Source organism: Mycobacterium sp. NGS19 (assembly GCF_059813155.1).
This window is the reverse complement of record NZ_JCALEB010000003.1, coordinates 613,508-668,870: the sequence shown is the minus strand read 5'-3', so window position 1 is coordinate 668,870 and position 55,363 is coordinate 613,508. Positions and strand designations below refer to the sequence as shown.

The following is a 55,363-nucleotide window of genomic DNA, read 5'->3' as shown; positions in this document are numbered from 1 at the left end:
CATCATCACCGGCTGCACCATCGCGGCCTGATCACCATCAGCGGGCCCGCCGACGCGCTCGTCGTCACCGACAACGCTGGGCGAGTACTGAGCGCCGGCTCGCTGGCCCGCCCACCCAAACGGCCCCCGCCCGCGGTGCCACCGTGCCCTGGACCTACCGGTGAGCGCGCCCAGTGGTGGTGGTACCAACCCTTCCAACCCCAATCACCACCGACCAACAACTAGGCCTCCTCACCCCGGACCGCTCACAGCCGGCAAGGCAGTGAAGCGCAAATGCTTGCCGCATCAAGCCCTTAGGTCAGGGACCTTGCCACTCGTCATTACCATGCGCGCCGATGGTGCTCACCAATGTGAGCTGAGCCGAACGCCTTCGAGCCTGCGGTGCGGGTCGAAGTAGGTGTTGCCACAACGCGAAATCATCGACTGGTGCCCACGAATGCGGAAAGATGGCTTGACATCGCTTCGATGCGGTGGTCGCGCATCATGCCGACGATGAACCCGAAGCCATTGCAACGCAAGGAGATACGATGTCAGAGCTCGAACCGACGGCCGAGCAGATCGCCGCGCTTGCGGCGCGGCCCCCGGATGCTCCCGTGGTGATGGTCAATCTGCTGAAGTTCAAAGAGCCCGGCGGAGCAGAGCGCTATCGACAGTACGCACGAGAAGTGACCCCACACCTTCAGCGGGTCGGCGGCATCGTCCGCTACAGCGGAACGGCGCCGACGGTGGTGATCGGCGACGGTGAACGGCCGTGGTGGGACGCGATCCTGATCGTCGAATATCCGACGCCCGGCGCGTTCATCGGCATGGTCACCGACGAGGCATATCTGCACGTGCATGAACACCGCGCCGCTGCACTGGACCGCGGACACCTCATCGCCACATCCAAGTGGTCGATCGGTGATTGACGGCCACCCGCGGCGACTAACTTAAGGGCATGTATCTGATCACGGGGGCGGCCGGAAGGCTCGGCGGAGTCAGTCGTTGGGTCGTCGAGATGTTGATCGAGAGGGGCGAACCGGTGCGGGCCATGGTGCACCGCGAGGACGCCCGGGCACAGCGGCTGCGCGAAATCGGCGCAGAGGTGGTCATCGGGGATCTGACCAATCCGCGCAACGTCGTCGACGCAATGACCGGTGTCGACCGGATGTTCTTCAACATGAGCGTGTCGCTGGACTATCTCGAGGCGACGGCGATCGTCTGCGCGGCCGCGCGGGATGTCGGCGGCTACCAGGTAATTGTCAACATGTCGCAGATGACGGTCTCGGAAATGGGGTTGACCAGCACCGGCGAATCATTCCAGCAGTGGTTGCACTGGCTTTCCGAACAGGTCATGAACTGGTCCGGCGTGCCCGTGGTACATATCCGGCCGACCGTGTTCCTGGACAACCCGTTGTTTGCGATGTTGGTCCGCCGGTCTGTGCGGGAGCGCGGCGTGCTGCCGCTGCCGATCGGAACCGGGCGTACCTCACCTATCGCTGCCGTCGATATCGCGCGCGTGGTCGTCGAGGTGCTGCTCGATCCGGCGGATCGCATCGGCGACGTCTATGAACTGACCGGCGCAGAAGTCCTCGACATCCACGGATTGGCCGAGCGTTACGCCCGCGGTCTCAACCGGCCGGTCACCGCCGAAGACACCCCCTACGACGACTGGGTTCGGCAGTACTTGCGCGTATCCGGCCTGCCCGAACATGTCCAACAGCACATCGCGACCATCGCGCGGCTACACCGCGACGGCCGCTACGACCGAATGAGCGAAGACTTCGAGAAGATCACCGGACAGCCGCCGCAGACAGTCGACCAGTACATCGCGGCCCATCCGCAGCTGTTCGGGGGATAGCGGCCGCTGCTAACTCTGGCAGTGCGGGCACCAATACGTGACCCGCTCGCCGCGGCGATCAGTCTGAATAGGTGTGCCGCAGCGGCGGCAGGGTTCTCCGGCGCGGCCGTATACCCATAATTCGCTGCCACGTCGGCGATCTCCGGTGGTGGTGCGGTTCCAGCGAGTGCGGTTCGCCACGAGCATGTCGTGCGCACGGGAGACCACGCGCAGCGGATCGGCAAGTCGCGACACCGGAGCAGTGGGCAAAATGCCGAACACAAAACACAATTCGTTGCAGTAAACGTTGCCGACGCCGGCCATGACGCGCTGGTCCAGCAGTGCCGCCCCGACCGGGCGGTCAGGGTCGGCGGTCAGGTTGGCGGCCGCTCGCGCGGGGTCCCAGTCGATGCCCAACAGATCCGGTCCTAGGTGGGCCACCACCGACATGTCCTGGTTGCGCGGCAGGATCTCGAGTTGGCCCAAGTCGATGCCGGCGGCCTGAATGTCGTGTGTTTCCAGAATAATTCGTACCCTGTGATCGTTCGGCCGCACGCCGCGGTTCCTGGCCGTCACCCGCCAGCTGCCGTCCATCTTCAGATGCGAATGAATGCTGGCCGGGCCGACGCGGATGAACAAGTGCTTGCCGCGGCTGAGCACTTCGTCGACTGTGTGGCCGGTCAGATCCGCGGTCGCAAACCGTGGTACCCGGACATCACAGCGTGTGAGCGTCTTGCCCACCAAGCCGTCTCGCAGCTTGGCGGCGGTCAGCCAGACGGTGTCACCCTCGGGCATCGAGCCCTACTATCCCGCGCAAGCGCTCATCGCGCCCTCAGCCGCAGACCTCTCGGCGTCCTCGCGAATCCCGAATCGGCCAGCGCCACCGCCACATCCGTGCAATGACCGGGATCCAGCACCGGCACGCCGTCCACCCGCTCGACCACGATGCCCCCCATCCGCCCGTCGGCAACCAGGTCGGCGAGCGCGCCCGCGGCCGCTCGCTGTGCCTCGGGGTCCGACGAGAAAGTCAACAGCGAGCGCCCGCCGCGCTCGAGGAACCACACCAGTTTTCCGTCGACGAGCACGACGAGCGCGCCGGCTTTGCGGCCCGGGCGGCCTTCGCCGACGGGCCACGGCAACGCCGAGCCGTACGGGTTCGCCGGGTCGGCTGCGGCCAGCGCGACCGCGTGATAGGCGGGGCGGTCGGGGTCGACGCTGTCCTGATGCGACCGCAACCGGTCGACGGTCGAGGCGACCGCGAACTGCGCGCCGCCCAGTGACTCGACGAAGTAGCCACGCTGGCAGCGGCCCGCGTCCTCGAGCGCGGTCAGCACCTTGTAGAGCGTGGCGAATCCGCCCGGCACTCCCTCTGCGGCCACGCTGCCCTTCGTCAGCACGCCGTAGCGGCCCAACAACAGTTCAGCCGCAAAGTGCGCGCGCACAGTCGAATCCGGCTCAGGAAGCGGCAACGCCGACCATCTGCCGGCCACGGTGGGGTCCGATGCGCGGTTCTGGGCGTGCGCGACGCTGTAGTGGCTCAGCCGCGGTGCCCGCCGCCGTTGTCTGTGCGCAGGCGCCGACCGCCCACGACCCGACCCGGCGAGCAAGCCCCGCACCGGCGCAAAAGTGTCACCGGTCACCCAGCCGGCCCAAACCAGCTCCCATAGTGCTTCTTTCAGCTCACGCTCGTCGCGTCCGTCGGTCAGCTGCCGAAAGAAGAAGCCACCGCCGGGCGCCAGCGTGTCGAGGATCATCCGGTGCCGGTCGGTGAAATCGATCTCGACCGGCGCGGCGAGCGACAACGGCGCGGTGTCGGCCATGTGCAGCGTGACCCAGCCGTCGCTACCCGAGATCGCGCCGGCCCCCGACCAGACCACTTCGCCAGAGGCCAGCAGTTCGTCAAGCATCGCCGGCTGGTAATCGCGTACCCGCTGCCCAAGCACCAACGGCTCCAGGGCGGACGCCGGGACGGCGACCCCGGCGAGCTGTTCCACGACGGCCGCCACGCCATCTACGCCCGACGTGTTTCCGCCCACCTGTTGCCAGCCCGGCAGGAACCTGCCGTAGGCGGCGGTGCTGACTGGCTCGACCTGCGCGCGCAGCGCCGCCAGCGACCGTCGCCGCAGCATGCGCAACACCTCGGTGTCACACCACTGCCCGGAATCGCTTGAAGCAGAGATGAATTCGCCACCAACGAGCTTGCCGTCGACAGCCAGCCTTCTCAACACGTCCTCGGCAACCCGTACACCGAGCCCGAACCGCGCTGCCGCGTCGGAGGTCGTGAACGGGCCCCGGGTGCGGGCATACCTCCCGAGCAGCTCGCCCAGCGGGTCGGCGACCGGCTCGGTGAAGCTCACCGGGACGCCGGGCGGCACCGCGATGCCGACGCCGTCCCGCAGCCGGCCGATGTCCTCGACCGCGGTCCACCACGTCGCACCCGCATACGACACCGTCACCGCCCGGCGCGACGCCCGCAGCCCCTCCAGCCAGCCGCCCGGATCCGCCGTGGTGCTGCGCTGAGCGACCTCCTCCTCGGTGAGGGGACCGAGAAGGCGCAGCAGGTCCGCGACCGCCTCGGCGTCGCGCGCGAGTCGGTCGGGACTGAGGTGTTGCAGTTGGCGATGGGTGACGTCGACGACGTCCGGGTCGAGCAGTTCCCGCAACTCGACGCGGCCCAGCAGTTCGGCCAGCAGCGTGGTGTCCAGCGACAGTGCCGCCGCACGCCGCTCGGCCAGCGGTGCGTCGCCTTCGTACATGAACGCGCCGACGTAGCCGAACAGCAGCGACGCCGCGAACGGCGACGGGGTGGCGGTCTCGACCTCCATCACTCGCACGCGGCGCTGGTGAATTCCGGTCATCAGGGCGGTCAGCGCCGGCACGTCGTACACGTCCTGCAGACACTCGCGCACAGCCTCCAGCACGATCGGGAAGTCGGGGTACTTGCGCGCCACATCGAGCAACTGCGCCGCTCGCTGCCTCTGGTGCCACAACGGTGAGCGCTTGCCAGGGTGGCGCCGTGGCAGCAGCAGCGCCCGGGCAGCGCACTCCCGGAAGCGCGACGCGAACAGCGCTGAACCGCCGACCTCCGTGGTGACGGTGGGCTCGATTTCGTCGGGGTCGAACACGAACAGGTCGGCGCCGGGCGGCACGTCCTCGGTGTCGGGCAAGCGAACGACGATTCCGTCGTCGGAGGCGGTGGGTTTCTCGTCGATGCCGTAGCGTTCGAGCAGTCGCCGACTGACCGCGAGCGCCAGCGGTCCGTGCACCCGCAGTCCGTACGGTGAGTGCAAGATCACCCGCCAGTCGCCGAGCTCGTCGCGGAACCGTTCGACCAGCAGTGTGGAATCCGTGGGCACCGCGCCGGTGGCCTCACGTTGGTCGTCGAGCAGCCGGCGCAGGTTCTCGGTGGCGTACGAATCCAAACCCATTGCCGCGCAACGCTGTCCGAACGCTTCCGGCGGAAGGCCGGCCAGCTCGCCGGTGAACGCGCCCAGCGCCGCCCCGAGCTCGGCGGGCCGACCGACGCCGTCGCCGCGCCAGAACGGCAGGCGGGCGGGCTCCCCGAATGCGGGCACTACCAGCACGCGGTCATGAGTGATCTCGGTGATCCGCCAGCTGGTCGCACCCAGCGAGATGACGTCGCCCGGCCGCGACTCGTACACCATCTCCTCGTCGAGTTCGCCTACCCGCGAGGACTTTTCAGAATCAGCGCCGGCGGCAAGATAGACGGTGAACAGACCGCGGTCGGGGATGGCGCCGCCCGACGTGACGGCCAGCCGCTGCGCCCCGGGCCGGGCCGTCAGGGTGCCGGTGTCGCGGTCGTACACCAGCCGGGGCCGCAACTCGGCGAACTCGGTCGACGGATACTTGCCCGACAGCAGATCCAGTGTCGCCTCGAATGCACTGCGCGGCAACGTCGAAAACGAGGCGCTGCGGCGCACGGTGTCGAACCATACGTCGGCGCTCAGTGGCTCGAGCGCGCATGCGGCGATGGTGTGCTGCGCCAGCACGTCGAGCGGATTGGCCGGCACCGCAAGGTTCTCGATCTGGCCGGCCCGCATCCGCTGCACCGTCACCGCGCAACTGATCAAGTCGGTGCGGTGCTTGGGAAACACGACGCCGCGGGAGATCTCGCCGACTTGATGTCCGGCGCGGCCGATGCGCTGCAGACCGCTGGCCACCGACGGCGGCGCCTCTACCTGGATCACGAGATCGACTGCGCCCATGTCGATTCCGAGTTCCAGGCTCGACGTGGCAACGACGGCTTTGAGCCGCCCACTCTTCAGGTCGTCCTCGACCGCGGCCCGCTGTTCCTTGCTCACCGAACCGTGATGCGCACGGGCCAAGAGCGGCTCGGCGCCGAACGTCTGACCACTGCCCATGATGTACGCCGGTGGCCCGCCGGGCACTTCGGGATTCGGCGGCCGCTCGAGGGCAATCCCGACGCGTTCGGCGTGAATCTCGTTGAGCCGCGCAGTCAGCCGCTCGGCCAGGCGCCGCGAGTTGGCGAACACGATCGTCGAGTTGTGTGCTTCGATCAGATCCGCGATGCGCTGCTCGACGTCCGGCCAGATCGTGTTGTTCTCGAGGTTCGCCATGTCAGGCACCGGCACCACCACGGACAGGTCGAACGTCTTGGCCGCCGGCGGCGCCACGATGGTGACCGGCCGCGCTGCGCCGACCAGGAACCGCGCGACCACCTCCGGCGGACGCACGGTGGCCGACAAGCCGATGCGTTGCGCCGGTTGGGGCAGCAGCGCGTCGAGACGTTCCAGGGAAAGCGCCAGATGCGAGCCGCGTTTGGTGCCGGCCACCGCGTGCACCTCGTCGACGACCACCGTCTCGACGCTCGCCAGCGTGTCGCGGGCGGCCGACGTGAGCATCAGGAACAGCGACTCGGGCGTGGTGATCAGGATGTCCGGCGGCCGGCTGACCAGCTCGCGTCGCCGCGCGGGTGGGGTGTCGCCGGAGCGCAGGCCGACGGTGATCTGCGGGTCCGGCAGGCCCAGCCGCTGCGCGGTACGGGTGATGCCGGTCAGCGGGGTTCGCAGGTTGCGTTCGACGTCGACGGCCAGAGCTTTGAGCGGCGAGATGTAGAGCACCCTTGTGCCGTCGCCGGGTTGATGCGCCAGCCGGTCGATGGCCCACAGGAACGCCGCGAGCGTCTTGCCTGACCCGGTAGGTGCAATGACCAGGGTGTTGTCGCCGTCGGCGATCGCCGACCAGGCCTGTGCCTGCGCGGGAGTGGGCGCCTCGAACGTGCCGCTGAACCACTCGCGGGTGGCGGGGCTGAAGCGGCCCAGCGGATCGGCAGAAGCGCTCACCTCACCATCGTGCCAACCCGGTACGACAAGCCGGTGCGGCGACGGGCTCTACGTGGTGGCCCGCTGTCCCACGCCGGTCGCGAACTCCTTGCCGCGCAGTCGGCCGCCCGCCGCCGGATCCAGCGGGGGAGTGGACATGCCGCTGCTGTCCCTGAGCCCGTCGAGAAAGTCGCGGATCGCGTCCAGTGCGCTGCGCGAGGGATGCCAGCCCAGTTCCGTCTGGGCGCGCGTGGTGTCCATGATCGGCAGGCTCAGGGCCAGGTCGACGAGCGCCGGGCTGGCGGGCAGCAGATGCAGGTTCCAGGCGGCGCTGACGACCGCGCGGATGGGGGCCAGCGGAAGCTTGACCGGCCGCGCGCCGAGCAAGCCGCCGAGGCTCACCGGATCGAGCACCGGGTCGGCCGCGACATTGAACGCCCCCCGGACGGGCTGCACAACCGCCAGCCGAAACGCCTCTCCGGCGTCCACGCTGTGCAGCGCCTGCAGCCGCAGGCCCGGCAGATCGGGAACGATCGGCAGCAACGACGGCCGCACCAGCGCGCCGGGCAGCAGCGGACCGGCGAACAGCCGGCGTTGCGCCGAGGCGGCTTCGCGCTTGAAGATGAAACCCGGACGCAGCCGCACCACGCGCACGTCGGGATGGTCGCGCTCGAAGGTGTCGAGCACGCGCTCCAGATACGACTTCTCCCGCCCGTACGCTGCGGTGGGCAGCGCATGAGTGGGCCATGACTCGTCGACGCCGTGGTCCTTGGGACCGGGCGCATATGCACCGACCGACGACGAGTACACCAGCGCGCCGACACCCGCGCGGGCGACCGCGTCGAACACGCGGATCGCCCCCAATACGTTGTTGCGCCAGGTGGCCAGCTCGTCATGCGTCGGCTGGAAGAGCCACGCCAGGTGCACCACCGCGTCGGCGCCCCGGAAGTGCCGGTCGAGATCGTCGCAGGACACGTCAGCTTGCACCCATGTCGTCTTCGGTGGCTGCCACTGCGGCCGGCGGCGCGCGACGCCGACGATCCGGTCCACCCGCTCGTCGGAGGCGAGAGCTTCGACGACGCTTGTCCCGACGTTGCCTGTTGCGCCGGTGACCACCACATGCATGCCGACGGGTACCCGCGACAGGGCGTTCGAACCGCGGCGCGGTCAGCGCCGGTTGGGCACGGCGACGCGCATCAGATCCTCGGCGACCACGAGATCGCCGGAATACACCTGGGCCGCCTCGTCATGGAACCGCCGATTGCCGGGTACCGCTGGGAGAAGTGGGTCAGCACCAACCGCCGCACTCCGCATTGCTGCGCCACCATCCCCGCTTGCCGGGCGGTCAGGTGCCTTTACTGCGCGGCAAGGTTTGCGTCCTCGTCCAACAACGTCGCCTCGATCACCAGCAGGTCCACCCCGTCGGCCAGAGAGCCGGATGGTCCGTCCGTTCGCCACGATGACGCCGTATCGCTGCAATTCGCCCACGCAAGGGCCGTCGATCCCGAAGTGGCGCAACGATTCTGGAAGCATGCGTCGGCCGTCGGGTTCGACTAGTCGGTAGCCGATCGCGTCGGCGGAATGGTCAGCCCCTCGCCGTCCCAGCGCAACAGGTAGCCGTTGTGGTTGCGATGCCGGGTCGGCACCTGGCTTGACGTGCCGAGGACGACCAGCTCACGGACCGACACGAGCCCGGCTCAGCGCGGCGGCTTGAGCGGATCGTGACCGATCGACATCAGCCGATGGCGCCAATTCTCTTGTCCTGCAGTCGGTTCGAGATCGTCGCGGCGTTCGGCGTGGACACGGTCGACGACTCGGCGCATGACGTGCTCGTCGTCGTCGGTGAGATCGACCCGGCGTTTCTGCAAGATCTGCAGCACCCGTCGGCCGGTCGGCGTCCCGGACTGGTCGGGCAACTCCTCGGCGTCCTCGTGTGCCGAGCGGGTGCGCAGCCATTCGGACAACTCCCGCGATGTCATGTTCACGACGCGGTGAAACTCGTCCCACAGTTCGGGGTCGACCTCGACGTGCCGAGCCACGTGTGACCTCCCATCGTTGTCGCGTTTTCAACCCTGGTCGTACCCTGCGCCGCGCCCGTCGAATCGAGGCTCGAGTTTCTGCGTCGCAGCCGACGGGAACTCTGTGGCGATCTGTAGAGAAAGGGATATGGACGTGGCTATCTGCGACACCTGCGGCAACGAGTACGACAAGGCGTTCACGGTGAGCTGGGGGGAGCGCACCGCGACGTTCGACAGCATCGAGTGCGCCGCCGCGCAGCTGGCACCGGAATGCGCGCACTGCGGCTGCCGAATCCTGGGGCATGGCGTGGAAACCGAAGACGCAATCTTCTGTTGCGCCCACTGCGCGCGCAAGTCCAGCAACGCCGACATCAACGACCGGTATCCGACTCCCGCGGGAGGCTAGCGCCCGATGAAGATGGCGCCGGACACCGGCAACCCGCGGCGCGACCGCGCGACGCTGGCCGCGGCGGTGAAAGCGGCGGCCGTGTTCGTAGCGATCGCCGTGGTGGTGCTGCTGGCGTCGCTGGCATGGCTGAACGGGTGCAAGACAGGCACCGGGGCGGGTGCGCTCGACCATTGCACCGCGTTGCAGCGCAACACCTTGGCGATCGGTCCGGCCGTCGTGCTCTTCGCCGGCGGCGTCTGGGCGTTCGTCCGCACGTATCAAACCTGGCGCGCCCGAGGCGGCTGGTGGATCTGGCAAGGCGCGGGCTGGTTCCTGCTGGTGCTCATGCTCGTGGTGTTGACGATGACGGCGCCGGTCGCGCTGCTGTAGCTGTTTTCGCCGAACCCGCCCGGGGTATTCGCGGTGCCATGTCGTCCCACCCGCAGGCAGACGCTTTGCGAGCGCTCGCGTTGGTCTGCACCCTCAAAGCCAGTCCGTCGGCCTCCAGCAGCGACCTGATGGCCCGACAGGTGCTCGAGCAATTGCGGCAATCCGGCGTCGAATGCGAGTCGGTGCGCGTGGTCGACCTGACCGTGCTGCCGGGTGTGGAGGCCGACATGGGGCCTGGCGACGAATGGCCGCGATTGCGGGAAAAGATCCTCGCCGCAGACATCTTGGTGGTGTCGACGCCGACATGGGTGGGCCACATGTCGAGCGTGGCGCAGCGCGTGCTGGAGCGACTCGACGCGGAGATCTCGAACACCGATGACGACGGCAGGCCGTCCATGGTCGGCAAGGTGGCGCTCGCAGCGGTGGTGGGCAACGAGGACGGCGCGCACAAGATCGTCGCGGACCTTTTCCAGGCACTCAACGACATCGGGTTCACGATCCCGGCGCAGGGCTGCACGTACTGGAACGGTGAAGCCATGCAGGGCGGCGATTTCAAGGACCTCGACCAAGTGCCCGAGGCGATCCACACAACCACCGCGGCCGCGGCGCGCAACGCCGTGCACCTGGCAGATGTGCTTCGCCGCCAGCCGTACCCGCCGTACAAGTAACACCAGGCCACCGCAAGTTTTCGGTCTCTTCTCGCCCTCTTCAAGTCGACGGATGCCGAGTATCGTCGAGGGCATCTCGATGAAGGAGACGGTGATGGGAGACACACATCACGATCCGACGGATCACTCCCGCACATATCAACCACACGCCGGCGAGTCGATGATCGACGTCTACTTCTGGCCGGGCTTTTTCCTGATCGCCGTCGGTGTCGTCGCGCTGGTCGCGTTCGTGGCGGCACTTGCCTACAAACACCAGGAACTGCTCGTCTGGGCCGCGATCACCGCGGCACTGACCGTCGGCGGGGGTGCGTCGTGGCTCAGCGTCGAGCGGCGCCGCGTGCGCCGTATCGAAGCGCGCTGGCTCGCGCAACATCCCGCCACCTCGCCGCACCGGCACGCCGCGTAACGCGCGGTGTCAGGCAGCGCGGGCAGTTTCGCATGCGCGGCGGCAGGGTAGGCCTTCTGACGAAAGCACGCCTGACACAGGGAGATTGCGCATGCCGGAACGGCAGAACGACCCCAGCGACGACGCCCGTACCGCGCGGCCGCGCGTCGGCGAAGCGATGAAAGACAATCGCAGCCTCGGCGGCTACGCGCTGCTCGGGTTGGCGGTGCTGGCGTTGGTGATCGGCATCGGCGCGGCCGCCCGGGGCGTGATGGACTGGACGATCGGTGCGGGCGCGGTCGCGCTCGTCACCGCGGCCGTCGGTGCGGTGTGGGTGTACGGCGAACGCAGGCGAGTGGCTCGGGTCGCCGCTGAAAACGCCGATCACGCAGCCACGCGCCGGCCTTAGCGGGTACCGCAACAATCGTCGAAACAGCAATGGGCCCAGTCCATTTCGGACTGGGCCCACCGCGCGTCATGAAGTTACTGGTTTGCCTCTTGGCGCTTCTCGGCCGCCTTCGCACTGCTGCGCGCCGCATCCGCTTCGGCTTCCTTCTTCGCGGCATCGCGCTCTGCCTCGGCCTTGTCCTGCTGGGCCTTACCCTCACGAACCAGGTCATCGCGGCCGGTCACCGTCCCGACAGCTTCCTTGGCCTTGCCCTTGACATCTTCGACGACGCCCCGGATGGCTTCTTCGGGCCCGCTGTTCTCCGCCATTGACTTCCTCCTTGTTGGATACCTTCATGCGAGCGCGACCGCTCGGCGCTGCGGACGATGGCCTCCCATCCCGCGACGACAGACGTCCTTGCCCGTCGCTGCCTGGCTATTTCCCGCGACCCTTCGGGACTAAACCTGACGCCCGAGCGCAGCCGGCAGCCGCGCCGAGTACCTGCGGAAATTTGGGCGCAGAGTGATCGAATTCATCTCCACTCGCGCCACGTCCTCCCACGCCGCCAGGAACGTGCCGCGGTGACGCCACCGCAGAATTCGTGCGAGCAACGCCGGTCCGTTCACAGTGGTGCGTTCGTAGCCGAGATAGGCCGATCGGCTGTGCGGGCTGACGACGAAGCCGAGAAGGTGCGTGGGTACCTGCTGGTGGTCGTCGGGCGGTGCGGCCAAGCGCACGTCGACGACCGTGCCCAGCCGATGTGACTGCTCGTCGTATACGTCGCAGCCCAAGAGATCACTCAGGAGCATGGCCGCCTCCCGGAATCCGACCGATCACGTTGTCTCGCAGCCAGCGCTCCACCCACGTGGAGTCGAAGTCTTCCAGCGTGACCTTCAATGTGATCACCGTGGTGAGCTTTTCGACGAGCCCCCAGTCGATGTAGGTCAGTCGAGACTTCGACGGCCGGCCACCGAAGATCCGTGTCGCCAGCACCGGCCCGGTGACCAGGTGAGTCACCGCGGGCGGTGGTGTGCCGCGTGGGATGTCCTGGCCCACAGGCAGATTAGCCAACACGATGTCGTCGACGGTGCCGGACGGCACCTCGTGGATGTCGTGAATCTGGCGGTCCAGAAGCTGAAGTCGCGCGTCGATGACGCGTCCGGGCCAGTGTTTGGCGGGCAATTCCCCCACAGTTCTCGTCATTCCCCGGCTCCCGTCACGATCATCAGCGGTATCGCCGCCACCGACGCGGCGATGATCACCACCAGATACACCATTGCCAACGCGTTGGTGAGCTTGCCGTTGACCCGGTCACCCATGTACTCAGGGTCGTTGGCCACCAACAGAATCGGCAGATACGTCAGCGGCAGCGCGATCGCGGAGAACACCACCGAGTACTCGGTCACCATCACCGGATCCACACCCGTGGCCAGCACCGCGGAGCCGATGACCAGTGCCACGATCATCACGACGTGAAATCGCGACGCCTGCGAAGGCCTGCGGAACTTTCCCCACGGCCAGCCGAAGAACTGGGCGAGGGTGTAGCCGGCCGACAGCGTGGTCTCCAGCGCCGCCCCGAACGTGGCGGCGACGACGCCGACGATCACGAATGCCAGCGCCACCTTTCCGCCGGCCAGCACCGCCGGCGTCACCATCTGCGAAAGGGACGTCACCTCAACGGCTTTCGGGGCGAAGACCAGGGCCGCGCACGCCGCGATGGACAACGACAGCACACCTCCCAGGGGAAAGCCCACAAGCACGTTGAGCCGAGACTTACCCAGATCGTCTTCGGACCAGCCTTCCTCGACGGCGCCGGAGGAGAAGAAGAAGACCTCGTACGGCGTCATCGCCGCCCCGAACAGAGCGATTGCGAAATACCAGTACGTGGCCGCCGACTCCGACTGCGGGATCACCGGCGCCAACGCCTGGTTGCCGAGATCGACCCAATTGGGGTGTAGCAGAAACATACTCACGGCGAACACGATCAGGGAAAGCCCGGCCAGGCCGGTGACGTTCTCCATGGTCTCGAATTTCACCCGCCAGATCACCAGCCATACCGCGAAGGCGGCGACGGGTATCCACAGCATCGGGCCGACGTCGGTGGCTAGCTGCAAAGCCAGTGCGACACCACCGATTTCGGCGGTGATCGTCATCAAGTTCACGAAAAACGACGCGCCGAGATTGGCCAGCGCCGCCCGGGCTCCGAGTCGGTCGCGGATGATCTCGAAAGTTGCCCGGCCGCTGACCGCGGCGACCCGGCCGGCCATCTGGGCGTACAGACAGATGCCGAGTACGCCGACGGGAATCACCCACGCCAGCGCAAGACCGAATCGCGATCCGACGACGGAGTTGGTGACGAGGTCGCCGATGTCGAGGAAGCCGCCGATCGCCGTCAGGATGCCCAACGCAACGGCGAAGATCTTCTTCATCCGCTCACCGCCGACAATCGGTCCGTTGCGTCGGCGAGACGTTGACGTGCAACGTCGAGGGGCGTCGGGTCGACGCCGAGGACCACAGCACCGGCGGAGGTGAGCGCCGTGACCGCGCCGGTGATCGCGTCGAGCAGCGCGTGCTGACGGCGCAGGTCGTCCTCGCGGGTGGCCGTGAGTCCGGCAATTCCCTTGTAGCTCTTGGTCGCTTCGTCACGCGCGTCGGTCAGCTGCACGCTGGCCAGCTGGCGTGTCGACTTGCCGGCCTGCCACAAGTCCAGCGCCAGAATGCCGGTGCGGGCGGCTGACTCGCATTGCGCTTGGGCGCGGGCGAGTTGTCCGGCCATCCCGTCGCGAATCGACGGGCAGCCGCGCACCAGTACACCGAGCGCTACGAGAACGACGAGCAGCAGTGCGGCTTTTCGGATTCGCCGCCACCGGTGCGCCATCGCAAACTAACGGTCGACGTCCCAGTCGTCGGCATCAGGCGCGGTGGTGCGCTGGTCCTGCCAGTCGGCCGGGTTCGCGTCCTCAGGCGGTGCCTCGGAAGCGATTTCGCTGACCTCGGTGGGTTCGAAGTCTTCCGAAAGGTTCGGTGTGCGGCCCACCTCGAGGCGCTGCTCGACAGCGTCGGCGACCGGGGTTTCTTCGTCGATCGGATCGTCAGGTGGCAGTGCAGAGGTCACCCGTCGAACCTACCCCGCCGCGCACAGTGGCCAAAACGCCAGTTGTGACGAACATCTTCCCGGCGTTTTCGTGGGGCGGACGAAGGGTACGCGCCCCACCATGACTTCACTGTGGTTGGCCAACCGTGCGCAGGCGCCGTGGGTGGCAAGCACCCTCGACGGCAACCGATCCGCCGACGTCGTCGTGGTAGGGGCCGGCATCACCGGACTGATGACCGCCGTGCTGCTGGCCCGCGCGGGCAAGGACGTGCTGGTGCTCGAGGCGCGCACCGTCGGATCGTGCGCGACTGGCAACACCACCGCGAAAATCAGCCTGCTGCAGGGCACTCACCTCTCCAAGATCATCCAGCGTCACGGTGTCGAGACGGCCAAGGCATACGTCGACGGCAACCGCGAGGGGCAAGAGTGGGTGGTGCACCACTGCGAGACCCACGGGGTCGCAGTACAGCGGGAAGATGCCTACACCTACGCCCAGTCCGGCAAGGGCGTGCCGTCGGCGCGCGCGGAATTGAAGGCGTGCGAAGCCGTGGGCTTGGGCGCGAAATGGGATGACGACGCCGACGTGCCGTTCCCCTACCACGGCGGTGTGCGGCTGGCCGACCAGGCGCAGTTCGATCCGATGCCATTCTTGGATTCGCTGGTGGCCGAACTGCAGGATCGCGGCGGTCGGCTGGTCGAGGGGGCTCGCGTGCGCAGCGTGTCCAGCCGCCGCGGGCTCACGCTGCGGGTCAACGGCCCCGACGAAGACGAAACCGAGGTACGGGCCGGGCAGCTGGTGCTGGCCACCGGTATTCCGGTCCTGGACCGCGGCGGGTACTTCGCCAGGCTGAAGCCCAGCCGGAGCTACTGCCTGGCGTTCAAGGTGCCCGGCACCATCACCCGACCGATGATGATCTCCACCGACTCGCCCACCCGCTCGGTGCGGTACGCGCCCACGCCCGACGGGGAGCGGCTGATCGTGGGAGGCGCGGGCCACCCGGTCGGGCGCAAGAAGAGCCCGTCGAAGGCGCTGGAGGAGCTTTCGTCGTGGGCGCGGCTGCACTATCCCGGCGCGGTGCAGACTCACTTCTGGTCGGCGCAGGACTACACGCCCGTCGATCAGCTGCCGTACGTGGGGCCGATCTTGCCGGGCAACGAAAGCATCTTCGTCGCAACAGGATTCAACAAGTGGGGGATGACCAACGGAGCGGCCGCGGCGCTAGCGCTGTCCAGCCGCATTCTGGGCGGCCGCATGGACTGGGCCAAGGCGTTCGCCAGCTGGAGCCCGCACGAGCTGTCCGGAATCACCACCGCGCTGCAAGCCAACCTCGAGGTCGGTTTCAACCTCGCGAAGGGCTGGATCACGCCGCTCACCCGGGCGGTGCATCGGCAGCCCGGCGACGACGAGGGCGGGGTGGTCAGCGGTCCACCCTGGCACCTGGAGGCGCGGTGTGTGGTCGACGGGGTCGAGCATCGCGTCTCGCCGGTATGCCCGCACCTCGGCGGGATCGTGAACTGGAACGACGCCGACAAGGCGTGGGAGTGCCCGCTGCATGGGTCCCGGTTCGCGCCGGACGGCACGCTGCTTGAAGGTCCCGCGACCCGCGACTTGACCCGCTCGAGCTGACACGGCTTTTGTTTACCTACAAGTGACTCCGGGAACCACTTGTGGCGTGGCGACAACTGCACAGGCTCGCAGCATCCTGCTGTGGCATGTGCACGGTTCGTGGACCGAGTCGTTCGTGTCCGGGTCGCACCGCTATGTGCTGCCCCTGACTGACGATCGCGGCGCCGACGGTCGCGGGCTGTGCGGGCGCCGCTGGCCGCGTGCTCGGGAAGTCCACGTCGACCGGCTCCGCGACGAGCCGGTGGATCTTGTGATCCTGCAGCGGCCGCACGAGTTGGAGCGGGTGACGCAGTGGCTGGGCCGGCGCCCCGGGGTCGACGTGCCTGCCGTCTACGTCGAGCACAATGCACCCCGGCCGTCACCTACCGACAGTCGCCATCCGGTCGCCGACCGGTCCGACATCCCGATCGTGCACGTCACCGAGTTCAACCAGTTGATGTGGGACAACGGCGTCGCGCCGACCACTGTCGTCGCCCATGGCATCGCCGATCCCGGCGAGCTCTACACCGGCGAGTTCGCCGCGGCTGCCACGATGATCAACGAGCCGCTGCGCCGCAACCGCGTGGTGGGCACCGACCTGTTGCCGGCGCTGTCCGCCGACGTGCCGGTGGACGTGTGGGGCATGGGGACATCGGAGCTCGGCGACCGGCTCGGCGGCCAGATACGCGGGCACGGCGACGTCGCGCCGCCGGCGCTGCATCAGCAGGTCGCCCGACGCCGGGTGTATCTGCACACCGCGCGGTGGACATCGCTGGGGTTGTCGCTGTTGGAGGCCATGCATCTGGGCATGCCGGTGGTAGCGGTCGCATCGACGATGGCGCCGCTATGCGTGCCCAGCGAGGCCGGTGTGGTCAGTGCCGACGTCGAGGCGCTCGCCGACGCGGTCAGGTTGTACGCCAACGATCACGAGGCGGCGCGGGCGGCGGGCAAGTCGGCCCGCGAGTTTGCGCTCGGTCACTTCGGTCTCGACCGTTTCCTGCGCGACTGGGACCGCGTCGTGGACAGTGCATGCGCCGGGCGAGGGGAAGCGTGAAAGGGGAGCACTGCCAATGAGAATCGCCATGGTCTCCGAACATGCCAGTCCGTTGGCGGCGCTCGGCGGCGTGGATGCCGGCGGTCAGAACGTCCACGTCGCCGAGCTGTCGGCCGCGTTGGCCCGTCGCGGCCACGAGGTGCTGGTGTACACCCGTCGCGACGATCCGGGGTTGCCGGAGCGGGTGCGTGCACCGGCCGGCTACACCGTGGTGCACGTGCCCGCCGGCCCGGCCACCGTGCTACCCAAAGACGAGCTGCTGGAGCACATGGGCGTATTCGGCGACTTCCTGGCCGATCAGTGGCTCACCGAACGCCCCGACATCGCGCACGCTCACTTCTGGATGTCCGGTGTCGCAACGCGGCTGGCCACCCGCCGGCGCGGCGTGCCGATGGTGCAGACGTTTCATGCGCTCGGCGTGGTCAAGCGCCGTCACCAGGGCCAGCAGGACACCAGCCCACCCGGCCGCTTACGGCTCGAGGAGCTGCTCGCCCGGCGCACCGACTGGGTGGCCGCGACGTGTACCGACGAGGTGTTCGAGCTGGCGCGGCTGGGCCGGCCGCGGGCCCGCACCGCGGTGATCCCGTGCGGGGTCGATCTGCGGCACTTCACGCCCGACGGGCCGCGCTGGGAGCGCACCGACCGCAAGCGCGTGGTCACGGTCGGAAGGTTCGTGCCGCGCAAGGGATTTGACGTTCTCATCGAGGCGATGGCCTCGGTGCCGGATGCGGAGCTTCTGGTCGTCGGCGGTCCGGACGCCAGCCGGCTCGGGGACGAACCCGAGGCGGTGCGTCTGGCGAGCCTGGCCGAAGAGCTGGGAATCGGCGACCGGGTGCGGTTGTGCGGCTCGGTGTCGCGCTCCGAGATGCCGGCGGTGCTGCGCTCGGCGGACGTGGTCGCGTGCACGCCGTGGTACGAGCCGTTCGGCATTGTTCCGGTCGAGTCCATGGCATGCGGCGTGCCGGTGCTGGCGACGGCGGTGGGCGGCATGCTCGACACCGTGGTCGACGGCGTCACCGGTGTGCTGGTGCCGCCACGCGATCCGCGGGCATGCGCCGAGGCGCTGTGCGAGATGCTGGAAGACCCTGCGCGACTGGCGGAGTGGGGCGCCGCCGGGCGCCGACGGGCCGAAGCGCGCTACTCGTGGGACCGCATCGCCGCGGACACCCTCAAGGTCTACCAGCGCATGACCGCCACCTCATCCCGGCGAGCGCGCGTGTTTGCCCGCCGACACGCCGAGTAGATGCGGACGCCAGTGCACGCTCGCGGCTACTCGAGTGTGCGGACTCTGCGTTCGAGGTCCTCGGGCAGGTGACGGCGCTGGGCAAGCGCCGCCGGCAGTCGAACCAGCGCCTCGGCGGTCGCCTTCGCGTGCGCAGAATCGGCCGTGGCACAACGCAACAGACGTGCCAGCGCCGATGTGCAGCGGTCGGCCGGCCGACGCATGCACGCGGTAAGAAACTCGTTGCGCAGAACGCGCGCGTCGCGAGCTGCGCTGGATCCACGGACCTTCGACGGCTGGTGGCAGGCTTTGACCTGCGGGCAGTAGCACAGATCCCAGCCCGCGGCGGCCAGATCGAGCGCCAGCAGCGTCTCCTCGCCGTAGATGTGCAGCAGCGGGCTGAATCCACCTACTGCCAGGAACGCGTCGCGCCGCACGATCGCCGAACAACATTGGAAGCCAAGCACACTGGGCCCGGGCAGGCCGTCCTTACGGCCCAGCGGGCTGGCTGCGAGCTCGTCGCTGAACGCGTCGCGACGACCCGACGGCCATACCGTGGTCTGCGCCGCGATCAGCGCCAGCGTGGGGTGGTCGTCGAAGAGTTGCTCCGCGATCTCCGTCGCGCCGGGCTCCCACCACGAATCGTCGTCGCAGAACGCCACGAACGGTGTCTCGCAGGCGCTGACGCCGATGTTGCGGGCCGCGGCGCCGCGATTGCGGTCCAGCGGAATGAGCCTGATTCGGCCCCTGCCGGCTTGAGATCTGCCCAGCGTCCGCACCATGTCGCAGGTATGGTCGTCAGAACCGTTGTCCACCACGATGATTGGGCACGCGAAGCCCGACAGCAGCCGGCCGATGGTGGGTTCCAGTTCGTCGGCGCGGTTGTAGGTCGCGATGACGAACGACGTCCTCGGCTGCTCCATGCCCCGCATCTACCCGGCGGCCCTGCGGCGGAAACCGCTCGTTTGGCCGATTGCGACCTGGGTATTTGAAGAGGATGCGGGAATGGCGTTCTGTATTGGTCACGGGAGGAGCGGGCTTTCTCGGCACCCACCTGTGTCTGCGGCTGCTCGACCGCGGCGTCGACGTGGTGTGCGTCGACGACCTGTCCACCAGCGCCCCGGCCAACGTCGACGATCTCAAACGACAGAGCGGGCTGCAGTTCGTCGAGCACGACGTCACCGAGGCGTCCGACGACCCGCGACTGAACCGCCGCTTCGATGCGGTGTTTCACCTCGCCTCGCCGGCGTCGCCGCCGGACTACTTGCGCCTGCCGATCCAGACGCTGCGGGTGGGCGCGCACGGCACGTCGTTGGCTCTCGAAATCGCCGAGCGCAGCGGCGCACGGTTCGTGCTGGCTTCCACCAGCGAGGTGTACGGCGATCCGCTGGAGCATCCCCAGCGCGAAAGTTATTGGGGCAACGTCAATCCCATCGGTCCGCGCAGCGTGTACGACGAGGCCAAGCGGTTCGCCGAGGCGATGGTGTTCGCGCACCACCGCACCCACGGCGGCGACGTCGGCGTCGCGCGGATCTTCAACACGTACGGCCCTCGAATGCGTGCCGACGACGGCCGCATGGTGCCGACGTTCTGCCGTCAGGCGCTCGAGAACAAGCCGATCACGGTGGCGGGCAGCGGTCAGCAGACCCGATCGCTGTGTCACGTCGACGACACGGTAACGGCTTTGCTGGCCCTCGGAGACTCGGACATCACCGGTCCGGTGAACATCGGGAACCCGACCGAGATGACGGTGCTCTCGGTGGCCGAAATGATCCGCGAGCTGGCCGGCAGTTCCTCGCCGATCCATTATGTGCCTGCGGCACAGGATGATCCGCAACGTCGCTGCCCCGACATCCGACTGGCCCGCGAACAGCTGTCGTGGGAGCCAAAGGTGCCGCCGTATCAAGGGTTGGCCGAGACCGTCGCATGGTTCCGTGACCAGGATGTCCAGGCGCTATCCGCACCTGCCAACGGGTAGCGCCTGCTGTTTAACCACTTCTCGCTTGGGTATGTCTTTGGACGTCTAACGATCGAGCCGACGGCAATCCACAATTCATCAGGGGGCATGCGTGCGCATCCTTGGCGTCAATGCTGTGTTCCACGATCCCGCGGCCGCGTTGGTGGTCGACGGGCAGATCGTGGCTGCGGCCGAGGAGGAACGGTTCACCCGCCGCAAGCACGGCAAGCAGGCGGTCGCGTTTTCCACCTGGGAATTGCCGACGCAGTCGGCGCGATGGTGCCTGCAGCAGGGCGGTATCTCGGCCGCGGACCTCGACGCCGTCGCCTACTCCTATGACCCTGCGCTGGCCGAAGTGCCCGGCGGCCCGATCGCCGGGCAGGACCGCGACTGGGAGTACCTGCGCACGCTCTACGCGCGGCGCGCGCCGCAGTTCCTGGCGGCCGCGTTGCCGGGACTGGACCCGGGCATCGTCCGTCACGTCCGTCACCACGTCGCGCACGCGGCGTCGGCGTCGCTGGCGTCACCGGAACCCGACAGCGCGGTGCTGGTGATCGACGGCCGCGGCGAGGCGACGTCGATGCTGGCCGGCGAGTACCGCGAAGGCAAGCTGGATATCCTTGCCGCGCAAGAACTTCCGCATTCGTTGGGCCTGCTGTACGAAAGCCTTACCGAGCACCTGGGTTTTAAGCGGTCATCTGACGAATACAAGGTGATGGCGATGGGCTCCTACGGGCGCCCCGCCTATGCCGAACGGCTCCGCGAACTCGTGTACGCCTGCGGCGACGGCACATTCCGCACCGAGCCCGTGGACTGGACTGAGTTCGCGCCGCCGCGTGATCCGCACGCCACCGATTTGGACCCTGCGCACGCGGACCTGGCCTGCAGCGTGCAGCGGGTGCTCGAGGAAGTGTTGGTGCAGCTGGTGTCGTGGCTGCGCGGCCGAAGTCGCTCCGACACACTGTGCCTGGCCGGCGGGGTCGCACTGAATTGCGTGGCGAACTCGCGGCTGTATCGGGAGGGCGGCTTCGCCGAGATCTGGGTACAGCCCGCGGCGGGCGACGCAGGTACGGCTCTCGGGGCCGCGCTGGCCGTGGCCGCCGAACACGGTGAACCGATCGCTCCGATGCCCTCGGCGTCGCTGGGCCGCGGCTGGTCCGACGCCGAAATCGCGGCGATCCTCGACACCGCGGACGTTGCGTATGAGCGGCCCGACGACATCGCGGTGGCGATTGGGGATGCGCTCGCCGACGACCAGCTCGTCGGCTGGTTCCAGGGCCGCGCCGAGTTCGGCCCACGGGCACTGGGAAATCGATCGCTCTTGGCCGATCCGCGCCACGCCAAAAACCTCGAGCGGATGAACAACGTGAAGGGCCGCGAGCAGTTTCGGCCCGTCGCACCGATGGTGCTCGCCGACAGAGCGGCCGAAATCTTCTCCGGCGGTCCGATTCCCAGCCCGTACATGCTGTTCGTGCACGATGTCGACCCGCAGTGGCGGCAACGTATCCCGGCCGTGACCCACGTCGACGGCACCGCCCGCATCCAGACCGTCGACACGGACAAACCGGTGCTGCACAGAATGATCAGCCACTTCGCGTCGCGCACCGGGGTGCCCGTCGTCGTCAACACCAGCTTCAACACCGCCGGACGGCCGATGGTCGACAGCCCACGCGATGCGCTCGAGTGCTTCGGAAGCTCACCTATCGACGTGCTGGCCATGGGCCCGTTCATGATCCGGAGACATCGGGCGTGACGGGGTCAGTTGCGGTGGTGATCCCGACGATCGGCCGAGAGTCGCTGGGCCGCCTGCTCACCGCGCTGGATCAAGGCGCAGGACCCAGGCCCGACGCGGTGGTTGTCGTCGACGACCGCGCCGCTCCGGATCATCCGCTTCCGTTGCCGGACACCGGCTTACCGATCACGGTCCTGCGATCGGGTGGGCGGGGACCCGCAGCCGCCCGCAACGCCGGATGGCGTGCGAGCGCGGCCGACTGGATCTGCTTCGTCGACGACGACGTGGTCACCGGTCCCGACTGGCCCGCGCAGCTGGCCGCGGACATCGAGAATGCGGACCCGTCAGTCGTGGGCATCGAGGCGCGGATCAGCGTGCCAGCGCCCGAGGGACGGCGGGCCACCGACGACGAGCGCCGCACTCTGCAACTTGTCACGTCGACATGGATCACCGCGGATCTGGCGTATCGGCGCTCGGCGCTGGTGGCCTGCGGCGGTTTCGACGAACGCTTCCCGCGGGCGTACCGCGAGGACGCCGACATCGCGTTGCGCATGCAGCGCATCGGCCGCATCGTGCGCGGCTCCCGCGAGACGGTGCATCCCGTCCCGCAGCGCACGCCGTCGATCATGGCGAGTGTGCGGGCGCAAGCCGGCAACCGTGACGACGCGCTGATGCGGCGCAAGCACGGCCGCCACTGGCGCGCCAAGATCGGCGGGAACAGGGGGCGGCTGCGGCTTCATGCGGCCACCACCTCAGCAGGAATTCTGGCACTGGTCGCCGCATCGGCCGGCCGTCGCAAACTCGGTTTGGCGTCTGCGGCAACGTGGTTGGCGTTGACGGTGGAATTCGCGGTGCGGCGCATCTTGGCCGGCCCGCGCACGGCCCGCGAAGTGACGGCGATGGCGGTCAGCAGCGTGCTGATTCCGCCGGTCGCGGTGGCGCAACGGCTCTGGGGTACATGGCTGTTCCGGCGCGCGCATCCCGAACCGCCGTTGGCTGTGCTGTTCGACCGCGACGACACGCTGATCGAAGACGGCCCCTATCTCAACGACCCCGACGGGGTGGTGCCCAAGGCGAACGCCCGCCAGGCGCTGGGCCGGCTGCGCAAGCACGGCCTGCTGCTGGCCGTCGTCACCAACCAGTCCGGCGTCGCGAAGGGCTTGATCAGCGACCAGCAGTTGCAGGCGGTCAACGCCCGCGTCGACGAGCTGCTGGGACCGTTCGACACCTGGCAGGTGTGCATACACGACACCGATGACGGGTGTGAGTGCCGAAAGCCGTTGCCCGGCATGGTAATTGCCGCCGCCACCGCATTGGGTGTGGACACGCGGCACTGCGTGATGATCGGCGACACGGGCGGCGACGTCGCGGCGGCGCAGGCCGCACGCGCCGACGCCATCCTGGTGCCGACCGAACGGACCCGGCGAGAGGAAATCGCCGACGCGAAGGCGGCGGCGCACGTAGCGCATTCGCTGGAGGAGGCCGTCGAGCTGGTGCTGAGGCGGGTGCGGTGATGAGCGGCTTGCCCGAAGAAAAGAAGCCAACCCGTACCGCACTGGTGGCCCGGCTCGACAGCACCGGTGATGTGCTGATCACCGGTCCCGCGGTGCGCGCCGTCGCCGCGAATCACGACCGCGTGGTGTTTCTGGCCGGCCCGCGCGGCAGTGAAGCGGCGCGACTGTTACCGGGGGTCAACCGTGTGGTCGAGTGGGCCGCGGCGTGGGTGGATTTCGACGCTCCTGAGCTTTCCGCAGACAGCGTGCAGCAGCTAGTCGCCACTATCGCCGCCGAAAAGCCCGACGTGGCACTGATTTTCACGTCATTTCACCAGTCGCCGCTGCCGCTGGCGCTGATCTGCCGCATGGCCGGCGTGCCCTGGGTCGGCGCAATCTGCGAAGACTATCCTGGAACACTGCTGAATCTTCGCCACCACGTCGCGGCCGGCATCCCCGAACCCGAGCGTGCGCTGTCGCTGGCCCAAGCCGCGGGTTGGCAGCTGCCTTCCGGCGACGACGGACGCTTGCGACTACGAGCGCTGCCGCCGGTGCCGGCGCGGCTGGCCGCGGTCACCGGTCAGGAATACGTGGCCTTCCATCCCGCGGCCGCGGTGCCGGCCCGCAGCCCGTCGCCGCATACGTGCGCCGAGATGGTGCACGCGCTCGCGGTGGCGGGGCATCGCGTCGTGGTCACCGGCACCCGCGCAGACCGCGAACTGACCGCAGCGGTGGCCGGCGAGCACGCCCACGATCTCGGCGGCCAGACCACGTTGGCGGAGCTGGCCGCGGTGTTCGCGGGTGCGCGCGCCGTGGTGGCGCCCAACACCGGCCCCGCCCATCTCGCCGCTGCGGTGGGCACACCCGTGGTGTCGCTGTTCGCGCCGGTGGTGCCCGCTCAACAGTGGAGCCCGTACGGCGTGCCCGTGGTGCTGCTGGGCGATCAGCAGGCACCGTGCCGTCTCACCCGGGCGCGCCGGTGCCCGGTTCCGGGGCATCCCTGCCTGGACGGAATCCCTGCCGCTGAGGTGGTTGCCGCAGTAGCCCGAATCGCAAGCCGAGGTGCAGCATGATCGACAAACATTTCGCCGACCTGGTGAGCGCCGCCGCGCAGGTGCGGCCCAGCGCGGCGCAACTGCAGCAGTGGGCACAGCACCTCGCCGACGTGTTCGCGGCGGGCGGGCGGCTGATGGCCTGCGGCAACGGCGGCAGCGCCGCCGAGGCGCAGCATCTGACCGCCGAGCTGGTGGGTCGCTTCAAGGACGAGCGAAAACCGTTGTCGGCGATCTCTTTACATACGGACACGTCCGCGCTGACCGCGCTGGTCAACGACTACGGCGCCGAGGAGATGTTCGCACGCGGCGTGCGGGCCCACGGTAGGCCGGGTGACGTGCTGGTCGCACTGTCCACCAGCGGCACCAGCCCCAACGTGCTGGCCGCCGTCAAGGCTGCACACCAGGCGAAGGTGACCACGTGGGCGCTCACCGGGCCGGCTCCCAATCCGCTGGCCGCGATGAGCGACGACGCGATCTGTGTCGAAGCGCCGTCCACTGCGACTGTGCAGGAGATGCACCTGGTGCTGATCCACGCACTGTGCATCGCGCTGGACGAGTTGCTGCTGGGTCCCAAGGCGACCGTATGAAACCGATTGTGGTCATTGGCGATTCGATGCTCGACGTGGACGTCGACGGATCGGCACGGCGGCTGTCACCGGAGGCGCCGGTGCCGGTGGTGGAGCCGGACCGCATCTGGCACCGCCCCGGCGGCGCGGGTTTGGCCGCGGTGCTGGCGGCGCGGGCGCACCCCGACGTGGTACTGGTGACCGCGACGGCGGACGACGCGGCGGGGCGCTCCCTGGCCGGCCTGTTCGCCTCCGAACATCCCGAGATCCGGGTGGTCGCGCTGCCGCTCACCGGCACGACGGTCAGCAAGGTCCGCATCCGCGCGGCCGGGCAGTCGGTGGTGCGGGTGGACCACGGCGACGGCGTCGCGGCCGCCGACCCGCTGCCCGCCGAGGTTGCCGACGTGCTGCGGACCGCCGCGGCGGTGTGCGTCGCCGACTACGGACGCGGCGTCGCGGCGCATCCGCAACTTCGTGACGTGCTGACCGGTCTGGCTGCGGACGTGCCCGTGGTGTGGGACCCGCATCCCCGCGGGGCGGCGCCCGTTGCGGGCTGTGCGCTGGCCACACCGAACGAAACCGAGGCACAACAGTTTTCACAGAGTGCCCGCACCCACAGCCGGATCGCAGCCGCCCTGCGTGAGCAATGGCGCACCAACGCGGTGAGTGTGACACTGGGTGCGCGCGGAGCGTTGTTCTCCGACGCCGAGCACGTCGTCAAACACGTGCCGGCACCGGCAGTAGGCGGCTGCGGCCGCACCGACACCTGCGGCGCAGGTGACCGGTACACGGTTGCGGCAGCCATTGCACTCGGCGAGGGCAAGGATGCCCTCGCCGCCACCGCCGCAGCCGTCGACGCGGCCTCGCGGTTCGTGGCGGCCGGCGGCGCCGCCGGCGTGTCGAGCGCAATGCCGATGCCGTCGGAATTCGGCATGGCGCCCACCACAACCGCCGTCACCGGTATGCCAGCGGTGCTGGCGCTGGCCGACAAAGTGAGGCAGCGCGGCGGCACGCTGGTGGCCGCCGGAGGGTGCTTCGACCTGCTGCACACGGGCCACGTCCGGCTGTTACGACGCGCCCGCGAGCTCGGCGATGCCCTTGTGGTGCTGATCAATTCGGACGAGTCGGTCCGGGCGCTGAAGGGGCCCGGACGGCCCGTAGTGCCGGCCGCTGACCGGGCACGGGTGCTGGGCGCGCTCGCGTGCGTGGACGGCGTCGCGATCTTCGACGAGGACTCCCCGGCCGCCGCGCTGGAGCGGCTGCGGCCCGACATCTGGGTGAAGGGCGGCGACTACACCGGCGTCGAGCTGCCCGAAGCCGACGTGGTGGCCCGGCACGGCGGCGAGGTGGTGTTGCTGCCGACGGTCCCCGGCTATTCGTCCTCGAAGTTGATCGAAGCCACCCGCTGAAAGAGCGGCACCGAAGGAAGGCATACGCATGACGCAATCCGGACGACTCGGCAACGTGCTGATCACCGGCGGCGCATCAGGACTGGGCGCGGCGACCGTACGCGCGGTGCAGCGCCACGGCGGCAACCCGCTGGTGATCGACCTTGTCCAACCGACCGGCGACATCCCTTGGGCCTGGGCCGATCTCGCTGACACCGAGACGGTGCACTCGGCCGTCACCGAACTTGCCGAATCCGTCGACGGCCAACTGCACGGCGTGTTCACTGCCGCGGGCACCGACAAGTGCGGGCGGCTGGACACCGTTGCCGCCAAGGATTGGGAGCGGGTGCTGCATGTCAATCTGCTCGGCACCGCGGCGGTGGTGCGCAGCGCACTGCCATACCTGAGAGCCAGCCACGGCCGGATCGTCACGTGCGCGTCGACACTGGGCATCAAGGCCGTCAGCGACGCGACCGCGTACTGCGCCTCGAAGTTCGGCGTGGTCGGTTTCACGCGGGCGTTGGCCGCGGAGCTGGCCGGTGACGTCGGTGTCACGCTGTTGATCCCCGGCGGCATGGCCACCGCGTTCTTCGACGGCCGCGACGAGCAGTACAAGCCGCCGCCGGACGCAAAGCTCAACGATCCCGACACCGTCGCCGAGACGGTCGTGTTCGCGCTCAGTCAGCCGCAAGGAAGCGAAATCCGGGAGATGGTCGTGTGCTCCTCAGAGGAGTCGTCGTGGCCGTGACCCTGACCGATCCCGGCGGCATCGTGCTGGTGCTGCGGGCGCTCGGGCTCGGCGACCTGCTGACCGGCATTCCCGCGCTGCGTGGTCTGCGCAGAGCCTTCCCGGTCGCGCACATCGTGTTGGCCACTCGAGCCGATCTCGCACCGCTCGCCCTGTTCAGCGGCGCCGTGAACGACGTGCTGCCGACCGCCGGACTGGGTGAATTGCGGTGGGACGGACCACCACCGGAGTTGGCGGTGAACCTGCACGGCCGGGGACCGGAGAGCATCGAGGACCTGTTGTCGACGCAGCCGAAACAGCTTGTCTCCCATCGCAACCCGGCATACCCGCGAGTGTCCGGTCCGCCGTGGCGGGAAGAGCTGCACGAGGTCGACCGCTGGTGTTCGCTACTCGGCGCAGCCGGCATCGCCTGCGACCCCGAAGACCTCGGGCTCGGGCGTCCAGCCGGCTACCCGTATCATGGCGACGTCGTCGTCATCCATCCCGGAGCTGCCGCCGCGTCGCGCCGTTGGCCACCCGACCGGTTCGCCACGGTCGCCGCGGCCCTGCACGCCGCTGGCCATCAGATTGTCATCACCGGCTCGGCGGCCGAACGCGAGCTGGCCGGTGCCGTGGCCGCGCAGGCTGGACTCGACGAAAGCGCCGTTGTCGCAGGCGAACTGGACGTACTGGGCATGGTCGCGTTGATCGCTGACTGCCGGCTGCTGATCTGCGGTGACACCGGCGTCGGCCACATCGCCACCGCGACCGGGACGCCGTCGGTGCTTTTGTTCGGGCCGACGCCGCCGAGCCGCTGGGGACCGCGCGGCCGGGGCCCGCACATCACACTATGGGCAGGCGACCGTGGCGACCCGCACGCGGACCGCCCGCATCCCGGACTGCTGCTCATCACCCCCGCGCGGGTTCTGGACGCATGCCGCTCGATTCTGCCGGAGGCGGCGTGATGGCGATTGCGGTGGGTGTGGTGGGTGCCGGCTACGTCGGGCTGACCAGTGCAGTGTGCTTGGCGGCGAAGGGTTTCGACACGGTGTGCGTGGATAGCGATCCCCGCCGCGTCGAACAACTGTCGCACGGAGTCGCGGTGATCGACGAGCCTGGGCTCGACGAGTTGCTGACCTCCGGCCTCGGCGGCGGCACGCTGCGGTTCGCCGACGACTATCGTGCGCTGGCGGACCGCGACGTGGTGTTCGTCTGCGTGCCCACGCCGACGAATCCCGATGGCAGCGCGGATATTTCGGCGGTCGAGTCGTGCGCTGACGAGTTGGGCGAGGTGCTTGCGCCAGGGGCGGTGGTGGCAGTCAAGTCCACGGTGCCCGTCGGCACCTGCCGGGAGCTGAGCGGGCGCTTGGGCGACCGCGGCATCGTGACGGTGTCCAACCCCGAGTTCCTGCGCGAGGGCCACGCGATCTACGACTTCTGCCACCCCGACCGCGTGGTGATCGGCCTGCCCGACGGTCCGCGGGCACGGCGGGCCGGCGACCTGCTGGCGCGGGTGTATGCCGGCGACACCGACACGGTGCTGCGGATGACGCTGGAGAGCGCCGAGTTGGCGAAGTATGCCAGCAATGCCTTTCTCGCCGTGAAGCTTTCGTATGTGAACTCGCTGGCCGAGTTGTGCGCGGGTGTGGGCGCCGACATCGAAGACATCGCCCGCTGCATGGGTGCCGATCCGCGGATCGGCCCCGCGTTCCTGATGCCCGGACCGGGCTGGGGTGGCTCCTGTCTGCCCAAGGACACCGCCGCTCTGCTGCACACCGGACGCTCCCACGGCATCCCTATGCGCGAAGTGGAGTCGGCTCGCGCCACCAACGAGGCACAGCGGGAACGGATCGTGACGACCCTGCGCCGACGGCTCGGCCGTCCGCTGGCCGACGTGCGGATTACGGTGCTGGGTTTGACGTTCAAGGCAGGCACCAGCGACATCCGCGAGTCGCCCGCCTTGGCCATCTGCGGGGAGTTGGCCAGAAGCGGGGCACAGGTGACGGCCTACGACCCGCGACTGGAGAGCATCGATCGCGGAAGTGTTCCGGTGCCGACCGCCAGCGACCCGTATGTCGCCTCCAAGGACGCCGACGCGATCCTGGTACTCACCGAATGGCCCGAGTTCGCAGAGCTCGACTGGCCGGTCATCGGGCGCAACGCCGCCGCGGGCGCGGTCGTCGTCGATACCCGAAACCTGTTGAGCGGCAGGACAATAAGCAATTCGGAGCTGACGTATGTGGGTAACGGGAAAGTGGGCGGCTACTAGCCGGAGACGGTCAGGGCCAGTACCGCGACGTCGTCTTCCACACCCGGGCCGAGGTGCATCAGCAGCGACCGGATGTCGTCGACGATGCGATCAGCGGTGGTGGGGCTGCGCGCCGACGCGAACGTGACCAGCGCGCCGTCGTCGTCGAAACGGTCGGTGCCGGTGCCGGTGCGCGCCTCGGTCAGCCCGTCGGTGTAGAGCACCAGGGTGTCGCCGGTGCCGAGGTGAAGGCGACGGTGCACCAACCGCACGTCGGCGAGGATGCCGAGCGGCTGGCCCCCCGCCGTGCTCAGCTGCTCGACACCGCCGTCGCCGCTCAACAACAGCGCCGGCGGATGCCCGCCGCTGGCCAAAGTGACCTCGAAACCGCTGCCGTGGCGCGTCATCACCCCGAAGATCACCGTGCAGAACCGGACATAGCCCTCGAGCGGCTCGTGCTCGAGCACGCTGTTCACATTGCGCAGCACCGCGATCGGTTCGTCGTCGAGCACCGCCGCTGTGCGCAGCGCGTAGCGGGCCATCGACGTGACGGCGGCCGCCTCGGCGCCCTTGCCGCAGACGTCCCCGATGAAAAACGCCCACTTGTGGGGCGAGAGCGGGAACAAGTCGTAGAAGTCACCGCTGACCTCTTCGGCTGAAGCGGCGTGATAGTAGGCAGCAGCCTGCAGGCCGTCCGGCGGCCGAAGTGCCGACGGCAGCAACGAGCGCTGCAGTGTCGTGGCCAGTTCGACGGCGCGCGCGCGTTCCTGCTCGGCCCGCATGCGGGCGGCCAGCAGCTCCTGCTCATACGAGCGGCGCTCTTGCGCGTCGAACACGGCGATCCGGATACGTGCCGGCCGCCCGTGATCGTCTGCTCTGACGTTGGCGGACAACAGGACCGGCAGCCGGCGGCCATCGGCGGCCACCAGTTCCATTGCCAGACCGCCGATTTCGCCGTTCAATCGCAGCAGCGGGGCGAAATGTGTCTCGTGGTGGATGCGGCCGCCGACCGTGAACAGGTCGGTGTAGGGCCGGCCGATCAGCGCGGCGGCGTCATAACCGAGCCACCGCGCCAAGGTGGCGTTGACCGCGGCGATGCGGCGGTCGGCACGTGCGACGAGGTATCCGCACGGCGCGTTGGCATAGAGGTCGTCGACGTCCTCGCCAAGCTCATGGAAAGTCACGGCCGGGCTGCGAAGGCCGCGATCGCGGCGGCGGTCGCCTCGGGCGCGGTGAGCTGAGGACAGTGGCCGGTCGTGTCCAGAGTGACCAGCGTGCTACCGCCGATGTGCTGGTGCACATATGCTCCGACGGCACGAGGTGCGATCGCGTCGTCGGCGCATTCGAGCACCAGGGTGGGCAGTGGCACCCTGGCCAAGTCGGCGCGGTTGTCGGACAGGAAGGTGGCTCGGGCGAACACCCGAGCACAATCCGGGTCGGTGCGGCAGAACGTCTCGGCCAGCTCGTCAGCCAACTCCGGGCGGTCGGGCGCACCCATGATCACTGGCGCCATCGCATGCGACCAACCCAGGTAGTTGGTCTCCACCGACGCGAGCAGTTCGTCGATGTCGGCGCGGGAGAAGCCGCCGTGATAGCCGTCGTCGTCGAGGTAGCGCGGCGACGGTGCCACGAGCACGAGCTTGGCGAATCTGGCCGGCTCGGCGGCGACCGCCAGCACCCCCATCATCGCGGCCACTGAATGCCCGACGAATACGACGTCGTGCAAGTCCAGTTCGCGCACGATCTCGAGGATGTCCGCGGCGTAGCCGGCCAGCGACGAGTACCGGTCGGGATCCCACGCCGCCGGGTCGGACCGGCCGGACCCGACGTGGTCGAACAGAACGACCCGAAACTGCGGCGCCAGTGTGGCGGTGACAAACCGCCACAGGTTTTGATCACAGCCGAAGCCGTGCGCCAGCATGACCGTCGGCCCGTCCGGCGAGCCTACGATGTTGATGTTGTTCCTCGTCAGGAGGTCCACGAGGTCATCGTTTCACGTTGCGGCGCCAAGTGGGCATGAGGTGGCGGGACAGTGAAGACATACTACTTGCAATTCATATATATGCGTGACCGGGGCCAACGCCGCGAAGAACGCCGCCGGCTGGCACATTTGCCTCGACGTGCTCGACGATGTCGCCCGCGGCACCGATCGCCCGCGGGTGGTCGGCCGGGACGCTCAACAGCACGGCTGGGAAGCGTTGCGGGACAAGTACTCTGAAGCACTTGTGGGCTAGGCGCCGGCCAGCTGTCGCCGTCTCAATGCGCCAGCGCGGCGGGGGCCGGCTGGTCGTCCGCGGTTTTCGGCGGGGTGCGCGGCAGCCACAGCGCCGGGATGTAGGCCAGCGCGACGATCGCCACCACCACCGCGAACACCACGGTGTAGGCGTGCGACAACTCGTGGGAGACCACGGTCATGAAGTCAGGCCGGCGTACCGCGTCGGGAATGAGCGCAGGATCGACCGGGGCGTGGCGGCGGGCGGCGTCCTCCTGCAGCGCCTGCAGACGGTTGGCGGCCGTCAGAGTGGCGCTGCTGTTGATCTGATGGGTCAGGATCACCGACGTGATCGCGGTGCCGATGGAACCGGCGACACGCTGGTTGACATTGATCAGGGTGGATCCGCGCGCCACCTGATGAGGGTTCAGCGTCTGCAACGCTGCCCCCGACAGCGGCATCATGGTGCAGCCCATGCCCATTCCGACGGCCAGCAGTCCGATCAGCAGCAGGGGGAAGTAGTCACGCTGGGTCCACACGCCATAAGCGAACGTTCCCATGCCGGCAACCATCAAGGAAATGCCAAGCAGCACAATCCGTTTCGGTCCGTCACGGTCCATCAACCGGCCGGCGATCGGCATTGTCAACATCGCGCCGAGGCCCTGGGGGATCAGGTGCAACCCCGACTGCAGCGGCGTCTGGTGCAGCAGCTGCTGAAAGTAGCTGGGCAACAACAAGGTTGCGCCGAAGAACGCCGCCGCGAAGAACAGCATGGCGAGGTTGGCGACGGTCACCAGCCGGTCGGCGAAGAGCCGCAGGTCGATCAGCGGATGGTCGGTGCCGCGCAGCGCGTGCAGGACGAACCCGGCGATCAACACGATGCCGATGATGCCGGGAATCCAGACGTGGGCGTCGGTGACCGAGCCGCGGTCGGGAAGTGAGGACACGCCGTAGAGGAAGCTCGCCAAGCCCGGAGACAGCAGCAGCATCCCGACGAGGTCGAATGATTCCGACGGCGACGGTTCGTCTTTGGCGAACACGACACCGGCCAGCACGAACGCGACAACGCCGATCGGAACGTTGATCAAGAAAATCCACGGCCAGCTGTAGGAGTCGATCAGCCAGCCGCCCAGGATCGGCCCGCCGACTGGTCCCAGCAACATCGGCACACCGAGCACCGCCATCAGTCGGCCCAGCCGTCTAGGGCCGGCCTCGCGCGTGAGGATCGTGAACGTCAGCGGCATCAGCATGCCGCCGCCGAGACCCTGGATCACCCGGAAGACGATCAACAAGGTGATCGTGTGAGCCATTGCGCACAGCAGGGAGCCGCCGGTGAACAGCACGATCGATCCCATGAACAGCCGCTTGGTGCCGAACCGGTCGGCGGCCCATCCGGTGAGCGGGATGACAGCGGCCAGCGCCAGCGTGTAGCCGGTCATGGTCCACGCGACGACCGCCTCGCTGGAGTCGAACTGCTCGATGAACGTGCGCTGCGCGACGCTGACGACCGTGGTGTCCAGGATCGTCATGATCGCAGCCAGCACGCAGACCCCGGCGATCTTCAGCAGCCCTGCGTCGAGCCGATCGGGGTGGTCGGCCTCGGTTTTGGCGCGGCTCTCGGCGTGTACCACGACGGGCAGGTTAGCCAGCTAGTTAGGCCGCTAAACTTCTCCGCCGCTAGGCGTGGATCACAGCAGACCGAGTAGCTGCAGGTCCGTCGCGTACTTGACGATGATCTGCGGCGTGACGTGCGGAATGTCCTTGTCCGGTCCGATCTTTGCGTCCTGCACCGCCGCGCGGAACTTGTCGGTGGGTGCCATCGACCCGCGCAGCGGCTTGTCGGGGTGCTGGTAGTTGTGCAGCAGCGGCAGCAGCGAGGCCTGTCGCTGGCGGTCGGGCAGCGCACGCAGCGCGGTGTCGAACCGCTGCAGCCACGTCGCGTAGTCGCCGACCCGCTGCACCGGGTAGCCCGCCTCGATCAGCCAGTCGACGTACTCATCGAGCCCGATGCCGTCGTCGTACGGGTTCATCACGTGGTAGGTGTCGAACCCGTCGCCCGCCCGGGCGCCCAGGGTGGCGATCGCCTCGGCGATGAAATCGACTGGCAGCCCGTCATAGTGTGCCCGCTGCCGATTGCCGTCGCGGTCGAGCTCGTAGAACGACTCGGGTGCGATACCGGTCGCCACCAGGCTCAGCATCAGCCGGGTGAACATGTCGGGCAGGTTCAGCTGGCCGGCGTAGCGGGTCTCGGCCAGGATCATGTCGCAGCGGAAGACCGCGACGGGAAGACCGCACAGGTCGTGTGCCTCCCGCAGCAGCACCTCACCGGCCCACTTGCTGTTCGAGTAGCCGTTGGCGTAGCTGTCGTCGACCTTGCGGGACGCGCTGATCACCCGGATGTCGGCATCCTCGGTGAACTCACCGGGCTTGATGCCGGCGCCCACGCCGATGGTCGACACATAGGTGAATGGCTTGAGCCGCGCGGTCAGCGCAAGCCGGATCAGCTCGGCGGTGCCCAGCGCATTGGGGCCGAACAACTGGCTGTACGGCAGCACGTGGTTGACCAAGGCGGCCGGGTCGACGATCACGTCGACCGTCTCGGCAAGGCGCTGCCAATCTGCCTGCGCCAGGCCGAGATTGGGCTCACCCTTGTCGGCAGCCAGCACCTCCAGGTGGTCGGCGGCCAGCTCGCGATAGTGGCGCAGCAGTTGCGGATCGCCGCTGTCGAACGTCTTGTCCAGCCGACGGCGCGCATCCTCGTCGGACTTCCCGCGAACCAGGCAGATCACCTTGCCGTCGACCAGTGCCATCCGCTCCAGCCACTCCAGCGCCAGGTAGCGGCCCAGAAATCCGGTGGCCCCCGTCAGCAGCACAGTGCGCACCTGCGGCCTGGGCCGGGGCAGTGTGGCAGCGGCGGACAGCGTGGCGTCGTCGATGAACTTGTCCAGCGTCAGGTCGCGCGCATGCACCTCGGTGGCGTCGCGGCCGTGCACCGACGCGAACGTCGGGCGCTTGCTGCCTTGCCGTTCGGCGGTGATGTAGTCGGCCAGCGCAACGAGGTCGGTGGCCGGGCTGACGATTACGCCGACCGGCACGTCGACCCCGAAGATCTCGTGGAGCAGGTTGGCAAAAGTCAACGCCGACAACGAGTCTCCGCCCAAATCGGTGAAGTGAGCGTCGGGGGACAGGTCGGCTGCGGCCGAGCCCAGCAGCGCACCGGCTGCCCGGGTCACCGTCTGAAGCACCGGAGCGTCGGCGCCGCTGCGCCGCAGCTCGCGCAGTTCGTCGGCCTGACCTTCGGCCAACTCGGTGTAAAGCTGCTCCAGCCGTGCGCCGTAGCGTTCTCGGAGTTTAGGCCGCGCCAGCTTGCGGATCCCGGTCAGCAGACCGTTCTCCAGGCTGAAAGGCGTTGTCTCGACGATGAAGTCACGTGGAATCTCGTATGACTGAAGTTCGGCGGCCTTGGCGACCTTCTGCAGCGAGTCGGTGATGGCCGGCTTCAACTCGTCGATTCCGTAGCGCGCCAGCGCATCCTCGGTCGGCACGATCACCGCCAGCAGGTACGAGCGGGCGCTGTTGCCGTAGACGTAGATTTGACGCACCAGCGGGCTGTCGCCGAACACCGCCTCGAGCTTCGACACCGTGACGAATTCGCCCTGCGACAGCTTGAGCACGTTGTTCCGCCGGTCCACATACTCCAAGTGGTCGGGTGCAATTTCCGCGACGATGTCGCCGGTGTGGTAGTAGCCGTCCGCGTCGAACGTCTCGGCGGTGACGTCGGGACGCTTGTAGTAGCCGGGAATCAGATCTTCTGACTTGATGAGCAGCTCGCCGCGTGGATGAGGGCGATCGGTGCGGAAGTAGCCGAGTTCGGGCACGTCGGCGAGTTTGTAGTCGATCACCGGTGGTCGCTGCACCTTGCCGTCGACGAACACCCCGCCCGCCTCGGTCGAGCCGTAGCCGTCGACGAGGTGCATGCCGAGCAGCGCTTCGGCCCACGCCTTCATCTCCGGTGACATGGGCGCCGAGCCGGTCATCGCGGTGACGTAGCGGCCGCCGATGACATCGCGTGCCAGCTCGGCCATCACGTCGGCTTCGACGGCGGTTTCGTCGGCGCCGGCCGCGAGACGGCGGTCGACTTCGCTGCGGAATTGCTGATACAGCATGTCCCAGATGCGCGGCACGAAGCTGAGTTGGGTAGGACGCACCAGCGCCAGGTCGTCGAGGAACGTCGACAGGTCGCTCTTGGCGGCGAAGTACACAGTGCCGCCGTTGCCCAGCGCGCCGTAGAGGATGCCGCGGCCCATCATGTGGCTCATCGGTAAGAAGCTCAAGACGATCGACGGGGCGACGGCGTGCTGACCCCAATTGGCGCGTGCGGCGCGCCGCCAGCCGTTGGCCACCAGCCGCTCCGGGTACATCGCGCCTTTCGGAGCGCCGGTGCTGCCGGACGTGTAGATGAGCAGCCGTAGCGGATCGTCGTCCTCGAATACCGCCGGGGGCACGTCGGAGAGCTTCTCCCCACGCTCGATGACCTCGGCCAGTGTGGACAGCACAGTGCGGCTGCCGGCCTCGGCGAGCGTTGCCTTGGCGGCGTGGAAAGCCTCCCGTTGCTCGTCGACCTGCGGGTGGAAGTCGAAGACCACCAGCCGCTGCGGTGCGTGCCCGGTGAGCACGAGTTCGACGGCGTCGGCGAGGTAGTCGATGCTGGATGCGACCACCACCGGCTCGGTTTCGGCGACGATGGGCCGCAGCTGCTCGACGGCGGCGCTCGTTTGCAACGGAACCGCAACAGCGCCAAGCCGAATCAGCGCGACGTCGAAGATCGTGTAGTCCACGCTGGTGAAGCCGAGCATCGCTACGCGGTCCCCGGGCGAGACAGGTTGAGCCGCAAGTGCATTCGCGATGGCGGCCGCTCCTTCGGTCAGCTGCCGGTAGGTGACGTGCTCGAAGCGGGGGAGAAGTTGGATCGAAGTGCGGCCGGTGTGCGGATCGGTGACGTAGTCGACGGCGCGCTGGCCCAGCGCGGGTCGATCGGCGTACCCGTCTGTCACTGCCTGCACGATCTGCGGTAGCCGTAGCCCTGGCTGCTCGATCGCGGCGTTGACGGCCTCGCTGGGCCGCGCGTCGGCGAATTGCTGGTCGGTGGCGTAGAGTTCGGCGATCCGGCGCTCAAGGCGCTGTTCGGGGGAATCGGTCGACATCACAATCCTCTATGGGGCTCGAGACTTATGGACGCGTTACGCGCAACTCGGTGAACATTAGATAGGTTAACTATATTCCGCGTCGACGGTCGAATTCCAATCGTGTGACGAACAGCACGACGCCAGAGTCATTGCGGCTCAAGGCGGTCCGCAAAACGACGAAAGACCCCAGGGACACCTGGGGTCTTTCGCCGTTGCTAATGCTTACCGTTGAGCTGAGCGCTCGCGCTTCTCCTGGGTCTTGGCGGCAGCCCGGGCCTTCTCGGCCTGCGCTTCCTTCTTGGCCGCATCGCGCTGCGCGTCGGCCTTGTCCTGCTGAGCTTCGCCTTCACGGACGAGGTCGCCCCGCCCGAGGATCGAACCAACGAGTTGTTTGACCTGGCCGAGGACACCTTCGATGATGCCGCGGATGGCCTCTTGCGGACCCGACTTGTGATCAGCCATGACGTTTCCTCCTCATTCGGCGTTCAACAGTCTGGGTTCCCGGCAAGCGCGCCGACGAAAAGTGAGATGGGTCTCTTTGCCCGACTGGACCGGCGCGGCCGAGGGTGACGTGCCGGGCTCAGCGCCCCTTCTCGACCCGGTGGATCAGCTGGCAAGTGGCCTTCTCGATCATTTCCTGACGGATCGACTGCGAGCGGTGCCGCTGGGCACGCCGGATCGCCGGCGCAATGGTCAGCCCGTCCTCGTACGCCTGTACCACCCTTGGGTCGACATACGACGCCCGCGCCACAGCCGGGGTGTTGCCCAGTTCCCCGGCGACCACCTTCATCACGGCGGCTTCGGCGCGCTTGCGCGCGGTTTTGCTCGTCGGCTCCGGCGAATGCGCGAACGCCTCCGCCGCCAGCACAGTGCCGTGCCATGTCCGCAGGTCCTTGATGCTGTACTCGTCGCCGACCAGCTCGCGGAAGCGGGCATTGACGTCCTCAGCGTGCATCTCCACCCATTCGCCGTCGTCCGTGCGGTACACCAGCAGCCGCGGATAGGGACTCTGCGCGCGCATCAGCGACCGCACGGCACGCACCACAAGCGGGTCCTCGATCTCGATCGTGCGCTGCACGCCGCTCTTGGCGGGATAGTCGAACTCGACGCTGTCGCGGCGCACGCGCACATGCTCGCGGCGCAGCGTGGCCAAGCCGAAACTCCCGTTTTCCTGGGCATATTCCTCGCCGCCGGCGCGGAAGTATCCGCGGTCCAGCAGCCGCTGCGCGACCCCGAGTACCCGGGCGCAATGCAATCCGCGCCCACGCAGATCGGCGACCACCTGCATGCGCCAGTCCGGGAGCCGCTTGGCCAGGCGCAGGGTGCGGTCGTACTTCTCCTCGGCGCGCTCCTGTTGCCAGCGCTGGTGATAGATGTACTGCTTGCGACCGGCCGCGTCGGTGCCGACGGCCTGAATGTGGCCATTGGGGTACGGGCAGATCCAGACGTTCTTCCATGCGGGCGGGATGACGAGACCGTCGATGCGCTCCAGCGTTTCGGAGTCGGTCACCGGATTGCCGTCGGAGTCCACATACGAGAACCCGCGGCCCCGGCGGATGCGTCGCACACCTGGGCCGCCGACGGTGGTTCGACGCAGCCTCACGCAGGTCTTCCTTCCACTGAGAGCTACGCCTCAAACGTCGCCGTTTAACTGCTGGTTCACGCCGGGTACCCGGGGCGGTGATGAACGAGATCGAAGCGATGACACGACGTCTCCGGCGCCGGTCATCGCATCTGCGGCATGAGGTCCACGACCACTTCCGCGTAGACACCGATCACCAGCAAGCCCAGAACCAACGCCACGACCCCCACTACCGCGGCGACGCTGCGAAGCGTCTGCGACGCGGGAGGGTCGACCTCGGTCGGTGCGGGGTGATGCACGGCGGGGTAATACCCTCTCTGGTGCGGTTTCATTCTCGCTCGAGAGGGTCGTCGTGACGGATGGCCAGCGGTGGAAGGGTATTCTCATGCCGATGCCAGGAGGCCAGATGTCCGAGGCTGACGACCACCCTGTGCCGGCGGCGCACGGCCTGCCGGTTGAATTCCGAGTACCCGCCCGGCTGGAGAGCCTCGCGGTGATCCGGGCGCTCGTGACCGCGCTCGGCACTCTCGAGGACCTGGATCTCGACGCCGTGGCCGACCTACGGCTGGCGCTCGACGAGGCGTGTACCGCGTTGATCCGCTCTGCGGCGCCTGACTCTCGCCTGACGGTGACCGTGCGTCCGCGTGCGCATGACCTGTGGGTCTCCGTGTCGGCACCGTGCGTCGAAGACAATGTGCTGCGGCCGGGAACCTTCAGTTGGCACGTCATCAGTTCGCTCACCGACGACGTGGAGACGTTCCGTGACGGTGCCGACGTCACGGGCCCCGGACGCGTCTTCGGGATCACGATGACCGCGAGACGGCTGGATTCCACCAGGTGAAAGAGAGTTCGTCACCACGAACCCGTTCTGAATACGCCGACGTACCGGAGATGTTCCGGGAGATGAACTCCCTGCCGGCGGACTCGCAGGAACGGGAACGGGCCCGGGAGAAGATTGTGCGGCGGTGCATGCCGCTTGCGGAGCACATCGCGCACCGCTTCGACGGCCGGGGCGAACCGCGCGAAGACATCGCGCAGGTGGCTCGCCTCGGACTTGTGAACGCGGTGAATCGGTTCGACGTCGAGTGCGGCAGCGACTTCGTGTCGTTCGCGGTGCCGACGATCATGGGCGAAGTCCGCCGCCACTTCCGCGACAACAGCTGGGCGGTCAAGGTGCCCCGCCGGCTCAAGGAGTTGCATCTGCAGCTCGGCAGTGCCACTGCCGAGATGTCGCAACGGCTGGGCCGGGCGCCGACACCGTCAGAGTTGGCCGCCGAACTCGACCTTGACCGCGAAGAAGTGGTCGAGGCTCTGATCGCGGGGAGCGGCTACAACACGCTGTCCATGGACAGCGGCGGAGGCGGCGGCGACGAAGACAGCCCGCCTCTCACCGAGACGCTGGGTAGCCACGACGCGAACCTCGACCGCATCGAGAATCACGAGGCGCTGCGGCCGCTGCTCGACGCGCTGCCGGAGCGTGAGCGGACGGTGATCGTGCTGCGCTTCTTCGAGTCGCTGACTCAGAGCCAGATCGCCGAACGGGTCGGGATCTCACAGATGCATGTTTCGCGGCTGTTGGCGCGGACCTTAGCCCGACTCCGTGACGAGTTGAAATAAGCTGCGAGCCCGCACTGGGTCTGAAAAGCCTTGCAGCGCTTCGGCAATGGACGACACCACGGGCAAACGTGCCTCTTTGTCGCACACCCGCAGCAAACGCAGCACGGCATGGCCGGGCACCAGCGCCCATTCGATGCCACTGCGCTCGCAGTTCTCTGCGATGTCGAGGAGGCATCGAATGCATTGTGCACCAAGGAAATTCAGCTGACTCAGGTCCATCACCAGCGGCCTGTGCTCGCTGGTGCTGCGCTGGGTGAATTCGGCGAGATGGTGGATGTTGGACGCGTCCAACTCCCCGGTGGCCGCAATTACGATCGCGCCGGCATATGGGTGGGCGGCTAAGCACACCCCGGCGGCGGAAAACTGGGCGAGATAGCCGGATTTCCCCGTGGTGGAGAGTTTGGCGTTGTGAACAACAGTCATTGACGACCTCATCTGTTCGAGGGTGTCGCATAGGGGCGGAGCGGCCGGGCACTGGCCCCACGAGCAGGGAGTTCGAAAAACCTGCGCCACCCGAGACGTTCCGCTCAGGCTGTGAACTCAACCCTGCGCCTGACACTACTACCGCACTGACGGGGTGACAACCAGAAATGATGATGGTCGGTCGTCTTCTTAGGGTCTTATCAGCAGCGTGCAATCGTGGCTCAATTGTCCGAATCCATCGTCCTGTCTGAACGCGAAAGCTCTGCCTCGCCGATAGTTTCCTGGCCAGAATTGCCTGATTAAGCGGGGCGAGCCCAGCGGCGGAAACCGGCGTGTTGCTGGCCGACATGCTGACGACCGCGCCGCGAGCCCGTATCTGAAGAACCGTCCGTGGATCTCGGTGGGTCCGAATGCGCGTGGCGTTGTGCCAGTGGTGATTTCGGCATTTTCAGGGCGTTGGCACTCTGCGGCCTGCCCGGGTGCCGACATGCGAGCTGTGCGCGGCCGAAGCCTGCGGGGTAGCGCTCAGCGTGGCGGGACTCAGCCGCGCTGGGCACTCGCACCTGATGCGCTAGAAACCAAGCGCGCCAACGTGTGTGGCCGCTACTTGATCTCCGCCAGCACGGTTCCCTGGGTGATCGCGGCGCCAGGCTCGACGGCCAGCCCGGTGACGGTGCCGTCCTTGTGGGCGGTCACCGGGTTCTCCATCTTCATCGCCTCGAGCACCACGATCAGATCGCCGGTGCTGACCTCCTGGCCTTCTTCCACCGCGACCTTGACCACGGTGCCCTGCATCGGTGCGGTGACCGCATCACCCGAGGCGGTACCGGCACCGCCGTGCGAGCCGCGTTTGCGTGGCTTGGGCTTCTTGCGAAGGATGCCGGGGCTCGCACTGCTCGCAGCCGCGCCATTACCCAACGCAAGATCGCCCGGCAGCGACACCTCGAGCCGGCGGCCGCCCACCTCGACAACCACCTTCTGCCGTGGCAGGCTCTCGTCCTCGTCGAGCGGTTCGCCGCCGGTGAACGGCTCGACGGTGTTGTTCCATTCGGTCTCGATCCAGCGGGTGTGCACCGAGAAGCTCTCGCCGTCGCCGATGAACGCCGGATCACTGACCACCGCGCGGTGGAACGGGATCACCGTCGCGAGGCCCTCGACCTCGAACTCGGCGAGAGCCCTGCGCGCGCGTCGTAACGCCTCGTCGCGGTCGGCGCCGTACACGATCAGCTTGGCCAGCATCGAGTCGAACTGGCCGCCGATCACCGAACCGGTCTCCACGCCCGAGTCCAACCGGACGCCGGGGCCGCTTGGTGGATGGAACTTGGTGACGGGGCCTGGGGCCGGCAAGAAGTTGCGCCCGGCGTCCTCGCCGTTGATGCGGAACTCGATCGCGTGGCCGCGCGGCGTCGGATCCTCGGTGAGGTCCAGCTTGTCGCCGTTGGCGATCTTGAATTGCTGCAGCACCAAGTCAATGCCTGCGGTTTCCTCGGTGACCGGATGCTCGACCTGCAGCCGGGTGTTGACCTCGAGGAACGAGATCAGGCCGTCCTGGCCGACCAGATACTCGACGGTGCCCGCGCCGTAGTAGTGGGCCTCCTTGCAGATCCGCTTGGCCGACTCGTGGATCTCCTTGCGCTGCGCGTCGGTGAGGAACGGCGCCGGCGCCTCCTCGACCAGCTTCTGGAAGCGGCGCTGCAGCGAGCAGTCGCGGGTGCCGGCGACGATCACGTTGCCGTGCTGATCGGCGATCACCTGCGCCTCCACGTGGCGCGGCTTGTCGAGGTAGCGCTCGACGAAGCACTCGCCGCGGCCGAAAGCCGCCGTGGCCTCGCGCACGGCCGACTCGTAGAGCTCGGGGATCTCCTCGATGGTGCGGGCCACCTTCATGCCCTTGCCGCCGCCGCCGAACGCGGCCTTGATGGCGATCGGGACGCCGTACTCCCGCGCGAACGCCACCACCTCGTCGGCATCCTTGACCGGGTCCGGCGTGCCCGGCACCAGAGGTGCCTGCGCGCGGGCGGCGATATGGCGGGCAGTGACCTTGTCGCCGAGGTCGCGGATGGACTGCGGGCTGGGCCCGATCCAGATCAGCCCGGCATCGATGACGGCCTGCGCGAAGTCGGCGTTCTCCGATAAAAACCCGTAGCCGGGGTGGACGGCGTTGGCGCCGGATTTGCGGGCGGCGTCAAGAAGCTTCTCGATGTCCAGGTAGGACTCTGCAGACGTCTGGCCGCCCAGCGCGAAAGCCTCGTCGGCCAACCGTACGTGCGGCGCGTCGGCGTCAGGCTCGGCGTAGACGGCCACGCTTTCGAGTCCTGCGTCTCGCGCCGCTCGGATCACTCGGACCGCGATCTCACCGCGGTTGGCGACGAGCACCTTCGAGATCCGTGAACTGGCGTGACTAGGCACTGCGCCTCCTGGCTGGTCGGGTTGCTGGTCTCTCTAAGAGAAGTCTTTAAGAATGTAGCCGACGCCGAGTTCAACCGGCGCGCAGGTGCCGCTTGATGCGAGCGAGCATCGCCGACATGCCGCGCAGCCGCAGCGGACTGATCAACGCTGCCAGCCCGAGTTCGGTGTAGAAGTCGTCGGGCACCGCCAGGATGTCGTCGGCAGGCTGGTGATCCAGGGTGGCCAAGATCGACGCGAATCCGCGGGTGGTGGGGGCTTCTGCGGGGGCGCTGAAGAACAGCCGCACGTCGTCGCGGTTGCCGGCGTCGACATGCAAGAACAGCGGCGACTGGCATTCGGGAACCGGCTCCATCGCGGCCTCTTCCAGCTCGGCGGGCAGCGGCGGCAGCTCGTCGGCGAACTCCAGCAGCAGCTTGAGCTTGTCCTGGCCCTCCACCTCGCGGAAGTCGGACACCACCTCGGCCAGCGGAGCCGGAAGCGTCGACGTCATCGGGAGCCGGGCACCCCGCCTGGCTCGGGCCCCGCGACGATCGGCACCCGCACCGTGTTGCCCCATTCCGTCCACGAGCCGTCGTAGTTACGCACCTTGGGCAGGCCGAGCAGATGCGTGAGCACGAACCAGGTGTGGCTGGAGCGTTCGCCGATGCGGCAGTACACGATTGTTTCGCTGTCCGGCTTGAGGAAGCCGTACAGCTCCTCCAGCTCCTCACGCTTGCGGAACCGGCCGTCGTCCTGGGCGGCCTTCGCCCACGGAATCGACACCGCAGTGGGGATGTGGCCACCACGCAGTGCGCCCTCTTCGGGGTAGTCGGGCATGTGAGTGCGCTCGCCGGTGTACTCCTGCGGCGAGCGCACGTCGATCAGCGGCTGCTTGCCCAGTGCGGCCAGCACGTCGTCCTTGTACGCCCGGATCGGGGCGTCGTTGCGCTGCACCACCGGATAACCGCTGGAACGCCGGTCCGGGACCTCCAGCGTGGTTTCGCGCCCGCTCGAGATCCAGAGGTCGCGGCCGCCGTCGAGCAGGCGCACATCAGGGTGGCCGAACAACGTGAAAACCCACAGGGCGTATGCAGCCCACCAGTTGCTCTTGTCGCCGTAGATGACGACGGTGTCGTCGCGGCTGATGCCTTTGGAGTCCATCAGCGCGGCGAACTGCTCGCCGTCGATGTAGTCGCGCACGTGCGGGTCATTGAGGTCGGTGTGCCAGTCGATCTTCACCGCGCCGGGGATGTGGCCGACGTCGTAGAGCAGCACGTCCTCGTCGGACTCGACCACGGCCAGTCCGGGCGCGCCGAGGTGCGACGCCAGCCAATCGGCGGTGACCAACCGCTCGGGGTGGGCGTAGGACTGCAGTTGAGGGCTGGGATCGGGAGGCAATGGCACGTCAACGAGCCTAGCGCGGGTGAGATCGCGGCGAGTTCAACGCTATGGCGATCTCTACTCGAACTTCTGCTGCTTAGCGTTGAATTCGACGGTCAGGCGACAGGGTTGGCGGCCCAGAGCGCCGGTATCGACAAGCCGGCGCGGGCCAGCAGTCGGCGGGTGAGCGGCAGGCTGATGCCGATCACGCTCGACGGGTCGCCGTCGACGGCGTCGACGAACCAGCCGCCGAGGCCGTCGATCGTGAACCCCCCGGCGACGTTCAGCGGTTCGCCACTGGCCACGTAGGCTTCGAGCTCGTCGTCGGATGGATTCGCGAAATGTACTGCGGTGACCAGCGTTTCAGCGCTCTGATACGCAACATCGTTGTCTTGCAACCGAATCAGGCAGTGCCCGGTGTGAAGGTCACCGGTGTGACCGGCCATCGTCTGCCACTGCTGTTTCGCCTCCGCTGGCGACGACGGCTTGCCGCGCAGGCGCCCGTCGCAGTACAGCATCGAATCGCAGCCGATCACAACGCAATCGGCGGCAACGGCGGCATCGAGCCGAGCGACGACGTCTTGGGCTTTCGCGGTCGCCAGCGCAGTGGTGACCATCTGCGGTGGGCCGTCTTCTTGCGCGGCGATCACCGCGTCCTCGTCGACACCGGAGACCACGACGAGAGGCTCGATCCCCGCCTGGCGCAAGACCTTTCGCCGCCCCGACGAGGCCGACCCGAGCACCACCCGGGTCATCGGCGCATATACGTCCGTTCCAGCAACGTGACGCGCTCCCACGAGAAAATCGCATAGCGCAGCTTGCTGACGGGATGACCCCACAGGTTGCGTTCTCTGACCGTGGGCGTGAGCGTGCCGCCGGAGGCGCCACCGAGCACCGCCACCAGCGCGGCGATGTCCTCGTCGGTGGGCTTGCCGCGCTCGATGTGGATGTCGACGTGCGCCGGCGCGGCGGCCGTTTCGTTCGGCTCCCCTGGCAGATCTGTCATGGCTGTGCGTCCCCGTCTGTCACGTGTGCTGGATCGTTCGCTGCGCTCACAGTGGAATGTTGCCGTGCTTCTTCGGCGGCATCTGAGTGATCTTGCGTTCCAACAGCCGCAGTGCGGTCGCGATGTACCCGCGCGTGTGTGACGGGGGGATCACCGCGTCGACGTAGCCGCGCTCCGCGGCGATGTACGGGTTGACCAGCGTGTCCTCGTAGTCCTGCTGCAGCTTGAGGCGCAGCGCCTCGACGTCCTCGCCGTTGCGGGCGGCCTCGGCCAATTGCTGGCGGTAGACGAAGCCCACCGCGCCGGAGGCGCCCATCACCGCGATCTGCGCGGTCGGCCAGGCGACGTTGACGTCGGCGCCCATGTGCTTGGACCCCATCACGTCGTAGGCACCGCCGTACGCCTTGCGGGTGATGACGGTGATCTTGGCGACGGTTGCCTCGCCGTAGGCGTACAGCAGCTTGGCCCCGCGCCGGATGATGCCGTTGTACTCCTGGTCGGTGCCCGGCAGGAAGCCGGGCACGTCGACCAGCGTGACGATCGGGATGTTGAAGCAGTCGCAGGTCCGGACGAACCGGGCCGCTTTCTCCGACGCGTTGATGTCCAGGCAGCCGGCGAAGTGGGTCGGCTGGTTCGCGACGATGCCGACCGGCCGGCCCTCGATGCGGCCGAAGCCGACGATGATGTTCGCGGCGTAGCCGGCTTGCACCTCCAGGAACTCGTCGTCGTCGAGGATCCGGGTGATCACCTCGTGCATGTCGTAGGGCTGGTTCGGCGAGTCCGGAATCAGGGTGTCCAGCTCGAGGTCTTCGGCGGTCAAGTTGTCCTCGATGGCGCCTTCGGGAACCGGAACGGGGTAGACGGGCGGATCGGCGTAGTTGTTGGGCGGCAGATACGACAGCAGGTCGCGCACATAGTCGAACGCGTCCTGTTCGCCGGAAGCGACGTAATGCGCGGTGCCGGACTTGGCCATGTGGGTGTGCGCGCCGCCGAGTTCCTCCATCGTGACGTCCTCGCCGGTGACGGTCTTGATGACGTCCGGGCCGGTGATGAACATCTGGCTGGTCTGGTCGACCATCACGACGAAGTCGGTGAGCGCCGGGGAGTAGACGTGTCCGCCCGCCGCAGCGCCCATGATCAGCGAGATCTGCGGGATGACGCCTGACGCCAAAATGTTGCGGTGGAAGATCTCGCCGTACAACCCCAGGGAGACGACGCCCTCCTGGATCCGCGCGCCGGCCCCGTCGTTGATGCCGATGAGCGGCCGGCCGGTCTTGATGGCCAGGTCCTGCACCTTGACGATCTTCTCGCCGTACACCTCGCCGAGGCTGCCGCCGAACACCGTCGCGTCCTGGGAGAAGATGCACACGTCGCGGCCCTCGATGGTGCCGTATCCCGTCACCACGCCGTCGCCGAGAGGCCGTTTCTGGTCGAGTCCGAAGTTCTTGCTGCGGTGCCGGGCCAGCGCGTCCAGCTCCACGAACGAGCCCTCGTCGAGCAGCGCGTAGATCCGCTCCCGGGCGGTCAGCTTGCCTTTGGCGTGAACCTTCTCGACGGCGGCCTCACCGACCGGGTGCAAGGTCTCCTCGGTGCGCCTGCGCAGTTCTGCCAGCTTGCCGGCGGTGGTGTGGATGTCGATGGTGTGCTCGGCAGCCGGCTCCGCGGTGTGGTCGGCAGTGTCGTTCTTCGTGCTGCTCGTCATGGACGTCGATGGTATCGGTACGTTGCGGGCACGAATCGACGGAGCCGAACGGCTCCCGCCGAAGGCCGTGATCCTGGCAACAGATCGTTGCTGGTCGCAGAAAAGCGTCCCGGATGCGGTCCGTTGTCTTTAGGATGATGCAAGCGCGACGCGTGCGGCACCACCACACCAGACGGCTACCACAGGTTGACTGACTCGCCGGAAGATCTGTTGTCTTCGCCGCGCGAACTAGACCCTGGCCTAGCCGAAATTAGCTCTGACGGTCTATTCACATGCGCCGCAGGAATGCTGATAGTTGCGAGGTGTTCTTTCCATCAGCTCGCGACCGTAGGCGGCCGCTGGCGAGGGGATCGAACGCATGTGGTTCTAGTACTGGCGTCACTTGCCGCAGGACCGCGCCGCAACACTCACCGAATCGGAACGGCGGTGTTCGTGTCCTCGTCGGGGAACGGCCCCGCTACAGACCGCTGACGGCTGACGGTCAGACAGGCAGACCCACACCGCTGAGCAAGCCACGAGTCGGTTGGCCCCCGGATGCCGTCGACTAGCGTGGGCAAGTCGGACTCGGCTTGGGAAGAATCAGAGGGCGCGGACGTGCTCCGCGACGCAAGTCTTCTGATTGTCGATGACTGCAAGCTCTACCGCGACAATCTGGCTGCGGTTCTGGTTGCCAACGGGGCGGCCGTTCCAAGCGTCGCGTGGGATCTGCCCTCGTTGATCCGAACGCTCGAAGATACCGCGCCGCACGTCATCGTATTGATGATGGCGACTCGCGACAGCAAGATCTTGCTCAGGGCCGCAAGAGAATTCACTCCCAGCGCGCGAGTGATCGCCGTGGGTTTGTCGGAAAACGACGAATCGGAGATCGTCTCCTGTGCCGAAGCGGGTGTCGCCAGCTACCACTTGCGCACCGAGTCCCTTGCCGACCTTCTTCTCTTGATACGGAAGGTTGCTGCCGGGGAGTCGTCGTATTCGCCAAAAGTTTCCGCGATTTTGCTTCGCCGGTTGTCGGCGCTTTCTTCCGGAAAGGGCCAACTGGCGGGACGGGAACTAGTTCTCACGGCGCGCGAGGCCCAGATCCTTCGGATGGTGGAACTAGGCCTTTCGAATCGCGATATCGCGGTACGGCTCCACATCGCCGTTCATACCGTCAAGAACCACGTGCACAGCCTATTGATCAAGCTTGGCGTCAGTACACGCGCCGAAGCCTCGACGCTGTCCCGCAGTCTCGGGTACACCGTCAGCAACCAGGGGAACTAGACCGCGGTCTATCAGAAGTTCGCTCTGACGGTCCATTTACATACGCGACCCGACTTTCGATAGTTGCGATGTGTTCTTCGGATTAGCTTCAAGATCCAGTTGCCGTTCGCTGGCGAGCGAATCGGCGGCCATCTTTTCGGCACCGCCGATCCCGCCCACCACGTCGACTCCGCGACGTCGGCACCTGGCGGCCGCGTGACTTCCAGCATCCGTGTCGACCTTCCCGAGACCGATACCGGCGAGGACGTCATTGCGGACTTCACCGCTGCGGCCCGAGAGTGGCCGCACCGTGCTGCCATCGTGCACAACGGGTCGTCCATCACCTATCGAGACCTCGCAGAGCGCGTGCGCTGCACCGGATTCGGCTATCGGAGACTGCGATTCGGCGCTGATGGAGCACCCGTTCTGATCGGCGCGTTGGTATCCCACACACCCGTCGTGGTGAGCCACTTGCTGGGGATACTGCAAGCCGGTGCGGTCTATTGCCCGATCGACGCCGCGCTTCCGGTCGCGCGCAAGGAGGAGCTCGCCGCGGTGCTCGGCGTGGACCGTCTTTTTGTGACAGGGCGGCACTCGCAGCAAGCAGGCACCCTGCGGATCGAAGCCGTCGACGAAGACCTGGTTGTTGCGGATACCGAGGATGCTGAACTGTCTCAGTTCCTATGGCGCCAAAGCGATCCCGCTTATGTGCTGTGCACCTCCGGCTCTACCGGAACGCCGAAACCGGTGGTGGTGTCTCGGCGTGCCCTTACCATCACGGTGCGCGCGCTGCGCGGCCTCTTCGGGCTCACCCCAGCAGACCGCGTGCTCCAATTCGCCTCGCTCGGCTGGGACACCTGCTTCGAAGAGATCTTGCCTGCGTTGACTGCCGGCGCGACATTGGTTTTCGACGACGCGGCCCATTCCGGTTCGTTCCGCCCGTTCCTGCGCATGCTGGCGGAACGGGAAGTCAGCGTGCTCGATCTGCCGACGGCGTTCTGGCACGAGCTCGTGCTTTTTTTGCATGAGGAGCGAGCGACACTTCCAGACAGCATCCGACTGGTCGTGATCGGCGGCGAGCGAGTCGACTCGACCCGGTTGCGGCAGTGGCGCGACCTCGATCTCGGGCACGTCAGCTTGCTCAATACCTACGGGTGTACCGAAACGACGATGGTGACCCACGCGGTGCACCTAAGTGGCCCACGCGCCGAGCCGGACGTCGTCGCCTACGACGCCGAGGCGCCCCTGGGTCGTCCGCTGCCCCATGTGCGCGATTACGTCACCGACGAGGGTGAGCTGTTGGTCTGCAGCCCCTCGTTGGCCACCGGATACCTCGGCATGCCGGAACTGACGGCGGCTGCGTTTCCGGTCGCCGATCACGGATCGGGACCAGCCCGGTGGTTCCGAACCGGCGATCTGGTCGTCCGTGGCGAATACGGGACCCTCTACCCTCGGGGCCGCGCTGACGAACAGGTGAAAGTCTCTGGCGTTCGCGTACATCCGGCCGAGGTGGAGGCGCAGTTGAACACCCACCCTGCGGTCGTGGGGGCGGTCGTGATGGGCGAACGGCGGCTCGGGCAGATGACGTTGACGGCCTATGTCGTGCGGTCCGGGGCGACGACCTCCGCTGAGTTGAGGCGTTACCTGCGTGACCGCCTGCCGGCCCAATTCGTACCCAGCACAGTGAGATTCGTTGCTGCGCTGGCCTATACCTCGAGCGGAAAAGTTGATCGGGCGGCCACGCGACGTGCCGCAGTCGAGCACGACAGCGAAGGAGCAGGATGAGCGCCGACCACATTGTCCAGATTTTTCGGAGGGTCCTCGCCACCAGCGAGGTGAAGGCGAGCTCTGACTTCTTCGAACTCGGCGGCGACTCGCTGCTCGCGACGCGCGTACTCAGCGCGCTCGCAAGGGATTTCGGAACGGAGCTGTTGTACGAGGACTTCGTCGAAGACCCCTCGCCGGCCGGGTTGTTCGCCAAAGTAGCCGGCGCGGCGTGATGGATGGAGTCGGCATGCGCGTGGTCGTCGTCGGGGCAGGCCTGGCCGGACTGACCGCCGCACTCGACTTGGCGGCGGCGGGCGCGGACGTCACAGTGCTGGAGGCCCGCGATCGAGTCGGCGGCCGGATGCACGGTATCCCGGTGGCGCAGCGTGTTTACGCCGACGGCGGTGCTGCCTATCTGGGCGTACGGCATACCGAGCTTCTCGCAATGGTGCGCGAGCACGGGCTTGGTCTGGCCTCCACAGCGATGGTCGGGGACAGCACGTTTCTGCTGTCGGATCGGCGGACGACAACCGCAAGTCGGGTACCGCCACTGGACGCCGTCGCGCTCGGCGAACTATTCGATCAGCTCGAGGATCTCGTCGATCAGGTCCGGCTCGATGCGCCGTGGCAATCCCCGGACGCCGAACGCCTCGACCACCTGACAGCCGCGCGCTGGCTTGCCGACACGGTCAAGCATCCGGACGCGCACACCTTCTTCCCGCTGTTCATCGGCGAGATGATGGCGGCCGACCCGACGACGATCTCTGCTCTGCACATGGCCTTCTATCTGCGTTCCGGCGGAGGGATCCGCTATCTGAACGCCTTCGAGGGCGGGGCGCAGCAGTGGCGGATCGACGGCGGAGCCCACCTGCTGTGCCAGGCGCTCGCCCGACGACTCGGCGAGCGAGTCATCTTGCGGCGTTCGGTACGTGCCATCGAGCAAGACGCCGAAGAGGTTGTCGTGCAATGCGTCTCGGGTCTCGACGGCACACCGTGTGCGTATCGAGCCGATCGGGTGGTGGTCGCCATCCCGCCGCTGTTGGCGCAGGGTATCGAGTTCCGGCCCGGTCTTCGCGCACCGCGGGCGACGGTGGCCACCGGCCGCGGCTGTGCGGTCAAGGTCCACCTGAGTTATCCGGCGCCGATATGGCGGGAGCACGGCATGTCCGGGTGGTCGGTGAGTGACAGCGGGCCGTTGCTGTCGACGGTCGATGATTCACCGCCCGATGAATCTGTCGGCGTGCTCACGGGATTCGTCACCGGCGCCGCCGCATCGGCATTCTCCGCGCTGTCGAAGACCCAGCAGCAGGACGCCGCGCTGGCCCACGCCGGCCGGCTTTTTCCACAGTTACCGCAGCCGACAGGATGCGCGGTGACCGACTGGCTGGCCGAGGAATACAGCAGGGGATGCTATGCGGCCCTGTTGGGTCCCGGCGACTGGTTGCGGCTCGGCCCGACACTGACCGAACCTCATGGCCGCGTCCACTGGGCCGGCACCGAAACCAGCCTGGAGTTCTTCGGGCTGATGGAGGGTGCGATCCGGTCGGGCCAACGCGTCGCGGCCGAATTGATCCACGGCGCTCCAGCAGCGACCGCTTCGCGAAAGGTCGTGCTGCAATGACACTACTCAGCGAACAAGGGCGTATTGGCTTCACCGCCGCAACCGATCAGCCGTACGCCTATGCACGTAAGGAGTTGTTCGAACCGGATTGGCGTCGCTATCCGGGTTGGGCTACGGTCACCGACCGCGAATGGCGAGATCCGCAGTGGCAGCGGGCTCATTGCGTCAAGAATGTCCCGCAACTTCGCGCGGTGGCAGGGGATCTGCTCGAGGAACGGTTCTACGCCGACTTGCTTGCCGATCAGCAGCAGAGCGCGACGATGTCGATGTTGCTGCCGCCGCAGATGCTGAACACTATGGCACCGAGATGCGATGCGGCACAAAGGTTTACCGACGCCTTCTATGCCGATCCGATCCGGCGTTACATGCTGCCGGTGCTCAGCGACCGGGCGTCGGAATGGACCTCGCATCCCTACGCCGAGCGAGATTCGTTGCACGAGAGCGACATGTGGGTGGTGGAGGGACTGACTCATCGGTATCCCACCAAGGTGCTCGCCGAACTGCTGTCGACGTGCCCCCAATATTGCGGGCACTGCACGCGGATGGACCTGGTCGGCAATTCCACACCGACGATCACCAAGACGAGACTGACTCTGCGCCCGGCCGACCGGCAGAGCCGGATGCTTGACTACCTGCGCACCACGCCGACTGTGCGTGACGTCGTCGTGTCAGGCGGGGATGTGGCGAACGTGCCATGGCCGCGGCTGGAATCGTTTGTCACACAGCTGCTCGAGATCGACACCATCCGCGATATCCGCTTGGCCACGAAGGCGCTGATCGCGTTGCCGCAGCACTGGCTGCAAGACGATGTTCTCGACGGTGTCGGCCGCGTGGCGAGCGTTGCAGCCGCGCGCGGAGTGAACCTGGCGCTGCACACCCACGCCAATCATGTGCAGTCGGTGACACCGCTGGTCGCCGCGGCGGCGCGGGGTCTGCATGACGCAGGACTGCGTGACGTGCGCAACCAGGGGGTGTTGTTGCGCGGGGTGAACGCCACTGCCGACGACCTGCTCGACCTGTGCTTTGCGCTGCAGGGCGAAGCGAACATCTCGCCTTACTACTTCTACATGTGCGACATGATCCCCAACGCCGAACACTGGCGCACGCCATTGTCGCAAGCTCAACAGCTGCAGCTGTCGATCATGGGATACCTGCCCGGTTTCGCGACGCCACGCATCGTTTGCGACGTTCCCTATGTCGGCAAGCGGTGGGTTCACCAGGTGGCACGGTACGACCGGAACCTCGGAATCTCCTACTGGACAAAGAACTACCGTACTGGGCTCGACGGCTCGCACGCCGAAGCGTTGACCCGCGTCTACCCCTTCTACGACCCGATCGACAGTCTGCCCGCGTCCGGCCAAGCGTGGTGGCGGGAGAACAGCCACCTTCCCTGTGACGCAGCACTTTCGGTCGGCGACGACTCGGTCGCGCCCGCTGCCGAAGGCGGCGCCGCTGCGACCCCGGCAGACCTTCGATGACCGCACTCCGACCAATATCGCCGCCAACATCTCTCGACCATCCGGGGGCAACCATGACCACCATGGAATACAAGTCAGGCCAGAGCAATTCGGCGCCTGAAGGTTCCGACACGGCTTGCCGAGAAGGCGACGCACGATATGCCGGGAAGGCGAGCCACGCGAGGTGGCGCAACGTGACCGCGCCTCCACTCGTTCGCCGATTCAGGTCCCACCCGGGGTTCCGGTCGGAGTCGGCGGATCGGGTGATGGAAAAGGTCACCGCTGCCAGAGCCCGCGGGCGCCAATGGAAGCGGTCGTACCGGCGGCAGGTGGTGGTGACGGATACCATCGCTGTGATGGCGGCGGTCACTGCCGCTCAGTTAGCACGATTCGGCCTACCGCAGCATGGTCATCCGATGATCAGCAGCGGGGAGTGGCGCTACGTCACGGCCTGCTCCATCGGTCTGATGGTCATCTGGATCGCAGCCTTGGGATTGCAGCAGTCATGGGATCTATCGCTGGCGGGGATCGGCTCAGAGGAGTACCGCCGGGTTGTCACCGCGACTGCCTGGGTCTTCGGAATCATCGCTGTCACTGATCTGCTGCTTCAACTCGGAATGGTCCGGGGCTACCTCGCGATTGCACTTCCAGTCGGCCTCGCAGGACTGCTCGTGGGCAGATACTTGTTGAGACGCAAACTGGCCCGCAAGAGAGCGCGCGGTGCCTTCACGAGCCAGATTGTGGTGCTCGGCAGGCCGCAGTCCGTCATCGCGTTGTGCAACACCATGAACCGGTGCAGCTATGCCGGCTACCGGGTGGTCGGTGCATGTCTGCCGGATTTCTGCGGCGGAGTGGGACTCGAGCTCGAAACCGCGGCCGGAACCATTCCGGTTTTGGGCAACGAACACTCGGTCGCGGAGGTGGTTCGCCTGACCAATGCGGATGCCCTTGCGGTTACTTCGGCTGAGCAACTAGGCCAGGAGCACATGCGGACGCTGACCTGGCAACTCGACTCGTTGGGTATCGACCTTATCGTCATGCCGGGCATGGTCGATATCGTGGGCCCCCGGCTCAAGATCCGGCCGATTGACAATATGCCGCTGTTCCACGTAGCGCGGTCTCGCCACGACGGTGCGTTGCGGTATCACAAGCGGTTCTTCGATCTTGTCTTCGGAAGCATTGCGCTGCTGATGTTTTCGCCGATCATGGTGTTTGCCGCGGTCGCGATCAAGTTGCATGACGGAGGACCCGTGTTCTTCCGTCAGGAACGTGTGGGCTACAAAGGCGTTCCATTTCGGATCTTCAAGTTCAGAACAATGAACACCGACTCCGAGGCCCAGCTGGAGGCTGAGCGGGCCATCGCCGGACAGACCGACTGCATCTTCTACAAATCGGCTGCGGACTCGCGTATCACACCAATCGGACGGTGGCTGCGGAAGACGAGTATCGACGAGATTCCTCAACTGTTGAACGTCATCGCCGGCTCGATGAGTCTCGTCGGCCCACGGCCGCTCGTTCCCGGTGAGGGCTCGTCGGTCGAGTACTTCATCGAGCGCAGGGGACTTGTCAAGCCCGGAATGACTGGCCTGTGGCAGGTGTCCGGCAGGTCCGACGTCTCCGCCGAGGAACGTGTGCGCCTCGATCACTTCTATGTCGACAACTGGTCCTACGTCCAGGACATGCTGATCATCCTGCGGACGGCGCGGGCGGTGTTCAAAGCCCACGGTGCCTACTGATCGCCATCAACCCTGCGACGAATTGACGGACCACTCATGAAGTCTCCCGCCTTGACCTTCCACGAAAGCGCTGACGTACGGGCATCGGATCCAGACGTCCGTACGGATGCTGCCTTCGGTGCCGCGTCGCTTTCCGGTCTGGTGGTCTGCGTGGTCGCCTGCCATTTCCGTCCGGAGTCGTCGGGTAGCGCGCCGTACAACTCTTTTCTCGTCGACACGCTTGCGGAGGCAGGCGCAACGGTGAAAGTCGTTACCGGGGTGCCGCATTACCCCCAGTGGCGCGTCATGGACACGCAGTATCGACTGGGCCTGCGGTGGCGTGAATCGATCACTGCGGCACCAGGGCGCGGCTCGGTGAGCATCCTCCGGCTTCGACATGCAGTGCCGCGGAACCCCGACCTTCTAGGCCGCATGCGCCAAGAGCTGAGCTTCGCCGCGCTGAGCGCTCCCGCTGTCGCCGCAACGCGAGCCGACATAGTGATCGGCGTGACGCCGTTGCTCGGCGCAGCCTTCGCCGGCGTGGTGGGCCGGCGTGGGCGTCCATTC

At 67.3% G+C, this 55,363-nt stretch carries 56 protein-coding genes and 1 pseudogene (1 of these 57 only partly in view); 31 read left to right on the top strand and 26 right to left on the bottom strand.

What is annotated here, in order from left to right; all coding sequences use genetic code 11:
* From AC5Y4N_RS13125 to AC5Y4N_RS13115, 3 genes and pseudogenes are all read left to right on the top strand, one after another.
* Nucleotides 1-225: pseudogene (locus AC5Y4N_RS13125) on the top strand (hypothetical protein); the annotation flags it as partial.
* A gap of 302 nt (nucleotides 226-527) precedes the next feature.
* Nucleotides 528-908 carry a DUF1330 domain-containing protein gene (locus AC5Y4N_RS13120; RefSeq protein ID WP_499907522.1) on the top strand — a complete coding sequence of 127 codons (381 nt, stop codon included), beginning with the start codon at nucleotides 528-530 and terminating at the stop codon, nucleotides 906-908.
* Between the two features lie 29 nt (nucleotides 909-937).
* On the top strand, nucleotides 938-1,840 hold the full coding sequence (locus AC5Y4N_RS13115; RefSeq protein ID WP_499907524.1) for an NmrA family NAD(P)-binding protein: 903 nt from the start codon (nucleotides 938-940) through the stop codon (nucleotides 1,838-1,840).
* 9 nt (nucleotides 1,841-1,849) lie between these two features.
* Here AC5Y4N_RS13115 and nei2 read toward each other — a convergent pair whose 3' ends face one another.
* From nei2 to AC5Y4N_RS13100, 3 genes are read right to left on the bottom strand one after another with little or no spacing between them, the layout of a single operon-like run.
* Nucleotides 1,850-2,614, bottom strand: coding sequence for an endonuclease VIII Nei2 (gene nei2, locus AC5Y4N_RS13110; RefSeq protein ID WP_499907526.1), 765 nt, complete (start codon nucleotides 2,612-2,614; stop codon nucleotides 1,850-1,852).
* A 26-nt stretch (nucleotides 2,615-2,640) separates the two neighbouring features.
* Nucleotides 2,641-7,143, bottom strand: coding sequence for an ATP-dependent helicase (locus AC5Y4N_RS13105; protein ID WP_499907528.1), 4,503 nt, complete (start codon nucleotides 7,141-7,143; stop codon nucleotides 2,641-2,643).
* A 48-nt stretch (nucleotides 7,144-7,191) separates the two neighbouring features.
* Nucleotides 7,192-8,247: an NAD-dependent epimerase/dehydratase family protein gene (locus AC5Y4N_RS13100; RefSeq protein ID WP_499907530.1), complete on the bottom strand. Its 1,056-nt coding sequence runs from the start codon at nucleotides 8,245-8,247 to the stop codon at nucleotides 7,192-7,194.
* Here AC5Y4N_RS13100 and AC5Y4N_RS13095 point away from each other — a divergent pair.
* Nucleotides 8,242-8,679, top strand: coding sequence for a hypothetical protein (locus tag AC5Y4N_RS13095; protein ID WP_499907531.1), 438 nt, complete (start codon nucleotides 8,242-8,244; stop codon nucleotides 8,677-8,679). The two genes, AC5Y4N_RS13100 and AC5Y4N_RS13095, sit on opposite strands and share 6 nt — an antisense overlap.
* On the opposite strand, the gene AC5Y4N_RS13090 is transcribed toward AC5Y4N_RS13095, so the two are convergent.
* Complete coding sequence (locus tag AC5Y4N_RS13090) at nucleotides 8,676-8,810, bottom strand: hypothetical protein (protein WP_499907532.1); 135 nt, start codon at nucleotides 8,808-8,810, stop codon at nucleotides 8,676-8,678. The two genes, AC5Y4N_RS13095 and AC5Y4N_RS13090, sit on opposite strands and share 4 nt — an antisense overlap.
* A gap of 9 nt (nucleotides 8,811-8,819) precedes the next feature.
* Complete coding sequence (locus tag AC5Y4N_RS13085) at nucleotides 8,820-9,161, bottom strand: DUF3140 domain-containing protein (protein WP_499907534.1); 342 nt, start codon at nucleotides 9,159-9,161, stop codon at nucleotides 8,820-8,822.
* 133 nt (nucleotides 9,162-9,294) lie between these two features.
* Between AC5Y4N_RS13085 and AC5Y4N_RS13080 the strand changes: the two genes are divergently transcribed.
* From AC5Y4N_RS13080 to AC5Y4N_RS13060, 5 genes are all read left to right on the top strand, one after another.
* Nucleotides 9,295-9,546 carry a metallothionein gene (locus AC5Y4N_RS13080; protein ID WP_499908051.1) on the top strand — a complete coding sequence of 84 codons (252 nt, stop codon included), beginning with the start codon at nucleotides 9,295-9,297 and terminating at the stop codon, nucleotides 9,544-9,546.
* 6 nt (nucleotides 9,547-9,552) lie between these two features.
* Nucleotides 9,553-9,918: a hypothetical protein gene (locus AC5Y4N_RS13075; RefSeq protein WP_499907536.1), complete on the top strand. Its 366-nt coding sequence runs from the start codon at nucleotides 9,553-9,555 to the stop codon at nucleotides 9,916-9,918.
* A 38-nt stretch (nucleotides 9,919-9,956) separates the two neighbouring features.
* A complete protein-coding gene (locus AC5Y4N_RS13070; protein ID WP_499907537.1) occupies nucleotides 9,957-10,586 on the top strand; it encodes a flavodoxin family protein in 630 nt (209 codons plus the stop codon).
* Between the two features lie 94 nt (nucleotides 10,587-10,680).
* Nucleotides 10,681-10,992, top strand: coding sequence for a protein UsfY (gene usfY / locus AC5Y4N_RS13065; protein WP_499908052.1), 312 nt, complete (start codon nucleotides 10,681-10,683; stop codon nucleotides 10,990-10,992).
* A gap of 91 nt (nucleotides 10,993-11,083) precedes the next feature.
* Nucleotides 11,084-11,380, top strand: a complete 297-nt coding sequence (locus AC5Y4N_RS13060; protein ID WP_499907539.1) for a protein UsfY — start codon at nucleotides 11,084-11,086, stop codon at nucleotides 11,378-11,380.
* A 74-nt stretch (nucleotides 11,381-11,454) separates the two neighbouring features.
* On the opposite strand, the gene mbp1 (AC5Y4N_RS13055) is transcribed toward AC5Y4N_RS13060, so the two are convergent.
* The 6 genes from mbp1 (AC5Y4N_RS13055) to AC5Y4N_RS13030 all read right to left on the bottom strand — a co-directional run bounded on the left by mbp1 (AC5Y4N_RS13055) (nucleotide 11,455) and on the right by AC5Y4N_RS13030 (nucleotide 14,474).
* Nucleotides 11,455-11,688: a microaggregate-binding protein 1 gene (mbp1, locus tag AC5Y4N_RS13055; protein WP_499907541.1), complete on the bottom strand. Its 234-nt coding sequence runs from the start codon at nucleotides 11,686-11,688 to the stop codon at nucleotides 11,455-11,457.
* 129 nt (nucleotides 11,689-11,817) lie between these two features.
* The gene (locus AC5Y4N_RS13050) at nucleotides 11,818-12,168 is read right to left on the bottom strand and encodes a PRC-barrel domain-containing protein (protein WP_499907543.1); all 351 of its coding nucleotides are present in this window, start codon (nucleotides 12,166-12,168) and stop codon (nucleotides 11,818-11,820) included.
* Entirely contained in the window at nucleotides 12,155-12,562 is a 408-nt protein-coding gene (locus AC5Y4N_RS13045) for a hypothetical protein (protein ID WP_499907545.1), read from the bottom strand. Before AC5Y4N_RS13045 ends, AC5Y4N_RS13050 begins: the two co-directional genes overlap by 14 nt.
* Nucleotides 12,559-13,788: an NRAMP family divalent metal transporter gene (locus AC5Y4N_RS13040; protein WP_499907547.1), complete on the bottom strand. Its 1,230-nt coding sequence runs from the start codon at nucleotides 13,786-13,788 to the stop codon at nucleotides 12,559-12,561. Before AC5Y4N_RS13040 ends, AC5Y4N_RS13045 begins: the two co-directional genes overlap by 4 nt.
* Entirely contained in the window at nucleotides 13,785-14,237 is a 453-nt protein-coding gene (locus AC5Y4N_RS13035; protein ID WP_499907549.1) for a hypothetical protein, read from the bottom strand. The genes AC5Y4N_RS13040 and AC5Y4N_RS13035 overlap by 4 nt, the downstream gene beginning before the upstream one ends.
* Nucleotides 14,238-14,243: 6 nt before the next feature.
* Nucleotides 14,244-14,474 carry an Rv3202a family protein gene (locus AC5Y4N_RS13030; RefSeq protein WP_499907551.1) on the bottom strand — a complete coding sequence of 77 codons (231 nt, stop codon included), beginning with the start codon at nucleotides 14,472-14,474 and terminating at the stop codon, nucleotides 14,244-14,246.
* A 100-nt stretch (nucleotides 14,475-14,574) separates the two neighbouring features.
* On the opposite strand from AC5Y4N_RS13030, the gene AC5Y4N_RS13025 reads away from it, so the two are divergent.
* The 3 genes from AC5Y4N_RS13025 to AC5Y4N_RS13015 all read left to right on the top strand — a co-directional run bounded on the left by AC5Y4N_RS13025 (nucleotide 14,575) and on the right by AC5Y4N_RS13015 (nucleotide 18,356).
* Nucleotides 14,575-16,080: an FAD-dependent oxidoreductase gene (locus tag AC5Y4N_RS13025; protein WP_499907553.1), complete on the top strand. Its 1,506-nt coding sequence runs from the start codon at nucleotides 14,575-14,577 to the stop codon at nucleotides 16,078-16,080.
* Nucleotides 16,081-16,159: 79 nt separating this feature from the next.
* Nucleotides 16,160-17,113, top strand: coding sequence for a glycosyltransferase (locus tag AC5Y4N_RS13020; RefSeq protein WP_499908053.1), 954 nt, complete (start codon nucleotides 16,160-16,162; stop codon nucleotides 17,111-17,113).
* 16 nt (nucleotides 17,114-17,129) lie between these two features.
* Nucleotides 17,130-18,356: a glycosyltransferase gene (locus tag AC5Y4N_RS13015; protein ID WP_499907555.1), complete on the top strand. Its 1,227-nt coding sequence runs from the start codon at nucleotides 17,130-17,132 to the stop codon at nucleotides 18,354-18,356.
* A gap of 26 nt (nucleotides 18,357-18,382) precedes the next feature.
* On the opposite strand, the gene AC5Y4N_RS13010 is transcribed toward AC5Y4N_RS13015, so the two are convergent.
* Nucleotides 18,383-19,258 (bottom strand): glycosyltransferase family 2 protein, encoded by an 876-nt coding sequence (locus AC5Y4N_RS13010; protein WP_499907557.1) that lies wholly within the window; start codon nucleotides 19,256-19,258, stop codon nucleotides 18,383-18,385.
* Between the two features lie 74 nt (nucleotides 19,259-19,332).
* Between AC5Y4N_RS13010 and AC5Y4N_RS13005 the strand changes: the two genes are divergently transcribed.
* The 9 genes from AC5Y4N_RS13005 to AC5Y4N_RS12965 all read left to right on the top strand — a co-directional run bounded on the left by AC5Y4N_RS13005 (nucleotide 19,333) and on the right by AC5Y4N_RS12965 (nucleotide 29,522).
* Nucleotides 19,333-20,313 carry an NAD-dependent epimerase/dehydratase family protein gene (locus AC5Y4N_RS13005; protein WP_499907559.1) on the top strand — a complete coding sequence of 327 codons (981 nt, stop codon included), beginning with the start codon at nucleotides 19,333-19,335 and terminating at the stop codon, nucleotides 20,311-20,313.
* A gap of 91 nt (nucleotides 20,314-20,404) precedes the next feature.
* On the top strand, nucleotides 20,405-22,045 hold the full coding sequence (locus AC5Y4N_RS13000) for a carbamoyltransferase family protein (RefSeq protein ID WP_499907561.1): 1,641 nt from the start codon (nucleotides 20,405-20,407) through the stop codon (nucleotides 22,043-22,045).
* Entirely contained in the window at nucleotides 22,042-23,538 is a 1,497-nt protein-coding gene (locus tag AC5Y4N_RS12995) for an HAD-IIIA family hydrolase (RefSeq protein WP_499907563.1), read from the top strand. Before AC5Y4N_RS13000 ends, AC5Y4N_RS12995 begins: the two co-directional genes overlap by 4 nt.
* Nucleotides 23,538-24,590 carry a glycosyltransferase family 9 protein gene (locus tag AC5Y4N_RS12990; RefSeq protein WP_499907565.1) on the top strand — a complete coding sequence of 351 codons (1,053 nt, stop codon included), beginning with the start codon at nucleotides 23,538-23,540 and terminating at the stop codon, nucleotides 24,588-24,590. Before AC5Y4N_RS12995 ends, AC5Y4N_RS12990 begins: the two co-directional genes overlap by 1 nt.
* On the top strand, nucleotides 24,587-25,159 hold the full coding sequence (locus AC5Y4N_RS12985; RefSeq protein WP_499907567.1) for a D-sedoheptulose-7-phosphate isomerase: 573 nt from the start codon (nucleotides 24,587-24,589) through the stop codon (nucleotides 25,157-25,159). The genes AC5Y4N_RS12990 and AC5Y4N_RS12985 overlap by 4 nt, the downstream gene beginning before the upstream one ends.
* Nucleotides 25,156-26,547: a PfkB family carbohydrate kinase gene (locus AC5Y4N_RS12980; protein ID WP_499907569.1), complete on the top strand. Its 1,392-nt coding sequence runs from the start codon at nucleotides 25,156-25,158 to the stop codon at nucleotides 26,545-26,547. Before AC5Y4N_RS12985 ends, AC5Y4N_RS12980 begins: the two co-directional genes overlap by 4 nt.
* A gap of 28 nt (nucleotides 26,548-26,575) precedes the next feature.
* A complete protein-coding gene (locus AC5Y4N_RS12975; RefSeq protein ID WP_499907571.1) occupies nucleotides 26,576-27,274 on the top strand; it encodes an SDR family oxidoreductase in 699 nt (232 codons plus the stop codon).
* On the top strand, nucleotides 27,265-28,218 hold the full coding sequence (locus AC5Y4N_RS12970) for a glycosyltransferase family 9 protein (protein WP_499907573.1): 954 nt from the start codon (nucleotides 27,265-27,267) through the stop codon (nucleotides 28,216-28,218). Before AC5Y4N_RS12975 ends, AC5Y4N_RS12970 begins: the two co-directional genes overlap by 10 nt.
* Nucleotides 28,188-29,522 carry a UDP-glucose dehydrogenase family protein gene (locus AC5Y4N_RS12965; protein ID WP_499907575.1) on the top strand — a complete coding sequence of 445 codons (1,335 nt, stop codon included), beginning with the start codon at nucleotides 28,188-28,190 and terminating at the stop codon, nucleotides 29,520-29,522. The genes AC5Y4N_RS12970 and AC5Y4N_RS12965 overlap by 31 nt, the downstream gene beginning before the upstream one ends.
* Here the strand turns inward: AC5Y4N_RS12965 and AC5Y4N_RS12960 are convergent.
* Nucleotides 29,519-30,685, bottom strand: a complete 1,167-nt coding sequence (locus AC5Y4N_RS12960) for a PP2C family protein-serine/threonine phosphatase (protein ID WP_499907577.1) — start codon at nucleotides 30,683-30,685, stop codon at nucleotides 29,519-29,521. The genes AC5Y4N_RS12965 and AC5Y4N_RS12960 overlap by 4 nt on opposite strands.
* The gene (locus AC5Y4N_RS12955) at nucleotides 30,682-31,482 is read right to left on the bottom strand and encodes an alpha/beta fold hydrolase (protein ID WP_499907579.1); all 801 of its coding nucleotides are present in this window, start codon (nucleotides 31,480-31,482) and stop codon (nucleotides 30,682-30,684) included. The genes AC5Y4N_RS12960 and AC5Y4N_RS12955 overlap by 4 nt, the downstream gene beginning before the upstream one ends.
* A gap of 85 nt (nucleotides 31,483-31,567) precedes the next feature.
* Between AC5Y4N_RS12955 and AC5Y4N_RS12950 the strand changes: the two genes are divergently transcribed.
* On the top strand, nucleotides 31,568-31,735 hold the full coding sequence (locus tag AC5Y4N_RS12950; RefSeq protein ID WP_499907581.1) for a hypothetical protein: 168 nt from the start codon (nucleotides 31,568-31,570) through the stop codon (nucleotides 31,733-31,735).
* Nucleotides 31,736-31,757: 22 nt separating this feature from the next.
* Here the strand turns inward: AC5Y4N_RS12950 and AC5Y4N_RS12945 are convergent, their stop codons facing one another.
* The 5 genes from AC5Y4N_RS12945 to AC5Y4N_RS12925 all read right to left on the bottom strand — a co-directional run bounded on the left by AC5Y4N_RS12945 (nucleotide 31,758) and on the right by AC5Y4N_RS12925 (nucleotide 38,780).
* Nucleotides 31,758-33,344: a DHA2 family efflux MFS transporter permease subunit gene (locus tag AC5Y4N_RS12945; protein ID WP_499907583.1), complete on the bottom strand. Its 1,587-nt coding sequence runs from the start codon at nucleotides 33,342-33,344 to the stop codon at nucleotides 31,758-31,760.
* A 57-nt stretch (nucleotides 33,345-33,401) separates the two neighbouring features.
* Nucleotides 33,402-36,917: a carboxylic acid reductase gene (gene car, locus AC5Y4N_RS12940; protein ID WP_499907585.1), complete on the bottom strand. Its 3,516-nt coding sequence runs from the start codon at nucleotides 36,915-36,917 to the stop codon at nucleotides 33,402-33,404.
* A 204-nt stretch (nucleotides 36,918-37,121) separates the two neighbouring features.
* Nucleotides 37,122-37,361 (bottom strand): microaggregate-binding protein 1, encoded by a 240-nt coding sequence (gene mbp1 / locus AC5Y4N_RS12935; RefSeq protein ID WP_499907587.1) that lies wholly within the window; start codon nucleotides 37,359-37,361, stop codon nucleotides 37,122-37,124.
* Nucleotides 37,362-37,479: 118 nt separating this feature from the next.
* Nucleotides 37,480-38,502: a DNA topoisomerase IB gene (locus AC5Y4N_RS12930; RefSeq protein ID WP_499907589.1), complete on the bottom strand. Its 1,023-nt coding sequence runs from the start codon at nucleotides 38,500-38,502 to the stop codon at nucleotides 37,480-37,482.
* A 122-nt stretch (nucleotides 38,503-38,624) separates the two neighbouring features.
* The gene (locus tag AC5Y4N_RS12925; RefSeq protein WP_499907591.1) at nucleotides 38,625-38,780 is read right to left on the bottom strand and encodes a hypothetical protein; all 156 of its coding nucleotides are present in this window, start codon (nucleotides 38,778-38,780) and stop codon (nucleotides 38,625-38,627) included.
* 107 nt (nucleotides 38,781-38,887) lie between these two features.
* On the opposite strand from AC5Y4N_RS12925, the gene AC5Y4N_RS12920 reads away from it, so the two are divergent.
* The gene (locus tag AC5Y4N_RS12920; RefSeq protein WP_499907593.1) at nucleotides 38,888-39,322 is read left to right on the top strand and encodes an ATP-binding protein; all 435 of its coding nucleotides are present in this window, start codon (nucleotides 38,888-38,890) and stop codon (nucleotides 39,320-39,322) included.
* Nucleotides 39,323-39,372: 50 nt separating this feature from the next.
* A complete protein-coding gene (locus AC5Y4N_RS12915) occupies nucleotides 39,373-40,098 on the top strand; it encodes a SigB/SigF/SigG family RNA polymerase sigma factor (RefSeq protein ID WP_499907596.1) in 726 nt (241 codons plus the stop codon).
* Here AC5Y4N_RS12915 and AC5Y4N_RS12910 read toward each other — a convergent pair.
* The 7 genes from AC5Y4N_RS12910 to AC5Y4N_RS12880 all read right to left on the bottom strand — a co-directional run bounded on the left by AC5Y4N_RS12910 (nucleotide 40,069) and on the right by AC5Y4N_RS12880 (nucleotide 46,997).
* Nucleotides 40,069-40,521 (bottom strand): STAS domain-containing protein, encoded by a 453-nt coding sequence (locus AC5Y4N_RS12910; RefSeq protein WP_499907598.1) that lies wholly within the window; start codon nucleotides 40,519-40,521, stop codon nucleotides 40,069-40,071. The two genes, AC5Y4N_RS12915 and AC5Y4N_RS12910, sit on opposite strands and share 30 nt — an antisense overlap.
* Nucleotides 40,522-41,124: 603 nt before the next feature.
* Nucleotides 41,125-42,930 (bottom strand): acetyl/propionyl/methylcrotonyl-CoA carboxylase subunit alpha, encoded by a 1,806-nt coding sequence (locus AC5Y4N_RS12905; protein WP_499907600.1) that lies wholly within the window; start codon nucleotides 42,928-42,930, stop codon nucleotides 41,125-41,127.
* A 70-nt stretch (nucleotides 42,931-43,000) separates the two neighbouring features.
* Nucleotides 43,001-43,420 carry a SufE family protein gene (locus AC5Y4N_RS12900; RefSeq protein WP_499907602.1) on the bottom strand — a complete coding sequence of 140 codons (420 nt, stop codon included), beginning with the start codon at nucleotides 43,418-43,420 and terminating at the stop codon, nucleotides 43,001-43,003.
* The gene (locus AC5Y4N_RS12895) at nucleotides 43,417-44,313 is read right to left on the bottom strand and encodes a sulfurtransferase (RefSeq protein ID WP_499907604.1); all 897 of its coding nucleotides are present in this window, start codon (nucleotides 44,311-44,313) and stop codon (nucleotides 43,417-43,419) included. Before AC5Y4N_RS12895 ends, AC5Y4N_RS12900 begins: the two co-directional genes overlap by 4 nt.
* Nucleotides 44,314-44,405: 92 nt before the next feature.
* The gene (locus AC5Y4N_RS12890) at nucleotides 44,406-45,044 is read right to left on the bottom strand and encodes a Maf family protein (protein WP_499907606.1); all 639 of its coding nucleotides are present in this window, start codon (nucleotides 45,042-45,044) and stop codon (nucleotides 44,406-44,408) included.
* Nucleotides 45,041-45,295 carry an acyl-CoA carboxylase subunit epsilon gene (locus AC5Y4N_RS12885; protein ID WP_499907608.1) on the bottom strand — a complete coding sequence of 85 codons (255 nt, stop codon included), beginning with the start codon at nucleotides 45,293-45,295 and terminating at the stop codon, nucleotides 45,041-45,043. The genes AC5Y4N_RS12890 and AC5Y4N_RS12885 overlap by 4 nt, the downstream gene beginning before the upstream one ends.
* Before the next feature lie 46 nt (nucleotides 45,296-45,341).
* Nucleotides 45,342-46,997, bottom strand: a complete 1,656-nt coding sequence (locus AC5Y4N_RS12880) for an acyl-CoA carboxylase subunit beta (protein WP_499907610.1) — start codon at nucleotides 46,995-46,997, stop codon at nucleotides 45,342-45,344.
* 549 nt (nucleotides 46,998-47,546) lie between these two features.
* Here AC5Y4N_RS12880 and AC5Y4N_RS12875 point away from each other — a divergent pair.
* The 7 genes from AC5Y4N_RS12875 to AC5Y4N_RS12845 form a co-directional block, all read left to right on the top strand.
* Entirely contained in the window at nucleotides 47,547-48,257 is a 711-nt protein-coding gene (locus tag AC5Y4N_RS12875) for a LuxR C-terminal-related transcriptional regulator (RefSeq protein ID WP_499907612.1), read from the top strand.
* Between the two features lie 99 nt (nucleotides 48,258-48,356).
* The gene (locus AC5Y4N_RS12870; RefSeq protein WP_499907614.1) at nucleotides 48,357-50,021 is read left to right on the top strand and encodes an AMP-binding protein; all 1,665 of its coding nucleotides are present in this window, start codon (nucleotides 48,357-48,359) and stop codon (nucleotides 50,019-50,021) included.
* Complete coding sequence (locus AC5Y4N_RS12865; RefSeq protein WP_499907616.1) at nucleotides 50,018-50,236, top strand: acyl carrier protein; 219 nt, start codon at nucleotides 50,018-50,020, stop codon at nucleotides 50,234-50,236. The genes AC5Y4N_RS12870 and AC5Y4N_RS12865 overlap by 4 nt, the downstream gene beginning before the upstream one ends.
* Nucleotides 50,237-50,250: 14 nt before the next feature.
* On the top strand, nucleotides 50,251-51,624 hold the full coding sequence (locus AC5Y4N_RS12860; protein WP_499907618.1) for a flavin monoamine oxidase family protein: 1,374 nt from the start codon (nucleotides 50,251-50,253) through the stop codon (nucleotides 51,622-51,624).
* On the top strand, nucleotides 51,621-53,102 hold the full coding sequence (locus AC5Y4N_RS12855) for a KamA family radical SAM protein (protein WP_499907620.1): 1,482 nt from the start codon (nucleotides 51,621-51,623) through the stop codon (nucleotides 53,100-53,102). The genes AC5Y4N_RS12860 and AC5Y4N_RS12855 overlap by 4 nt, the downstream gene beginning before the upstream one ends.
* A 173-nt stretch (nucleotides 53,103-53,275) precedes the next feature.
* The gene (locus tag AC5Y4N_RS12850) at nucleotides 53,276-54,817 is read left to right on the top strand and encodes a sugar transferase (protein ID WP_499907622.1); all 1,542 of its coding nucleotides are present in this window, start codon (nucleotides 53,276-53,278) and stop codon (nucleotides 54,815-54,817) included.
* A gap of 36 nt (nucleotides 54,818-54,853) precedes the next feature.
* Nucleotides 54,854-55,363: the start of a glycosyltransferase family 4 protein gene (locus AC5Y4N_RS12845; protein WP_499907624.1), read on the top strand. Its footprint extends 867 nt past the window's final position; only the first 510 of its 1,377 coding nucleotides appear in the window; it begins with the start codon at nucleotides 54,854-54,856; the stop codon falls past the right edge of the window.

Excerpts from the sequence above, each read along its gene's own strand:
- AC5Y4N_RS13120 (WP_499907522.1), top strand. The coding sequence starts at position 528 with ATGTCAGAGCTCGAACCGACGGCCGAGCAGATCGCCGCGCTTGCGGCG.
- AC5Y4N_RS13115 (WP_499907524.1), top strand. The coding sequence starts at position 938 with ATGTATCTGATCACGGGGGCGGCCGGAAGGCTCGGCGGAGTCAGTCGT.
- nei2 (WP_499907526.1), bottom strand. The coding sequence starts at position 2,614 with ATGCCCGAGGGTGACACCGTCTGGCTGACCGCCGCCAAGCTGCGAGAC.
- AC5Y4N_RS13095 (WP_499907531.1), top strand. The coding sequence starts at position 8,242 with ATGCATGCCGACGGGTACCCGCGACAGGGCGTTCGAACCGCGGCGCGG.
- AC5Y4N_RS13100 (WP_499907530.1), bottom strand. The coding sequence starts at position 8,247 with ATGCATGTGGTGGTCACCGGCGCAACAGGCAACGTCGGGACAAGCGTC.
- AC5Y4N_RS13075 (WP_499907536.1), top strand. The coding sequence starts at position 9,553 with ATGAAGATGGCGCCGGACACCGGCAACCCGCGGCGCGACCGCGCGACG.
- AC5Y4N_RS13070 (WP_499907537.1), top strand. The coding sequence starts at position 9,957 with ATGTCGTCCCACCCGCAGGCAGACGCTTTGCGAGCGCTCGCGTTGGTC.
- usfY (WP_499908052.1), top strand. The coding sequence starts at position 10,681 with ATGGGAGACACACATCACGATCCGACGGATCACTCCCGCACATATCAA.
- AC5Y4N_RS13060 (WP_499907539.1), top strand. The coding sequence starts at position 11,084 with ATGCCGGAACGGCAGAACGACCCCAGCGACGACGCCCGTACCGCGCGG.
- mbp1 (WP_499907541.1), bottom strand. The coding sequence starts at position 11,688 with ATGGCGGAGAACAGCGGGCCCGAAGAAGCCATCCGGGGCGTCGTCGAA.
- AC5Y4N_RS13050 (WP_499907543.1), bottom strand. The coding sequence starts at position 12,168 with ATGCTCCTGAGTGATCTCTTGGGCTGCGACGTATACGACGAGCAGTCA.
- AC5Y4N_RS13045 (WP_499907545.1), bottom strand. The coding sequence starts at position 12,562 with ATGACGAGAACTGTGGGGGAATTGCCCGCCAAACACTGGCCCGGACGC.
- AC5Y4N_RS13040 (WP_499907547.1), bottom strand. The coding sequence starts at position 13,788 with ATGAAGAAGATCTTCGCCGTTGCGTTGGGCATCCTGACGGCGATCGGC.
- AC5Y4N_RS13035 (WP_499907549.1), bottom strand. The coding sequence starts at position 14,237 with ATGGCGCACCGGTGGCGGCGAATCCGAAAAGCCGCACTGCTGCTCGTC.
- AC5Y4N_RS13025 (WP_499907553.1), top strand. The coding sequence starts at position 14,575 with ATGACTTCACTGTGGTTGGCCAACCGTGCGCAGGCGCCGTGGGTGGCA.
- AC5Y4N_RS13015 (WP_499907555.1), top strand. The coding sequence starts at position 17,130 with ATGAGAATCGCCATGGTCTCCGAACATGCCAGTCCGTTGGCGGCGCTC.
- AC5Y4N_RS13010 (WP_499907557.1), bottom strand. The coding sequence starts at position 19,258 with ATGGAGCAGCCGAGGACGTCGTTCGTCATCGCGACCTACAACCGCGCC.
- AC5Y4N_RS13005 (WP_499907559.1), top strand. The coding sequence starts at position 19,333 with ATGCGGGAATGGCGTTCTGTATTGGTCACGGGAGGAGCGGGCTTTCTC.
- AC5Y4N_RS12990 (WP_499907565.1), top strand. The coding sequence starts at position 23,538 with ATGAGCGGCTTGCCCGAAGAAAAGAAGCCAACCCGTACCGCACTGGTG.
- AC5Y4N_RS12985 (WP_499907567.1), top strand. The coding sequence starts at position 24,587 with ATGATCGACAAACATTTCGCCGACCTGGTGAGCGCCGCCGCGCAGGTG.
- AC5Y4N_RS12980 (WP_499907569.1), top strand. The coding sequence starts at position 25,156 with ATGAAACCGATTGTGGTCATTGGCGATTCGATGCTCGACGTGGACGTC.
- AC5Y4N_RS12975 (WP_499907571.1), top strand. The coding sequence starts at position 26,576 with ATGACGCAATCCGGACGACTCGGCAACGTGCTGATCACCGGCGGCGCA.
- AC5Y4N_RS12965 (WP_499907575.1), top strand. The coding sequence starts at position 28,188 with ATGCCGCTCGATTCTGCCGGAGGCGGCGTGATGGCGATTGCGGTGGGT.
- car (WP_499907585.1), bottom strand. The coding sequence starts at position 36,917 with ATGTCGACCGATTCCCCCGAACAGCGCCTTGAGCGCCGGATCGCCGAA.
- mbp1 (WP_499907587.1), bottom strand. The coding sequence starts at position 37,361 with ATGGCTGATCACAAGTCGGGTCCGCAAGAGGCCATCCGCGGCATCATC.
- AC5Y4N_RS12920 (WP_499907593.1), top strand. The coding sequence starts at position 38,888 with ATGTCCGAGGCTGACGACCACCCTGTGCCGGCGGCGCACGGCCTGCCG.
- AC5Y4N_RS12915 (WP_499907596.1), top strand. The coding sequence starts at position 39,373 with ATGTTCCGGGAGATGAACTCCCTGCCGGCGGACTCGCAGGAACGGGAA.
- AC5Y4N_RS12910 (WP_499907598.1), bottom strand. The coding sequence starts at position 40,521 with ATGACTGTTGTTCACAACGCCAAACTCTCCACCACGGGGAAATCCGGC.
- AC5Y4N_RS12900 (WP_499907602.1), bottom strand. The coding sequence starts at position 43,420 with ATGACGTCGACGCTTCCGGCTCCGCTGGCCGAGGTGGTGTCCGACTTC.
- AC5Y4N_RS12890 (WP_499907606.1), bottom strand. The coding sequence starts at position 45,044 with ATGACCCGGGTGGTGCTCGGGTCGGCCTCGTCGGGGCGGCGAAAGGTC.
- AC5Y4N_RS12885 (WP_499907608.1), bottom strand. The coding sequence starts at position 45,295 with ATGACAGATCTGCCAGGGGAGCCGAACGAAACGGCCGCCGCGCCGGCG.
- AC5Y4N_RS12880 (WP_499907610.1), bottom strand. The coding sequence starts at position 46,997 with ATGACGAGCAGCACGAAGAACGACACTGCCGACCACACCGCGGAGCCG.
- AC5Y4N_RS12865 (WP_499907616.1), top strand. The coding sequence starts at position 50,018 with ATGAGCGCCGACCACATTGTCCAGATTTTTCGGAGGGTCCTCGCCACC.
- AC5Y4N_RS12860 (WP_499907618.1), top strand. The coding sequence starts at position 50,251 with ATGCGCGTGGTCGTCGTCGGGGCAGGCCTGGCCGGACTGACCGCCGCA.
- AC5Y4N_RS12855 (WP_499907620.1), top strand. The coding sequence starts at position 51,621 with ATGACACTACTCAGCGAACAAGGGCGTATTGGCTTCACCGCCGCAACC.